Origin of the sequence: Proteus sp. G2669, from assembly GCF_009915245.1 — a bacterium.
GTDB lineage: Bacteria > Pseudomonadota > Gammaproteobacteria > Enterobacterales > Enterobacteriaceae > Proteus.
The window spans coordinates 1-57,671 of sequence record NZ_JAABLX010000026.1 but is presented as its reverse complement, the minus strand read 5'-3'; the positions used below and the strand labels follow the sequence as shown (position 1 = coordinate 57,671).

The following is a 57,671-nucleotide window of genomic DNA, read 5'->3' as shown; positions in this document are numbered from 1 at the left end:
AACTTTGTCTTCCCACTTACCAAAGCCTGTCTCTTCGTTTGCCATTTTTGCCAGCTCTTCTGCGTGACGAGCTGCTTCAAACGCAATGTGTTTTACGATACTGTCGATTTTTTCCTGCGAAAATTTAGCATAAACAAGTTGTGCATTTTTCGCGTTACGAACTAGCTCACGAGCCAGTTGTCTGGATTGCAAATCTTTATCTAATGCAACCATGTCTTCCCCCATACAGGAGTTAAAAAATTTAGCTGAATAACTTATTTCTTTGCTTTACAGCACGCCTGAATAATTAGGCTTTATGCTGTTGTGCGATTTTCTCGATATCGTTATGCGGTCTTGCAATAACACGAGAAGTCACCACGGTGCCGATACGTTTTGCCGCTTCAACACCTGACTCAACCGCTGCATTTACTGCACCGACATCGCCTTTCACCATTGCTGTCACTAAACCTGAACCGACGTTTTCATAACCAATCAGTTCAACATTGGCTGCTTTGCACATTGCATCAGCAGCTTCAATGCAAGCGACAAGACCTTTGGTTTCAACTAGACCTAGTGCTTCTTTCATATTTATTTCCTTCGTTATTCAGTCACTTTGTACTGGGCAACGATTTTTTGAATATCGTTATGTGGACGAGCGATGACTAATGAAGTCACAACAGTACCAACACGTTGAGCAGCTTCTAAGCCAGATTCCACAGCGGCTTTAACGGCACCTACATCACCTTTCACCATTGCAGTCACTAAACCTGAACCCACATTTTCGTAGCCGATTAACTCAACATTTGCCGCTTTACACATCACGTCTGCAGCTTCAATACAAGCCACCAGCCCTTGAGTTTCAATAAGTCCTAATGCATCACCCATACGTTCTCCTAAGGCAAAAACTATGCCTTGTGTTTGATAACAATCTTGTTGATGTCATTGTGAGGACGAGCAATCACGAGCGATGTAACAACTTCACCCACGCGTTGTGCTGACTCCACACCTGAATCCACAGCAGCTTTCACTGCGCCTACGTCGCCTTTCACCATCGCAGTCACGAGACCTGAACCCACATTTTCATAGCCAATAAGTTCAACGTTCGCGGCTTTACACATAGCGTCAGCGGCTTCAATACATGCCACCAGACCTTTGGTTTCAATCAGACCTAATGCATCACCCATTTTCATTTCCTCCGAGAAGCCGTTTAACGGTTTACGTTTGCCCATTGTGTCTGCGTGGTGATTTTTTAAACGCAGACTTTGGTTTCAAAATCACTATAACGCGCAAAAAACAAAACAAAATATAAATCCACAATGGTGATATATATAGAATTTAACTCTGATATTTAGTGTTTTTTATCTCTCTATTTATTTAACCATGCTGTTTATTTACTTTTTTCATCGTTATAAATTTATTAGCCCCCACAAAAAATAGATTAAAAAACAGACAAATAAACTTTGTTAGGAGGATGTTTAAAAGGTGCAAAAAGCCAGTACATATCGATGGGAAAGATGTGCGGAATATCACTGATAATTCAACGTAAGATCAATAATTGAAAAAGGCTAAATCAAGTCTATATACAAATCGTGCTATTTTTTTATTGATAATGTATTTATTTAATCTAAACCCTTACAACAGGTATAAAAAAGTGGAAAGGGTCACGTTTTATCTAATACCTATACACGAGGCCTACACGAATAATAAAATGAGAAAAGTAGCGTTTACTGGAAAGGCACAAACCTACGACTAAGCATTTATGCTTGTTTAAGGAAAGTTTTCAGTCTGTACAACAAAGGAAGGTAAAAGAGGGAAAGTAATCACACAATAACAGTGAATATACGAAAAAGAATGGAGCGTAATAAATTAGCTCTTAGAATACAGAAAAGGTGGAAACAGATGTACCACCTTATAATAAAAACAAGATCAGATAATTAGGATCAGTTAATCAAATTTACTACCTGGTTTTAAGGTACAAATATAGAGAGGTGAATTAAGCGAACTTAATAGTAAGGTTTTCTCATTAAGCTTTTGTGCATTAATAAATAACCCATCATGACTATCTGACATTTCGCGCATAAAATAATCAAAAATAACATCTGGGGATTCATCAATTGATGATGCACTAGCATCCCATTGGCTAACAAAATAGTGACGTTCTGTCGGTGAAACACGCTTGGTCGTATAATCAAATTTCACATAACGTTGTAAATACAACCATCCTGGTTTTGAGGTGGTATAGCCTTCAACAACAATCGATCCTTTACCATTGGCACCAAATGAAAAATGAATATTACCATTTACATTTTCATCTTCCATATTTTCAAAACGCATAATGCCTTTGGTTGAGCAAACCATGACACCTTCATTTTTAATCGTTAATAATCTTGTTGCTGCATAAGTGGCGACCAAGATAAAAATCAGGGCCGATAAAAAACATAAAAGTTTCCCTGAGATTTTCATTAGTATTTCCAAGAATAGTAAAAGTAATTATCGCAATAACTAAATGGGTTATCTTCGTTCTTTGCACAATGTGCTAAAAATACCCGCCCTAATCCATTTGTTTGTAATTTATCACCATAAAAGAAAACAAATCGCTCACCTTTTACACACTGTAAATTAAGCTTCTTTCTTACCGCATCAAAATTGCGAACATAATTATCACTTACCGCAGTATTAATCATGGCTTCATTAGAAAGTAATTCACAATCATTGTGTGTTAATGGTGTTAGTGAAATTGGCTTTGATTGATGTTGGTTAAAAAAGATGATCACAGCAAGAAATACCGCACCGAATAAAAAACCAATGCTGGCTAAATACCAACAAATTTCTGTTTTTTGTTTTTTTTGTGTTACTTCTGTTTGTGTTATATTTAATGGAGTTTGATCGGCAACCGAAGATAAAGACGTTGTTTCCTCTGCTGTTTTATTTTCATCTTCAGCTAAAGAAAGCGCTTTTTCATTTATTTGAGTTAAAGGCAATAGCGTTGAGTCATCAATTAACTCAACAGAAATATCTGGATTAAACTCTAATCGTCCTTTCGCAATGGTAACAATGATATTTTCAATACCATAATGGCGAAATGTCTTTCGTAATAAACTCAAATATTGGTTTAAATTACTGTTTGATGAAACTAACCCATTATCATCCCAAACACGTTTTAATACTTCATCGCGATTAACTACTCCAGGGTGCTGAATAAAATAAAAAAGTAACGCATTTGCGGTAATAGAAAGATGTGTATCAACACTGTCTTTTTCTAATGATATCGCGCCATCCGTTGCGTCGTAATAAATTAAGGCATTTATTTTGTATTTCATTGTGCCCTCATTCATCCTGATTAAAATTACTGATTTGCTGTGTTTGCCATATAGTCAAATGTCATTTCAGATAATCTTTCGACTAATGCGCTACGCTCCTCTTGTGAGATAGTAGGGCCTTCTGTTAATTCAGATAACCAAAGACCATCTGCGGCATAACGAATTAAAGTACCTAAATAACTATTATCTAATTTATCGCCTTTGGCTAAATGGTCTAGCATCCAATCTCGCCAGCATTTACGCATAATAGGCTCGTTTGGCATAGCTAAAGACAGTATGGCTAATTGACGGCTTTCGTCTGACTGTTTTAAATCAGAAATATAAGTTAAATATGCGCGAGAAAAACGCCCTGCTTCAATAGGATCATTTTCCATAATAACTGCAATTCGGCTATCCATAATTCCTAATAACCGCTTAAACACTGCCTGCACTAATTCTAATTTCCCAGGGAAATGATGAAGTAACCCACCTTTACTTACACCCGCTTCTTTTGCTACGGCATTTAAAGAAAGAGAGGCTATTCCCTCATTAGCCACAATAACACTTGCCGCTTCCAATAATTGCTCTTGAACTCGGATAGGGTCTTTTTTTCGGTGATGTGCAGTCGTATTCATGCATAGGATAATACCGACCAGTCGGTATGTTCCTTATTGATCAAAATCAATCTGATTTCGACTGATGCTTATTATATGTAAATAATGCAGTTGACTTCACATTCCTTTATTTTCAATTAAAATTGATTTAAAAAATTAAAATTATTTTATAAAATTGATCTAAGTAATAAACTAAAAAAAATAAAATAATATAAGTTTGATTTTTATCAAAAAAAATGTGGATCTAGTTTTTTATTAAAAATGATAGCTTAGGAAAAAATAAAGAAATCAATATTTATTAATTTCTTTATTTTAATAAGAAACTATTTTATCGAAGAAAAATTAGTTTTTATTTCGTCAATTGCCTGATTTATTATTTTATCCAAATAAGATCTTTTTCTTTTAAAATCTATTGTTGCATAAATATGTTCTTTATTTTTTTCACTCTGAGTAGTCGTATCACTTGTTTTTTTGTCTCTAACACCATTATCAATAAAAATATTATTAACCTCTTCATATATAGGTTCATCTTTGTTAAATTCATTATTTATTATTTTATCCAAATAAGATCTTTTTCTTTTAAAATCTATTGTTGCATAAATATGTTCTTTATTTTTTTCACTCTGAGTAGTCGTATCACTTGTTTTTTTGTCTCTAACACCATTATCAATAAAAATATTATTAACCTCTTCATATATAGGTTCATCTTTGTTAAATTCATTATTTATTGCTAATTTTTTTTCATTTTGAATATTAAGAGCACTTTCTCTTAGCATTTCATATGTTGAATGCTTTGGAGCATTAAAAGAATCATTACGAATATGGCGTGCTATAACAGGATGTCGGTATTCAACATTGTTATTAAATAATCCTGTTATACTCGAACCAATGTAATAAAAAAAATCCATAATTTTATTTTTTAAATCTAGATTATCTATTGTTGCTTTTATTTGTGAAAACGACGTTCTAACAGAATCGATAATACTCATTAAATACTCCCTATGAACTAATAAAGTTAATTTTTAGAATGAGTATTATTAATAAACATTATATTTTAAATATAAAAAAACCACCGTCATTTAACAGTGGTTTCTTATTAATAAAAATCAATTAAATGCTGGCTTTTAATGCCTGTTCCAAATCTGCAAGAATATCGTCTATATGTTCAATACCAATGGATAAACGAATCAAATCTCGTGAAACACCTGCTCGTTCTAATTCTTCATCGTTTAATTGGCGATGTGTGGTTGATGCTGGATGACATGCTAATGATTTTGCATCACCAATATTTACAAGGCGAACAATTAGTTGTAATGCATCAATAAATCTAGCGCCAGCTTCTGCACCACCTTTGATCCCAAAAGAGAGGATACCTGCTGGTTTACCCGTCATATAACGTACCGCTAAATCATGTTCAGGATGATTGCTTAAACCTGCGTATTTAACCCATACCACTTGAGGATGATTTTGCAGATATTCTGCCACTTTCTGCGCATTTTCAGTATGACGATCCATACGCAGTGCCAGTGTTTCTAAGCCTTGTAAGATCAAAAATGCATTAAAGGGGGATAGTGCAGCCCCCGTTCCACGCAAAGGAGCAACACGACAACGAGCAATATAGGCAGCCGCACCAAAATGCTCAACATAATTTACTCCGTGATAAGAAACATCTGGCGTATTTAATATTTCAAAACGTGTTTTGTGTTCTGCCCAAGGGAATTTACCAGAGTCAACAACAATACCACCAATTGAATTACCGTGACCGCCAATATATTTAGTTAACGAGTGAATAATAATATCTGCGCCATGTTCAAAAGGACGACACAAATAAGGTGTTGCAACCGTATTATCAACAATTAAAGGTACACCATGACGGTGAGCAACATCAGCCAATGCTTGAATATCTACAATATTTCCACTTGGATTTGTGATGGTTTCACAAAATACCGCTTTTGTTTTATCGTCAATTAATGCTTCTAATGCAGCAATATCATCATGGGGAGCAAAACGCGCTTCAATACCAATACGAGGGAAAGTGTGCGCCATTAAATTATAAGTACCACCATAAAGTTTAGCGACAGAAACAATATTGTCACCCACTTGGGCAATGGTTTGAATAGCGTAAGTAATAGCAGCCATACCCGATGCTACTGCAACTGCTGCGATCCCGCCTTCTAATGCTGCAACTCGTTTTTCTAATACGTCGTTGGTTGGATTCATTATGCGGGTATAAATATTACCAGGTACTTTTAAGTCGAAGAGATCCGCACCATGCTGTGTATCATCAAATGCGTAAGATGTGGTTTGGTAAATAGGTACAGCTACCGCTTTTGTAGTTGGATCAGGTGAATAACCGGCGTGAACAGAAAGTGTCTCAAGTTTCATAGCAATCCCTTTTTGTTGCATTTGTTCTTATCGTATTACTTATATTTTAAATAACTTAAATCAAAGTAAGCATTCTTAGTATATAAGTCATATAAATAAGCGCATATCGTCTCTGTCGTATAGTGAAAAAATTTCAACTTAGATTAATACGACCAAAGTACCATACCGCCAATAATGCAAAACGCCGCTTTTCACTGTGATATTTGAGTTAAGGATCTTGTTTTTCTCTCTATTTTATTGTTTTTATCACTTTTATCTTTTTTTGACGAGTCGCTAACCAGCAAATTAAAGAGCCACCAGTTACCATCATTACACCCTGCCAAAATGAGAAAGAAAGTGCGGTAGACAATAATATTGAGGAAAATGCAGTAGAAATAACAGGGGTAAAATAGGAAAGTGTGGCTAACAAAGTCACATTGCCTCTGATCATACCGATTGTCCATGCTGCATTAGCAAGCCCAATTGCTGCACCCGTGATTAACAAAAGCGTGATACTTTTTGTATTAATAATCCATTCAACTGGCGTTGAAAATAGGTATTGCCCCCATAACGCAAGTGACGTTAATAAGAAAAAAGGCACAATACCATTATTCCCACCAGAAATAAGACGAGTTAAATTGCTATAAAACGCCCATAAAATGGCACCTGAAAACGCCAATATATAGCTTAATGGATTGCTTTGGATATTTTTCCATAAGCCTTCGATAGTTAGAGGATTATCCCCACTAACAACCCAGACTAATCCACTAAATGAACATAATAATCCTACGATCAGTAAAATAGAGAATCGCTGTTTATTAACTATGACAGCTAGCGCTAAGGTAAAACTAGGCCATAAATAATTCACCATTCCTAGCTCTATGGCTTGTGTTCTATCTGTTGCAAATCCTAATGCCAAGGATAAACACACTTCATAAGTAACAAATAATAGCGCTCCCCAAAAAAGATAACGTTTAGGAAAAAGTGATAGTTTAGGTACACCTAAGATCAAAATAAGAAACACGGTTCCTGTGGTATAAATCAGTGCGGCACCTCCAACAGGGCCAAAATATTCACTGATATTACGAATTAAACCAACAATAGTGCTCCAAAGAAAAATAGCAACGATGCCATATAACGTCCCTTTTGATGCGCTAGATATCATTTTGTGCCTTCAATTAAGTTTATTCACTCACTAATAAAAAGTGTTAATTACCTTTACGCTTTCAACAAATAAATTCAACTTATATCCTTAAATAAAAATGCGTTTTTTTCACCATAAAAAAGCCACCTTAAAGGTGGCTCAGAACTATACTCAAACGCGATTAGCGTCCAGCTTTTAATTTTTGGTAATAGCTTTCGTATAATACGGTTGCATCACCCACATCATTTTGCCATTCACCTTTGTTAATAATCTCTTCTGTTGGATAAAGAGAATTATCTTTAGTGATCATATTTGGCAGTAATTTTTGTGCAGCTAGATTTGGTGTCGGATAACCAATATTTTCCGCCACTTTGGCTGCTATTTCTGGGCGTAATAAGAAATCGATAAGTTTATGAGCTCCTTCGACATTCTTAGCATTAGCAGGAATAGCTAAGCTATCCATCCAGAAAATACCGCCCTCTTTTGGCCACACCATTTCAATCGGCGCACCAGCATCACGAGCAATAAATGCAGAGCCATTCCAAATCATCCCTAAATTAACTTCCCCTTGCATATAAGGATTAGCTGGGTTATCTGAGTTGAAAGCCAACACATTTGGCATCAGCTTCTGTAGCTCTTTGTAGGCTTCTTCTATCTCTTTAGGATCGGTCGTGTTGCCTGAATAACCTAGTTTTAATAATGCTATTTGGAAAACTTCACGAGCATCATCCGTTAATAACAAACTATCTTTATATTCAGGTTTCCATAAATCTGCCCATGAAGTAATGCTACTCACATCAACTTCATCACTATTAATACCAATAGCGGTCGCACCCCAAATATAAGGGATGGAATAATCATTTTCTGGGTCGAATGACTTATGTAATAAGCTAGGATCGAGATTATCAAAATGCGTTAATTTTGATTTGTCGATTTTTTGCAGCATTCCTTCATGGCTCATTTTAGAAATAAAATAAGTGGAAGGAACCACCAAATCATAAGCACCTTCTTTATAGGTCTTTAACTTGGTATACATGCTCTCATTGGATTCATAGGTGGAATAAATCACCTTAATCCCAGTTTCTTTCGTAAACTGTTCAAGCAAACCAGGCGGCACATACTCCGTCCAGTTGTAGAAATATAATGTCTTACCATCATCAGCCGATGCTGTGCCGATACTTAATGCCATTACGCTGGCAGCAAGTACAGAGGACCACTTTTTCATTTATGTTTCCTTCAGTGGTTGATGCGTTAATATCAAATAGGCAGCTAGCCTACCTCCAACAGATTGGTCATCAAGACCCCAAAAAGTGCGAGAAACTCGCACTAATACATGTCATTATGCTTTGCCAGTTCGGTCTCTTAAGATTAACTGACTAATTAACACTAATACTAAGGATAGACCTAAAAGGATGGTTGCAAGCGCATTCACCTCAGGTGAAACCCCAACTTTCACCATTGAGTATATTTTCAATGGTAAAATCTCATAGCTTGGTCCCGTCACAAAAGAAGAAACCACCACGTCATCCATGGATAACGTAAAGCTTAATAACCAACCTGAAGCCACTGCTGGCATGGCTAATGGCATAATGATTTTACGTAAAATAGTAAATTCACCCGCGCCTAAATCTTTGGCAGCCTCCAACATTTTCACATCAAATCCACTTAATCGTGAGTACACCGTTACTACAACAAAAGGTAAGCAAAATGTAATATGTGAAAATAAAAGCGACCAAAATCCCAATGAAACACCAAGGATCATAAACAGCACAAGTAATGAAATTGCCATTACAATATCAGGTGACATCATGACAACAAACAACATACCACCGACAAATTTTTTGCCACGAAAACGGTAGCGATAGAGTGCAACCGCCGCTAATGAGCCAATCAATGTCGCAAATGTTGCAGAAGTGACCGCCATCGTTAATGAATGTCCAGCCGCTTGAAGCAGGCTGTCATTATTAAATAAAATGGCGTACCAATCTGTGGTAAATCCTTTCCAATTAATCCCGAAACGCGATGAGTTAAAAGAGTTAACTATCAGAATGATAATCGGGATATAAAGATACGCGTAAATAATGGACATAAATCCACCACGCAATAACCGTCCTATCATTCTATTTCTACCTTCTTATGCAGTAGCTTCACGGCTCGGTAATACACAAACAGCATTAATCCCATCACCAATGTTAAGCAAATACTAGTTGCCGCACCGAAAGGCCAATCACGAATATTTAAGAATTGGCTTTTTATTACGTTACCAATTAATAAATTCTTCGCCCCACCCATTAAATCAGCAACAAAGAATAAGCCCATGGCAGGTAACATTACGAGCAAACAACCCGCAATAATGCCCGGCATCGTTAATGGAATAATAATACGGATAAAGGTCTGAAATTTATTAGCACCCAAATCGCGCGCTGCTTCTAAGCAAGGTTTATCTAACTTTTCAATGCTGGAATATAACGGTAGTACCATAAAAGGTAATAAAATATAAACCAGTCCCAGTACAACGGCCTCTGGGGTATAAATAATCCTGAGTGGTTTATCAATAATCCCAATCCACAACAGAAACTCGTTAAAATAACCTTTAGTACTTAGGAATATCTTTAATCCATAAATACGAATAAGCGAGTTTGTCCAAAAAGGCACAATCAATAAAAACAACATTAATGGCTGTATTTTCTTAGGCATTTTTGCAAGGAAATAAGCAAAAGGATAACCTAATAATAAACAAGCTAATGTTGCTACCACCGCCATATTGATTGAATGCAATAATACTTCTGCATACATAGGATCAAATAAGCGATAGTAGTTATCGAGTGTAAAGACCATCTCGACAAGGTTAGCATCATCACGCGTTAAAAAACTGGTCGCAATGATCATGATATTCGGCAAGAAGACGAACACCATCAACCAACCCACAACACCGGTAATTACGATGTTTTGAAATAGTTTACGTGTTTTCTTCATCTGCCAGCACGACCTCCCAGCTTTCAACCCAAGTCACTGCAATTTTTTGGTCTAACGAGTGATCAACATCTGGATCATCTTCATTAAAGAACTCACTGACCATCACCACCTTGCCATTTTCCATTTCAACAACAGAATCTAGCGTCATGCCTTTATAGTTACGTTCACGAACATAACCAATCAGACCAGGAAGGTTTTCAAGATCATGAATTTCTTCAACACGAAGATCTTCAGGTCGAAGCAATACTTTGAGTTGCTGATTTTGAGTTACAGGCAATGAGGTATAAATATCACATTCATGACCTTCAACATCGGCACGAATACGCGCCTCATCAATACGATGAAGAACACGCGCATCAAAGATATTAATTTCACCTATAAATTGCGCAACAAACAGGTTTGTTGGCTCTTCATAAATTTCACGTGGTGTCCCATCTTGCTCAATACGCCCTTCACGCATCACCACGATCCGGTCTGACATAGTCAGCGCCTCTTCTTGGTCATGAGTCACGAAAATAAAGGTTATTCCTAATTTACGTTGTAAGGCTTTTAATTCATTTTGCATCTGTTTACGTAATTTGTAATCCAGTGCAGATAATGATTCATCAAGCAATAAGACCTTTGGTTTATTCACAACAGCACGCGCAATCGCAACACGTTGTTGTTGTCCACCAGAAAGGTGTGCAGGACGACGTTGGGCGAAATCTTCAAGTTGCACCATACGCAAGGCTTCTTCAACGCGAACATTAATCTCTTCAGCAGGCGTTTTTTGCATGCGTAGACCAAATGCGACGTTTTCAAAAACAGTCATATGAGGGAAAAGTGCGTAACTTTGGAAAACCGTATTTACAAAACGTTGTTCTGCTGGGATATCCGTAATATCTTGCCCATCAAGAATTATTTGCCCATCGTCAACGTCTTCTAAACCCGCAATTAAACGCAAAACCGTCGTCTTACCACAGCCCGAAGGACCAAGGATGGTTAAAAACTCGCCATGGTTGATAGTGAGATCGAGGCGGGAAATAATTTGTTTTCCGTCGAAACCTTTACTTAAGGATTTTAATTCGACAACTGGTGTCAGAGATGTTTTCTCAGTCATTTAAGGTAATACTCTATCCCGAAGAATAATGCAGATAGAACCGCCACTGGAAAAGACTGTGTGAGCTGCCGGAGCATTATGCTCCACAGAAGCCCAAAACCAGCAACGCCGTATGTATAGTACAAGCGGAAAATGATAAACGCAGTGGCGCGAAATTGAAAGCAAAAAGGCGCATAAACAGTGAAAAACTATTCATATTTAAGTTTTTCCTCATAAATCAGGCTTTTTTGTTTTCTAGTAAAAAATTAATAAAATCAGAATGCTACTTATCTATATAAATATTATAAATCGACTAAATTTATGATTAAATAATTTTTCTATTATAAGTCAGCTAATTGGCCTATTTTTCTATAAAAACAGAAAAGGATATTGACTGGTTCAATGCTTTTTTTCGACAACTAAAGCATGATAACGGCTCTAAAACCCACGTAGTTCTAATAAAAGTTTTTATTAATCATTATGATATTTATTAGAAAACACCTCCCAAACAGTAGAAGGTGTTTTGTCGATAACTGTTTTTTCAATGATATTTTATTAATTTTTTTAAGTATAAAATTGCATTATTTACATTGGGTAATGGACCAATCTTGTCCTTTAATAATGGGAAAGTACCTGTTCTAATTAATAAATCACGCATTTGTACTGGTGTTAACACTCTATTTGTATTGCCTTTATACCAGGATTGGATCATGGCAGCAGCCCCCGCCACCAATGCACTGGCAGACGAAGTTCCACTAAAACTGGCGGTATAAGTATGATTATCATCACTTCGAAAGAGATCACCATAACCTGCTGTTGCAACATCTTCACCCCATGCTTGTACATGAATGGGTGAACCATGCGTTGAAAAAGGTAAGCGATTTAATGTATAAGGTGAACCAGCGCCAACACGTATGGAATTGTTGTCATGACGTTGGCGGTAACTTTCATAAGCAGGTAAATCAAGATCAACACCACCATTACCAGCAGCCATAATCACAATAATACCGGCATCTGTTAGTGCGCGTGTCGCTTCCCAAATATGCATTTCATAATCAGCGGGGACATAAGCTTGATGCTCGCAGATTGTCTGCATTTCATATAAAACAATATCACCAGCATGTAGTATGCGTTTACTCGCGATGATCGCATCAATACGTCCACAAGTTAATTCAGAGATGGCATAAAACATATCGAGTTTATACGCTAGCCCAGTGATCCCTTTACCATCTTTTTTTCCCATTATTAATCCTGCAACCGCAGTACCGTGATCTGCCTGACTCGTTTTTTCATTAAAAGGGAGTAATGGTGTAATATTATCAGTTGATAAATCATGATGAGATAGATTGAAATCCCATTCAATATCGGCAACTTGTATACCTTGGCCATATGCTTCTTGTTTCCATGCACCTAAAATCCCCAATCCTATAATCTTATTAATATTGGCTGTTCTTTCTGGATCATCTAAATATTGCTGATACTGAGTAAAATCAGGTGTAATATTAGGAGGTTCAATGGGTTGTATCGGTACAGATTGCACATATTCAATATCAGGATGCTGTTTTAATATTTTGATGACATTCTCTAATGAATATTGATTATTATCCGGTAATTTAATGTAATAGTATTTGTTTAAGTCATTAAAGCTTATTGAAATAGAATTAATATTATTTTTAGGAGGTAATTGATGGATAGAAGAAATAACAGGAACCAAGGATATATCAGATAATAAAGAACGATGCTTTTCATGGAAAGTAGGACATGACAGATTTTTATTATCATAATCAGGATTTTTAAATTTTATAAGGATTTTTCTTTTAATGTTCATATTCAATGCTCCTCTTTTTATTTTTGCTTTATAGCGTAAAATATTGAGCAGTGACTATTTCCATTTTTAATAGAGATAATATAAATAGAGTGTTTTATAAAAAAATATCAAGCCTATCCTCTAATAAAAATAGACTTAAATAGACTTAAATAGACTTAATATTATTTGAATGATGTTTATTAACTAAAATCAATATGTAGACGTAACTTTTCACAACAACAACATTTAAATAAATAACCTTGGCATCCACCATCATCCCATAAACGCTCTGATAAATCAGAAAGTTCAAAACCAATGTCTTGAATATCTTGTTCTAAAGAAGCAAATTGTTCTAATTTATCTTTGATATCGTCCCATTCTACATAATCAATAAAGGCACAAGGTTCATCGCAATGTACTAACCAATATTCTTGTTGCCAGCCATGATAACCAGGCGTTCGTTTTGTTAATTCATCGAGTTTGTTTTTATCTATAGGAGGTAAAGTAGAACCACAATACTCCCCTTCTTCGTCATAGAGAATTTCTCCGCCTTCAATGCTTGCAATATCTTGAAATTCACCATCAAACTTTTCACTTGCAGAACCATCAGCAATACACCACGGGCATAGTGCATCAATATCTCCTTCTGAGTAGAAAGGGCTACCATAATAGATATCCGTTTCCTTTCCACAACAATCACATATAACGGTATCATCTGTAATAAAAGCACCTGTTTTTATCGGTTCAGGATGATATTTGAAATAAGGTAATGCTTTTTTTTCTGTTGGCATTATATTTTCCTATTTTATTTTTTTGCTATTCATTTTCGAAATCATAAGAATAAAGAAATTTATCGCATTGCTTCTCTACGATCCATGCTTGATCATGATGATATTTTGGGTTCTCACGAGTCTGGTGAAAAATATAACTCTCACTAAATGAAAGCGTTACCTAAAAGGGTTGATGATTTTATTCAGTAAGGCAACCAACAACAGTTAAATAAGATAGAGACAATTATTTCTTTCTTTATATAATTAAGCTAACTCAAAGAAGATTAACTAAATAGAAATCCTCTCTCACTCTCAGCAAGACACCAAAATTTGGTGTTCTCACTGGTGTCCTGATAACAAGAAATTACACTAAAATGGGTTATAATGCACGAAAACACACCAACTGATAAAACACTAGAAAACAAGCAAACACAGGGAATTCAAGGCAATTACCCACTAAACCGTTTCTCTGTTGCGCCAATGCTCGACTGGACTGATCGTCATTGTCGTTATTTCTTTCGTCAATTAAGTAAAAATACGTTGCTTTATACTGAAATGGTCACAACAGGTGCCATTATTCATGGTAAAGGCGACTATCTAAAATACAGTGAAGAAGAACATCCCGTTTCATTACAATTGGGCGGAAGCGATCCTCAAGCTTTAGCGCAATGTGCAAAATTGGCACAAGAGCGTGGCTATGATGAAATTAATTTAAATGTAGGTTGTCCTTCAGATCGCGTACAAAATGGGCGATTCGGTGCTTGTTTAATGGGAGATGCACAACTCGTCGCAGATTGTGTGAAAGCGATGCGTGATGTGGTTGATATCCCTGTCACAGTAAAAACGCGCATTGGGATCGATGACCAAGATAGCTACGAATTTTTATGTGACTTTATTGATACTGTTAGTCGCGATAATAATTGCGATACTTTTATAATTCATGCTCGTAAAGCATGGCTATCAGGTTTAAGTCCAAAGGAAAACCGTGAAGTTCCTCCTTTAGATTATCCCCGTGTTTATCAATTAAAACGTGATTTCTCGCATCTCACCATGGCGATTAATGGCGGAATTAAATCGTTAGAAGAAGCTAAGGAACACTTAAAATATATGGATGGTGTTATGGTTGGCCGTGAGGCTTATCAAAACCCGTCAATCTTAGCGCATGTTGATCATGAACTTTTTGATAATCAATTGCCTATTGCTGATGCAGTTGCTGCCGTAAAAGCAATGTATCCTTATATTGAAAAAGAACTCTCACAAGGTACTTATTTAGGACATGTGACTCGTCATATGTTGGGGATTTTCCAAGGAATTCCAGGCGCTAGACAATGGCGTCGTCATTTAAGTGAAAATGCTCATAAGCAAGGTGCTGATTTATCTGTATTAGAAAATGCCCTTAAATTTGTGACTGAAAAATAATTAAAAAATAAATATTTAAAACCTGTCTAAATTATTTTAAACAGGTTTTAAATCTTACAAACAATAATTAAGGAATAAGTAGGCTTGAACCTTGAGATTGTCGGCTTTCAAGATAACAATGTGCTTCTTTTGCATCCGCTAATGCAAATTTCTGATTATCTGGCACACTGACATCAATTTTACCGCTACCAATTAATGCAAATAGCGCGTCACTTGCAGCATCTAGCTCTTCGCGTGTTGTGATATAACCCGAAATGGATGGGCGCGTCACATATAAAGAACCTTTTTTATTCAGAATACCTAAATCAACACCCGTTACTGCACCTGATGCGTTACCAAAACTCACCATTAAACCTCGATGTTGCAAACAGTCTAACGAGTCTAACCAAGTCGCTTTACCAACAGAATCATAAACAACTGGCACTTTTCGATTATTAGTCAACGCTAATACACGTTCAACTATTGATTCTGTTTGGTAGTTAATCACTTCCCATGCACCAGCGGCTTTTGCTCTAGCAACCTTTGCATCACTGCCTGCTGTACCTATCATTTTTGCACCAATGGCTTTAGCCCATTGACTTGCAATTAAACCAACGCCACCAGCTGCTGCGTGGAATAAAAAGGTTTCACCCGCTTGTAATTTATAGGTCTCATTGAAAAGATAATAAACCGTTAATCCTTTTAGAAAAGAAGCTGCGGCTTGTTCAAATGAGATATTATCAGGCAGACGCGCCACTTTATTTTCTGGTACATTATGCGTATCGCTATAAGCCCCTAGAGGAGATTGAGCGTACACAACTCGGTCCCCTTCTTTTAGTGAAGTCACTTTAGCGCCTGTTTTGATAATAATGCCCGCAGCTTCAGTGCCTAATCCGCTTGGAAATTGGCTTACAGGATATAACCCACTACGCACATAAGTATCAATATAGTTAATACCAATTGCCTTATTGGCAACCTGAACTTCGTGATCACCAAGAGGAGCAGGTGTAAATGTTGCTAACTCAAGAACATCTGCATCGCCATGAGTTGCAAATTGAATACGTTTAGCCATTACTATCTCCTTTGTAGGATGAGAGGTTAAATAAACGAGCGCAAAAGACCTTTAGAGATAATGACAAAGGATAGCTATTTCTACAAGGCACAGATAATTGGGTTAGCGTATACTAGAACGAATTGATCTTTTTTTGCTGTAAAAATAAACAGGGAAGATCAACTCGCTCTCATACACTGACTGACACTTTTTCGATTTTATGCAGGATTTATGGCCAGAAATAAGACCACTGACAAACTGATGTCTGATATCAAAGACCGACAAATGGAGGGATTAAAGCTACCTCCCCATTCGCTGGAAGCAGAACAGTCCGTGTTAGGCGGTCTGATGATAGATAATGAACGTTGGGATAATGTTTCTGAGCGTGTTACCTCAGAAGATTTTTATAGCCGACCTCATCGTACTATTTTCTCGCAAATGCAACGCTTGCTGGAATTAGGTAAACCTATTGACCTAATTACACTATCAGAAGCATTAGAGCAAAATGCCGAGTTAGACAGTGTTGGCGGTTTTGCTTATTTAGCAGAACTTTCTAAAAATACGCCAAGTGCGGCGAACATCAACGCTTATGCCGATATTGTCCGAGAACGTGCGGTTGTTCGCGATATGATAAAAGTTGCCAACGAGATCGCGGATGCCGGTTTTGATCCTCAAGGACGCACCAGTGAAGATCTTCTCGATTTTGCTGAATCAAGAGTGTTCCAAATTGCTGAAACTCGTGCCAACAAAGATGAAGGCCCGAAAGCAATAGAGGCAATTTTAGAAGAAACTGTTGAAAAAATAGAACAGCTCTATCAGAAACCTCACGATGGTGTCACCGGGGTTTCAAGTGGTTATCAAGATCTTGATAAAAAAACCGCAGGATTACAAAAATCAGATTTAATTATTGTCGCGGCACGTCCTTCGATGGGTAAAACCACATTTGCCATGAACTTATGTGAAAATGCGGCAATGACAGAAGAAAAACCCGTACTTATCTTTAGTTTAGAGATGCCTGGTAACCAAATTATGATGCGTATGTTGGCATCATTATCTCGTGTCGATCAGACAAAAATTCGTACAGGCCAGCTTGATGATGAGGATTGGGCGCGTATTTCAAGCACCATGGGTATCTTGCTTGAAAAACGTAATATGTATATTGATGACTCATCGGGTTTAACACCAACGGAAGTGCGCTCTCGCGCTCGTCGAATTTATCGTGAACATGGCGGTTTAAGCCTTATCATGATTGACTACCTACAGCTAATGAGAGTACCTTCATTATCTGAAAACAGAACATTAGAAATTGCTGAAATTTCGCGTTCATTAAAAGCATTAGCTAAAGAACTGCAAGTTCCCGTGGTTGCACTATCACAGTTAAACCGTAGTTTGGAACAACGTGCTGATAAGCGCCCTGTTAACTCCGACTTACGTGAATCGGGCTCTATCGAGCAGGATGCTGACCTTATCATGTTTATTTATCGTGACGAGGTTTATCACGAAAGTAGTGATTTAAAAGGTGTTGCAGAAATTATCATCGGTAAACAACGTAATGGTCCAATTGGTACAGTCAGACTTACCTTTAACGGTCAATGGTCGCGCTTTGATAGCTATGCTGGCCCTGCTTACGACGATGAATAATCACTAACCTTGATTTAATTAGAGGAAGTATTGAAATAATATGAAAGCGGCAACCGCAGTGATAGATCGCCGCGCTCTGCGTCACAATTTTCAGCATGTGAGAGACTATGCCCCACATAGCCACCTGATAGCTGTCGTGAAAGCAAACGCTTATGGTCATGGGTTATTAGAAACAGCGTATACCTTAATGGATAATGCTGATTGTTTTGGTGTTGCACGTATTGGTGAGGCATTAACCTTACGAAGTGGGGGAGTTGTAAAACCCATCCTCTTATTAGAAGGTTTTTTTGATATTGCTGATTTACCTATTTTGGTCGTCAACCATATTGAAACCGTTGTTCACAGCCAAGAGCAATTGGAAGCTTTAGAACAAGCCAATTTAGATGAACCCGTAAAAGTATGGATGAAAATCGATACTGGTATGCACCGTTTAGGTATACGCCCTGAAGATGCACAAGCTTTTTATTTACGACTTTCTGCCTGCAAGAATGTACAACAACCTGTCAATATTGTGAGCCATTTTAGTCGCGCTGATGAACCTGATGTTCCTGAAGCAACACAAAAACAAATCTCACTATTTCAAGATTTCATTCAAGATAAAGCCGGTGATAAGTCTATCGCAGCTTCTGCTGGTATTTTATTTTGGCCTCAAGTTCATTATCAATGGGTTCGCCCTGGCATTATCACTTATGGCATCTCTCCGACTGGTGATGAAAGAACGGGCAAAGACTTTGGTTTAACCCCGGCAATGACACTGAAAACAAGTCTGATCGCCGTTCGTAAACATAAAGCGGGTGAACCAGTTGGTTATGGTGGCACATGGGTAAGTGAAAAAGACACTTATCTTGGCGTTATCGCCATTGGTTATGGTGATGGCTATCCTCGCAGTGCGCCGTCAGGTACTCCTGTGTGGATTAATGGTCGAAAAGTGCCTATTGTGGGTCGTGTTTCGATGGATATGATCAGCGTCGATTTGGGGACTGAATTGATTGATAGTGTTGGTGATGAAGCTATTTTATGGGGAGATGTGCTGCCCGTAGAAGAAATTGCCAAATATAGTGGTATTAGCGCCTATGAGTTGATTACAAAATTAACCTCGCGCGTCATCATGGAATACCTAGACGAACAATAATACACACGATATTGTATCCCTATGACACACTAAAAGTGATTGGAGAAGAAGCCGTGTTTCAACAGGTTGAAGCGTTTCCGGGAGATCCCATTCTCTCATTGATGGATGTTTATAACAAAGACCCGCGTCAGGATAAAATTAATTTAAGCATCGGTCTTTATTATGATGAAGAAGGCAAAACCCCTATTTTAGGAACAGTGTCAGTTGCACGCCAGCAACTCAATGCCATGACACCCACAGCAACACTTTATTTACCAATGGAAGGGCTAGCGCCTTATCGTAGCGAAATTCAAGATCTCCTTTTCGGTGCAGATAATCCTCTAATTGCAGAAAAAAAAATTGCCACAATCCAAACATTAGGTGGATCAGGTGCATTAAAAGTGGGTGCTGATTTTCTGCATCGCTATTTCCCAGGATCAGAAGTGTGGATAAGTGATCCAACTTGGGATAATCATCGTTCTATTTTTGCTGGTTCAGGTTTCAAAGTGAATGACTACCCTTACTTTGATCCTGAAACCAAAGGCGTAAAATTTGAAGCACTATTAGATTGCTTTAAAAAACTGCCTGAAAAAAGCATTGTATTGATGCATCCTTGTTGCCATAACCCAACAGGCTCCGATCTGACTAAAGATCAATGGGATCAAGTTACCGAAGTATTAAAATCTCGCCAAGCAATTCCATTTTTAGATATTGCTTATCAAGGATTTGCTGAAAACTTAGATGATGATGCTTATGCTATTCGTACTATGGCGAAAGCAGGATTACCGATACTTATCAGTAATTCGTTTTCAAAAATCTTTGGGATCTACGGTGAACGTGCGGGCGGTTTATCCATTGTTTGTAATAATGCCACTGAATGCGAACATGTGTTAGGCCAACTAAAAGCAGGTGTACGTCGCATCTATTCAAGCCCAGCAAATTACGGCGCACAAATTGTTAATAAAGTGCTCTCAGACCAAGTGCTAACAGCACAATGGCAAAAAGAAGTGGCACATATGCGTGATCGTATTAAAGAGATGAGAGTCACTTTAGTGAATGCCTTGAGAGTAGCATTACCCGAAAAGAACTTTGATCACTTATTAACACAACGTGGCATGTTTAGTTATACCGGTTTTACACAAGCACAAGTTGATAGATTAAGAGAAGAGTTTGGTATTTATCTTGTTGGTACAGGTCGTGTTTGTATGGCTGGTGTCAATACAGGTAATGTTCAGCGCATCGCCCAAGCTTTTGCAGCTGTAAGTATTTAAATTACTCACACTCTTTTGTGATAAAAAATACCTGCCTATTCTCATAAGCAGGTATTTCTTTTTACTACATCATAACTTTCACTGTCATTTTAGGTTTTGACCTTTTATATATTGACAGCCTGTTTCTTTTCCCCAGCATTACGGCGTGCTTTTTCTTCCATAATCTCAATAATTTGAATATCCGTATATTGCATTGCGCGACTGGCTAATGCACAAAGGTTTGCAATTGAGCTATCAACATCATCGCTGACAATACCATCAGTACCCGCAACACTTTGATTTTGCATCGCCATTAATACGGCTTTATAAGCACTCGCTGCACTACTCGATACTTTCATTGCACAGCTATTTGATGCGCCATCACAGATAATGCCACTGATATCACCAATCATACTGTTGATAGACATACTCACTGTGGTGAAATCTTTAGTCAGTAACCATGCCATTCCTGCCGCTGCCCCCATTGAAGCTGTGGTTGCAGCACAAAGAGCAGAAAGCGGTGGAAAATGGCTATGGACATAAATCGCCATTAAGTGTGATAAAACTAACGCACGCAATAAAGTTTCATCATCAGCATGGATAAATTCAGCAACAACCATAACTGGTAATGTTGCCGCGATCCCTTGATTACCTGAGCCTGAGTTACTCATTGCAGGTAATACCGCACCCCCCATGCGAGCATCAGAAGCAGCTGATGCTCTGATCATGATTTCATTAAGTAAATCTTTACCTAACAAACCTTTTTCTTGTTGCAGAATTAATGTACGGCCAATTGCTAATCCATAGGTGTTTTTTAGCCCTTCTTCTGATAATGCACCGTTTAAATGGGCAGCATTGAGCATAAACTCAATTTCATTCACAGGCACATTAAGTGCGAAGTTATAGATATCTTCGGCACAAACATCAGTAAAAGGTTTTTCATCAGTACATTCACAATTATTGGCAAACGCTGTTTTATCTTCCTCAAAAACAACGTCACCATTACATTCACAACGAACAACATGTGTATGCTCTCTTGCAATACTGACAATGGCATAACCAGATTGACCATACACTTTTGCTTCAGAATAAAGAACATCTTCACATGGTGCTTTCACACCAACAGTGACTTTACCTTCAGCAACCAGTGTTTTAGCTTGAGCAACTGCTTCCGTGGAAGCCTTTAGCAAGACTTCCAGTCCTGCATCAGGATCGCCACCCGTAGCACCCAGTGCGGCTGCAATAGGAAGCCCAGCCATTCCCGTTCCAGGTACGGTTACGCCCATTCCATTTTTCATTAAGTTTGGTGAAACCCAAGCCTCAACACGAACAGCTGGCTCGCCTAAAAGTGCGGTTGCTTTTGCCGCTGCCAGTGCTAATGAAATTGGCTCTGTACAACCCACTGCAGGTTTAACACCTTCACGTAACTGGCGAACGAACTGTGACCATAAATGAGAATTCTTGTTCTTGCTCATAATCTAACACCTTGGATTAATTTAGTTTTTTACAACAACGTCTAACTAGAACCGAAGTTGGCGACTATGAGAATGCCAAGAACGGAGAGATAACGAGCAGTAAACCGGTAAAGATAATCAGGTATAGTGACGCACCTTTGTATTTGTGTAACATAGGTACTTTGTACACTAAGTATGCAGGGATAAGACAACCCACCATACCGAAGATTGGGCTACAAATTGAAGTGAAGCTCAATACTGGCGCATTAAGGATGATGGCTGCCCATGCTAGTAGTACGGCGAAAATCATGATGCCGTTTTGTACCCATTTTTGGTTAATCTTTTCAGTAGGGATATAACGTTGCAGAATATTCATCACAATCCCTTGTGTCGCTTCACGGAAACCTAAATAAACACCAAAGAATGCAGTCATTACGGCAAAAATATTGAGCATAACGCTAACAACTGTTACCCAACCGCCAGGGAAGAATTTCGCCGCAATCGCTAATGCTGAGATATTTTGTTCGTAGGCTTTAACGGCTTCATCATGGCCCATTGCTAATGTGAATGAGATTGCATAGAAGAAAACAGTACAGAACAACACACCGAAAGCGATGTTCATTGCACGTAACGCTTTATGACGAGCAACTTCACGGTTTTTATTACGACCACGGTAAGAGATAACCATTGGGCTTAATGTTTGGATAAACAGAATTGAAGTCAGTGTAAAAGGTAAAGTGATAATAGCTTCTTTAATTAAACGTCCTGCTGGTGGTAATGCGCCCACATTATAAAGATGCCACATACCAATCATGGAGATCCCTAATGCTGCAACAACAAACAGTTTAGTCAGTACCATAAAGCTTGATACTTTAAACAGTAATTGTTCACCACGAGAAGAGATAGCGACTAAGGCACAAATCAGGATCAAACCATAAAATGGATTTTCTGATAGCAAACCTTCAGTAACACCAAATGTTTGTAAGTAAGAAGCACTGTCATTAGTGATTGCTGTTGAATAAACAAACATCCAAATAACTAACATCACAAAGTAGAGTGCACCTAATAAAATACCCCAGTTTTTACCGAGATAGCCGGTAATAACGCTTGGATAGTCTTTACACTCTGGAGATTCAGCCAACGTATTAATAAATAAGCGTTGGAAAAGGTACATAGCTGGATAACCAATGATCGAAGATAATAGGAAAACCCATAATCCCATCAGGCCTACCTGCACAGGTAAAAATACAATACCTGCACCGATTGCCATACCGATACTCATGATAACCCAGCCCACATCATTGCCGTCGAATTTAATAGCCGCACGCCATTCTTGTTCAGTCATACCTGCGCGGCGAGCGCCAGCACTAGTTGCGGGATAGCTTGTGGTCTCTGTTTTTGAGGAAGCCGTTTCCATATTAGTACTCACTTTTTATATTGTAATTGTTAATAGCAAAACGAATTTTGGGGGTAAAAAAGCTCTATCTAACGTTGCGATATCAAAATAACCTTATTCTTTGCAGGCGTTATTTATTATGGGTAAATGATAGGGAATATTACGGAGAAAAAAGTTGTTATAAATCGTGATAGCCTGAAATGATTTGGAAAATAATTCTCTCTTAAGGAGAAAAGTAGGATTATCTGTTCAAAGAGCATAGTAAATAATAACCTTCCCTCTATTGTAACCCCAAGAAACACACAACCATTTGATTAATAAACCAAAACACTTATTGTTATACAATAATAGTCAAGTATAACAATTGAAACAAATCACCAAATAAACTGTGCTGTCTATCACGATATACTATGATAATCTTTTCTATTTAGCTTTGTTGTATCGTATTTGGTTAAAATTACGTTACAAAACAGCATGAATAACTATTTAATCTATTTTTTTATAAAAATGAGAATTAATAATATAAAAATATATAAGGAAGTGAATGGTGAAAAGAGAATACTTTTTTCAATAGAATTAAATTCTATCATTTATGATAGATTTACTTTTCTAGAAGAAAAGCGCTACAAACAATAAAGAGTTTATTATCTGTAGCGCTTAGATTATAAGGGAATAAACAGCCTAGTACTAATAACCACGCTCTAGGATTGGCTTTAAGAATCTTGCGGTATGTGAGCCTTCAAATTCCGCAACTTGCTCTGGTGTGCCTGACACTAAAATTTGACCACCACCACTTCCGCCTTCAGGGCCAAGATCGACAATCCAGTCTGCAGTCTTGATCACATCAAGATTGTGTTCAATCACCACAATCGTATTACCTTGATCACGTAACTGATGAAGAACTTCAAGCAGTAACTCAATATCAGCAAAGTGAAGTCCTGTTGTGGGTTCATCTAAAATATAGAGTGTCTGCCCTGTGCCACGTTTTGACAACTCTTTCGCTAACTTAACCCGTTGTGCCTCACCACCTGATAATGTGGTCGCTGATTGCCCCAAACGAATATAAGACAACCCAACATCAATCAATGTTTGTAACTTACGAGCCAGCGCAGGAACAGCATCAAAAAACTCTCTTGCCTCTTCGATAGTCATATCCAAGGCTTCGTGAATATTTTTCCCTTTGTATTTAATTTCAAGAGTTTCACGGTTATAGCGCTGACCTTTACATTGATCACAAGGAACATAAACATCCGGTAAAAAGTGCATTTCAACTTTTAATACACCATCACCTTGGCAAGCTTCGCAGCGCCCACCTTTTACGTTGAAACTGAAACGACCTGGCGTATAACCACGAGTACGAGATTCAGGAACCCCCGCAAATAACTCACGAATAGGTGTAAAAACACCAGTATAGGTTGCGGGATTTGAACGAGGAGTTCGGCCAATTGGACTTTGGTTAATATCAATAACTTTATCGAAATACTCTAAACCTTCAACATCTAAATAAGGTGCAGGCACAATAGTTGTGGCACCATTTAATTGGCGTTGCGCAATAGGGAATAACGTATCATTGATAAGCGTTGATTTGCCTGAACCTGATACCCCCGTAATACAGGTAAATAAACCTACTGGTAATTTCAGATTTACATTTTTTAAGTTATTACCTTTTGCACCAAGAATGGTCAGCATTTTTTCTCGATCAACCGGAACACGCTGCTCTGGAATAGCGATACGGCGCTCACCACTTAAAAACTTACCTGTTAATGAGTTCGGATTATTAATGATATCTTCAAGTGTCCCCTGAGCAACAATCTCACCACCATGAACACCTGCACCAGGGCCAATATCGATAACATGATCTGCTGCACGGATAGCATCTTCATCATGCTCAACAACGATCACGGTATTACCTAAATTACGTAAGTGGATCAATGTTTCAAGTAGGCGATCGTTATCTCGTTGATGTAATCCAATAGAAGGCTCATCTAATACATACATAACGCCCACTAACCCAGCACCAATTTGGCTCGCCAAGCGAATACGCTGTGCTTCACCACCAGATAATGTTTCAGCTGAACGAGAAAGTGTGAGGTAATTTAAGCCAACATTGACCAAAAACTTCAGTCGATCGCCAATTTCTTTTAACACTTTTTCTGCAATCTTCGCTCTCTGCCCACTGAGCTTTAAGTTTTGGAAAAAGGTCATGGCATGACCAATGCTGTAATCTGCAATTTCAGGCAATGTTGTATTTTCAACATACACATGGCGAGCTTCACGACGTAAACGCGTACCACCACATGATGCACAAGGACGGTTACTAATGTACTTAGAAAGTTCTTCACGCACCGCGCTTGATTCTGTCTCGCGGTAACGGCGTTCCATATTATTTAGTACACCTTCAAAAGGATGATGACGAACAACAACATCGCCTCGGTCGTTAGTGTATTTAAATTCAATATTTTCTTTACCTGAGCCAGTCAAAACTATTTTTTGGATATTATCTGGCAAGGAATCAAACGGTGCTTCAACATCAAAATGATAATGTTCACTCAGTGAACGTAGCATCTGGAAATAGTAGAAATTACGACGATCCCATCCTTTAATCGCACCACCAGCAAGAGAGATCTCTCGATTTTGGATCACTAAATCGGGATCGAAAAATTGCTGCACACCTAAACCATCACAGGTTGGACAAGCTCCTGCAGGGTTGTTAAAAGAGAATAAACGAGGTTCTAACTCGCTCATGCTGTAGCCACAAACAGGACACGCGAAATTCGCAGAAAAAATAATGTCTTCTGCATTGTTATCATCCATGTCAGAGATAACGGCAGTACCACCTGAAAGTTCTAACGCGGTTTCAAAAGATTCCGCTAGACGTTGAGCGAGATCGTCACGTACTTTAAAACGGTCAATTACCACTTCAATGGTATGTTTTTTCTGTAATTCTAATGTTGGTGGATCAGAAAGATCGCACACTTCACCGTCAATACGCGCGCGAATATAACCTTGAGCTGCAAGATTATTCAGTAGCTTAATGTGCTCACCTTTACGCTCTTTCACCACTGGTGCTAACAGCATTAAACGCTTACCTTCAGGCTGTTCAAGCACATTATCAACCATTTGACTGACCGTTTGTGCGGCTAATGGAATATCATGATCAGGGCAACGAGGTTCACCAACGCGCGCAAATAAGAGACGTAGGTAATCGTGTATTTCGGTAATTGTTCCCACCGTTGAACGTGGGTTATGTGATGTAGATTTTTGTTCAATCGAAATAGCGGGAGATAAACCTTCAATGTGATCAACATCAGGTTTTTCCATTAACGAAAGAAACTGACGAGCATAAGCAGAAAGTGATTCAACATAACGTCGTTGTCCTTCTGCATAAAGCGTATCAAAGGCTAAAGAGGATTTACCTGAGCCTGAAAGTCCCGTAATAACAATAAGTTTATCGCGAGGAATGACCAAATTGATATTTTTTAGATTATGGGTGCGAGCGCCCCGTACTTCGATTTTATCCATGAATATATCCCGGATTGAGAGAGTCGCCGAAAAAGAAATAATCGGATAATTATGACACAAAGTTAACTGAATGGATATACAGTATATATAGTGAAATTGAATGATGATGTAAACCTGTCATTTTGAGACAAAAAAATATCGACAATGTTCACAATTGAGAAATTCATCACACGTCATATTCAAATTTTAGCGTACGTGATAAACTTATTCGCTTATGATTTCAAAAAATTTACTTTCGCAGGAGTACCTCACATGGCGAGCAGAGGCGTAAACAAAGTTATTCTTATCGGTAATTTAGGGCAGGATCCAGAAATCCGTTATATGCCAAGTGGCGGTGCAGTTGCCAACCTAACACTGGCAACATCAGAAAGCTGGCGCGATAAACAAACCGGTGAAATGAAAGAAAAAACCGAGTGGCACCGTGTGGTAATTTTCGGCAAATTAGCTGAAATTGCAGGCGAATATCTGCGTAAAGGTTCACAAGTGTATATCGAAGGTCAATTACAAACACGTAAATGGCAAGACCAAAGTGGTCAAGACAGATATAGCACTGAAGTTGTCGTTAACATCGGTGGCTCAATGCAGATGTTAGGTGGCCGTGGTGGTCAAGATGGCGCACCTTCACAAGGTGGTCAAGGCGGTTGGGGCCAACCACAACAGCCACAAGCATCACAACAATTTAGCGGTGGTGCGCAATCTCGCCCAGCACAACAACCCGCAGCAGCACCTGCACCAAACAATGAACCACCAATGGATTTTGATGACGACATTCCATTCTAAGGTTCAGAACAAATTATTTAAAACCATCTAAAAAATTAACCCAGCTTAGGCTGGGTTTTTTGTTGCTAATGATCAAAAAGCTATATCCCCATGTAAGCCAACTTGTTTACATAGAATAAATTCGCTTTACGCAGTAAATTGTTATGTGCTTATCTCTCTTCAAAGACACTTTCTTTATATTATTGAAAGAAAACATGTTCTTTTATCTAACAACAGTTCTCTTTAAAAAAAGAGCGTAATACCACAGTTATTTTCATAAAACCCCACTTTACACAAAGGTTTACTCTTGAAAAATATGATAGGATCTGTGTTATTAACAACGTCTGAGAGCATCTTATCCCCATGAATGAAGAGAAATTGCTCGCTCAGGCAGAAAAGATCTGCCAGAAACGAGGTGTTCGCCTGACTTCACAACGTCTGGCAGTATTACGTCTGATAATGCAGCAACCTTCTGCTATCAGCGCATATGATTTATTGGATTTATTACGCCAAGTTGAGCCACAAGCCAAACCACCAACAGTCTATCGCGGGTTAGAATTTTTACTTGAGCAAGGATTTATCCATAAAATAGAATCCACCAACAGTTATGTACTTTGTCATCATTTTGATGATGTTGAACATACGTCAGTCATGCTAATTTGTGACCGTTGCTTATCTGTCACAGAAAAAAATAGTCATAAAATCGAAGATGCGATTTCATTACTAGCAAAAGAGAGTGGATTTCATTTACGACATAGCGTCATCGAAATTCATGGATTGTGTTCACTGTGCTACGAAGCTCAAGAGTGTACACACCCTGAAGGTTGTCATCATGACCACAGTATGGATGATAATCTTAAGCAGAAAAAAACTGGTGACTATAAGCCACGCTGAGCTTATAAAATACAAAAAGCCAGCTAAATGCTGGCTAATACGTGTTCTACTTTTGAATTCTCACTTTAGCTAATGAATAAGCTTTACTCTCTTCTCGCTTACCAACAGCAATAACTAAAATCACAACTTCAGAATCAATAACTTGGTAAACCAATCGAAAACCAGATGCTCGTAATTTAATCTTATAGCAACCCGTGAGATCACCTTTTAAGCGAGCTGACTCTATATAAGGATATAAGGGTTTTCCTGCAATTTTTTTAATTTCTTTTTAAACTGCTATTTAATGCTTTGATCGAGTTTCTGCCATTCTTTCAAGGCACGCTTATCAAACTCAATATTAAAGATCATCAATATTAACTTTTATACGTTTACTTGGTTTTTTCAAACGTTCACGTACAACAGCTAAAATATCCCCATCTTCATCCAGCTCCCCAACAACGACAGAAACTTCTGAGAAAGGTAATTTTTCATTTTCAGAAACATAACGTAGAAATAATCTTATGGCATCTGAAGGAGACAGGTTCATTTTTTCAAATACTTGATAAGCTTCTTTTTTGAGCTCATCGTCTACTCTAACTTGTATCGTTGTCATAAGCACCTCCGCAATTAAAACACATCATATTGTTATTACATTTGTAGTGCGGTGGTGTTTTTTTATACAAATTAGAAATAAAAAATGCAGATGATTTTGTGTTTTTACACATCATCTGCATCTTTTTAAAATAAGTTGTATTGACTTACTTTGGTACAAATTACAGCCATTCGCCGTTACGAATAACCCCTACTGCTAAACCTTCCACAGTAAAGCTTTGTTCGCGTAAATCGACGATGATAGGTGAAAACTCTGGGTTTTCTGCATGAAGTTCAATTTTATTACCACTTTTCTTAAAGCGTTTTACTGTCACTTCATCTTCAATACGTGCCACAATCACTTGCCCGTTATGAACATCTTGTGTTTTATGCACAGCAAGTAAGTCGCCATCCATAATACCGATATCTTTCATCGACATACCATTAACGCGCAATAAAAAATCTGCACTTGGTTTAAATAGCATTGGGTCAACTTGATAATGGCTTTCAATATGCTCTTGTGCTAAAAGTGGTTCACCAGCAGCAACTCGCCCAATTAATGGCAGTCCTTCTGGCTCTTCTTCCATCAGCAAACGGATACCTCTAGATGCACCAGAGATAATTTCTATCACGCCTTTACGAGCAAGAGCTTTTAAGTGCTCTTCTGCCGCATTTGGTGAGCGAAACCCAAGTTGGGAAGCTATTTCAGCCCGTGTTGGTGGCATACCCGTTTGCGAAATGTGATCACGAACCAAATCGTAAACCTGCTGCTGCCTTGCAGTTAATGCTTTCATTCCGCCCCCTGTTTGTTTATACAGTCAGACTGTGAGTATATACAGGTATATGACGATTTGAAACCTTAAATGAATATAAAACACGCATCTTTAGATTATTTTTCGACAAAAATCGAATTTTTTAACTTTATGCGAAGAAATGTCCCCAAAGAATGGTTACCCAAGTAAATAATCCCAATATAATAGCAATGAGAACGGCAGCAGAACCCATATCTTTTGCACGTCCTGATAATTCGTGGTATTCAGATCCAATTCGATCGACAACCGCTTCTATTGCACTATTTACCAGTTCCAAGATCACAACCAATACAACGGAACCAATGAGTAAAATGCGCTCTAGACCACTGACATCGATGAAAAATGAAAGGATAATTGCAACCAAGGTCACAATTGCTTCTTGTCTAAAAGCAGCTTCATTAATCCAAGCGGCACGAATGCCCTTGTATGAATAGCCACCAGCTTTGATGATTCGGGTAAGACCTTTATTTTGATTAGCCATAATAAACTCTATCGAAAACAAACGATTATTTTGCCACTTTTCTCTATTAATATTGTCACAGCACCACAGATCTACGAAAGACTTTCTGTTATGCTTTCGAAGTATTGCTAATAAGAGGCTACAACTATTTATGTCAGCTTGGCGTAAACTATATTATAACACATTGAATTTACCACTAAAATTACTGGTAAAAAGTAAACGAGTTCCGACTGATCCTATCACTGAGTTAGGGTTGGATACGTCGCGATCTTTCCTTTATGTGCTGCCTTATCATTCAAAGGCAGACTTACTGACATTAAGACAGCAATGTTTATCTTTAGGATTGCCTGATCCACTGCAACCTATTGAGATAGGCGGTACGAAGCTCCCTGCGTATGTCTTTATTGATGACGGCCCAAGAGTATTCCGTTACTACTCGCCCGATCCTCGTAAAGATTCCGTGAAAACATTCCACGCTTATCTTGATGCTCATCGTAATAATCCACACCTTGATATCGAGATGTTACCGGTTTCCGTGATGTTTGGTCGCTCTCCTGGCCGTGAAGGTCATAATGGCGTACCACATTTACGTGTGCTTAATGGTATCCAAAAATTTATCGCTATCCTCTGGTTAGGTCGTGATAGCTTTGTTCGTTTTTCACCCACGGTATCAATGCGTGAAATGGCGAACGAACACGGTACTGACACCAGTATAGCCCGAAAACTCGCACGCGTTGCGCGTATTCATTTTTCTCGCCAGCGTTTAGCCGCTGTTGGCCCAAAATTACCAGCACGTCAAGACCTCTTCAATAAATTGCTTTCATCGAAAGCCATTGAAAAAGCAATTGAAGATGAATCAAAAGCGAAAAAAATCTCACTGGATAAAGCGCGCAAAAATGCTACTGATATCATGGAAGAAATCGCAGCTAATTTCTCATATGAAGCTGTGCGTATTAGTGACCGCGTATTAAGTTGGACATGGAATAAGCTCTATCAAGGTATCAACGTCTATAATGCCGAACGTGTACGTAAGCTCGCACAAGATGGACATGAGATTGTTTATGTACCTTGCCACCGTAGCCACATGGACTACCTACTGCTTTCTTATGTGCTTTATCATCAAGGCTTAGTTCCTCCACATATAGCCGCGGGTATTAACCTTAATTTCTGGCCAGCAGGTCCAATTTTCCGCCGTTTAGGGGCTTTCTTTATCCGAAGAACCTTTAAAGGTAACAAGCTGTACTCCACCATTTTCCGTGAATATTTAGGTGAGCTATTTACACGAGGCTACTCTATTGAATATTTCGTTGAAGGTGGACGCTCACGTACAGGTCGATTGTTAGATCCTAAAACAGGAACACTTTCAATGACAGTACAAGCAATGTTACGTGGTGAAACACGCCCTATCTCTGTTGTTCCTATTTATATTGGGTATGAGCACGTTATGGAAGTGGCAACCTACGCCAAAGAATTACGTGGCGCAACAAAAGAGAAAGAAGGTTTTATGCAGATGGTGAGGGGTTTACGTAAATTACGTAATCTTGGCCAAGGCTATGTTAACTTTGGTGAACCTATCTCTGTTGCACAGTACTTAAATCAAGCGGTTCCACAGTGGCGTGATGATATTGATCCCATTGAGCCACAACGCCCAAGTTGGTTAAATCCAGCTGTAAGCGCATTAGCTGACAATATTATGGTTCATATCAATAATGCAGCCTCAATTAATGCAATTAACTTGGTCTCAACGGCACTGTTAGCATCACGTCAGCGAGCACTCACTAGAGAACAGCTGTTAGAGCAAGTCGATTGTTATCTGCAATTATTACGTAATGTGCCTTATTCGACTGACATGATTGTGTCTGATAAAAATGCTGAGGCGTTATTAGAACACGCTCTGCAATCAGATAAATTCTTAGTCGAAAAAGATAGTTTGGGTGATATTGTGGTACTTCCTCGTGAAAGCGCGGTATTAATGACTTATTACCGTAATAACACGATCCATTTAATGATTACTCCATCGTTAATTGCTAGCATCATCTTGCATCATGAAAAAATCCATCGTGATGATTTAATGAAACAGGTTGAATTAATCTTCCCTCTAATTAAAGCAGAGTTATTTATTCGCTATGAGAAAGAAGAGCTACCTGAAGTCATTAATACCTTGATCGCAGAACTTTGTCGTCAGCGTCTAATCTGTTGTGATAGTGATGGCTTACTACGCATTAATCCTGCTCGTATTCGTCCATTACAGCTTTTAGCGGCTAGTGTCAGAGAAACATTACAACGTTATGGCATTACGCTGTCTTTACTCAATTTTGCTCCTGAAATTAGTCGTGCATTATTGGAAAAAGAGAGCCGTATCTTGGCACAACGTCTTTCTGTATTACATGGCATCAACGCACCTGAGTTTTTTGATAAAGCAGTATTCTCTACCTTAGTTTCAACACTGCGTGAAGAAGGCTATCTCAACGATAACGAAGATATCCTAAAAGCAGATGCATCAGCCCTTTACCAAGTGATTGCAAAATTAATGTCACCAGAAATTCGCTTAACCATTGAGAGTGTCGGTGTCACTGAAGATAACAATTCAGCACAGATAATGAATGAAAAAAAATGAGCCTAAAGCTGATGAATAATCAGTAAATAACGCCATGACCGCAATAGAAAAGGGATAAGCGCATTGCTTATCCCTTTTTGTTTCTACTCAATGATAGAGAATACTTCAGCGCTTATTTATCTTAAAAATAACTAAATAAAATACCCGCAAATAAAACGAAACCAACATAATTATTATTCATAAAAGCTTGAAAACAAGGTGCTCTTTCACGCTCTGCAATCAGTTTTTGTTGATAGATAAAGAGCGCGGTAATGAGTAATATCGACCAATAATAGATACCTTTCATGTTCAGCAGAACACCAATACCCACGAGTAGCGCCAACATCATCAGTTGTAAAATACCGATAATAATTTTGTCATAACGACCAAACAAAATAGCAGTAGATTTTACGCCAATCTTTATATCATCATTGCGGTCAACCATCGCATATTGGGTATCGTAAATCACCGACCAGACAATATTAACAAGAAATAATAGCCAACATACTAATGGTAAGCTTTCAGAAACAGCAGCAAAACCCATTGGAATTGACCACCCAAAGGCCATACCTAAAATAAGCTGAGGTAGACTACTAAAGCGTTTAACAAAGGGGTAGAACCATGCTAGTGCAAGTCCTGCCACAGAGAGCCAAATTGTCATCGTATTGAGTGTAAGTACTAATCCAAATGACAAGATAACCAATACAATAAATAAAATTTTACTCTCTTTTTCTGTCACAGCCCCACTAGGTAATGGTCGATTTTTAGTTCGTTCAACGCTGCCGTCAATTTTTCTGTCAGCAAAGTCGTTTATTACACACCCAGCGGCACGCATAGAGAACACGCCAATAGTAAAGACAATCAGAATATGCCAATCAGGAAAACCTTTAGCCGCAATCCATAAAGCCCAATAAGTTGGCCAAAGTAATAATAGCGCTCCGATAGGTTTATCTATACGCATTAAACGGCTATATGCCTGCCATTTATTGTGCGTCATACTTCCCTCCAATTTTAGCTCCCCCTAATTACTTCTCATACACTGGTGATGCAGGTAGAAACACCTCGGTTAATAATAAAGGTTTATCTGAAAGCTGGAAACGAGAACGGCGTAGCCAATATCCATTTTGTTGCCCGATATGAATGAAATCACGGCTTAAGGTTGTTTCCTGAAACAGATAACGTCCAAGAGGAACGGTTCTTAAATTGACCAGTTTTCTATCTTCACCTGTCAGTGTCTCTTCTGGTACTAATGTTCGCCCTAATAACCAAGGAACATTATCACCACACAATACCACTTCTCTTAACCAATAACGCTGACTTTCAGGTAAACATGCTTTTTCATCAGCAGGCTCAATAATCTCAACAAATCCTTCTTGATAAGGCATCACTGTAACTTTTTGACAATGCTGTTCAAAGCGTCGCGTCATTGAGCCTAATTCCATTAACCAACTTAATGTACTTTCTTTAATATTTTCATGTTCCTCACTGGGCAACCAATGGATAGGAGCAGGGGTAATTATTGATTTTTTGAACATTATTTCATCATCACGCGTTGATGATCCTAGCTTGTGTGAGTCATGATACATAAGGATATCATGATGTGACTAAGGGAAGTTAAAAGCTGATAACATTTCGCATAAATAATCTAAAAAAGCGTTAAAAGAAAATCAGATTGAGCACGATGCATTCAAAAAATAAAGGAGGCCATAAAAACCTCCTTTGTATCTAACCGACTACTTATATTCAATTTATTCGATTAACGCCATGCTTTGTAACGATTAATCAGGTTATTTGTTGAGCTATCATGGCTGTTAACACTTTCCTTACCTTTTAATTCAGGAAGAATGCGGTTAGCCAGCTGTTTACCTAATTCAACACCCCATTGGTCAAACGTGAAGATATTGAAAATAACACCTTGTACAAAGATCTTATGTTCATACATTGCAATCAATGCACCTAATGAATAAGGCGTAATTTCTTTTAACAGAATAGAGTTAGTTGGGCGATTACCTTCGAACACTTTGAAAGGTGCAACATATCCCATGGTTTTAGGATCTTTTCCTGCTGCCGCAAATTCAGCATCAACTTGCTCACGAGTTTTACCAAAAGCGAGCGCTTCTGTTTGAGCAAAGAAATTAGACATCAATTTTGCATGGTGATCTGATAATGGATTATGACTAATTGCAGATGCAATAAAATCACAAGGGATAATTTTTGTACCTTGATGGATCAGTTGATAAAACGCATGTTGGCCATTTGTACCTGGTTCACCCCAAATAATAGGTCCCGTTTGGTAATTGACTTTATTTCCATCGCGATCAATATACTTACCATTTGATTCCATATTACCTTGTTGGAAGTAAGCAGCAAAACGATGCATGTACTGATCGTATGGCAGAATCGCTTCAGTTTCTGTGCCAAAAAAATTGTTATACCAAATGCCAATCAGTGCAAGGATTGTTGGGATGTTATTTTCAGCATCAGTGGTTCTAAAGTGGTTATCCATAGCATGAGCACCTTCCAATAATTGCTCAAAGTTGTCATAACCAACAGATAACGCGATAGATAAACCAATTGCTGACCATAATGAATAACGACCGCCAACCCAGTCCCAGAACTCAAACATATTGGCAGTATCAATACCAAATTTTTCAACTTCAGTGCTATTCGTAGATAACGCGACGAAATGTTTAGCGACAAAAACACTCTCTTTCGCTGATGCTAAGAACCAATCTCTTGCTGAATGCGCATTTGTCATGGTCTCTTGTGTCGTGAATGTTTTTGACGCAATTAAGAATAATGTAGTTTCGGGATCACATTTTTTTAGTGTTTCGGCAATATGAGTACCATCGACATTCGAAACGAAATGCATAGTAAGGTGGTTTTTATATGGGCGTAATGCTTCTGTTACCATATAAGGGCCGAGATCGGACCCACCGATACCAATATTTACAACATCAGTGATTGCTTTGCCTGTATAACCTTTCCATTCACCACTAATAATACGTTCACTGAATTTTTTCATTTTATTCAGTACTGCGTTAACTTCTGGCATAACATCTTTGCCATCAACGATGACAGGAGTATTGCTACGATTACGTAATGCAGTATGCAATACAGCACGATCTTCAGTACGGTTGATTTTTTCACCCGTAAACATGCTATTTATCGCACCTTCTACGTCACATTCCTTCGCTAAAGCCTGCAATTTATCTAATGTTTCTTTCGTAATACGGTTTTTTGAAAAATCCACTAGAATTTGGTCTGAAAATACTTTTGAAAATTGCTCAAAGCGTGATGGTTCCTGAGCAAAAAGCGTTTTCATATCGGTATCTTTGATAACCGAAAAATGGTTTTCTAATGCCTTCCAAGCTAGGGTTTGAGTTGGGTTTACATTTTTCATTCACAATACTCTCTTAAGATTACAATCCAATATTCTCAGATTGTAGCCTGACATTTAATAGTTACAGTCAATTCTTTCTCATTTGATGATATTGGTCAAAACCAATCAACAAATCTAGTACTAATTACTTACATAGGTAAAACCGATAATGTGGTGCTGATTATTAATTAAATTGATTATTCTTCACTCTGCATTGACTCTCTACTTAATAACCGATATTCCTAATTGTGTCCAACATCTCATTTTTGCCTAAAGGAATACGACAATGACTGATAATACTGCTACGCCTTCATCTTCATCATCACCATACACTATCGCTAAATTTGGTGGCACGAGTGTTGCTAACTATTCAGCAATGGAAAAATGTGCAGATATTATCCTGAAACAAAAGTCAGTTCGTGTCGTCGTTCTTTCCGCATCTGCAGGAGTCACTAATCTACTGATTGAACTTGCAGCAGGCACTGAGCCTTCACAACGAGAAGCTTTACTTTCACAAGTCCGCGATATTGAGTACGCGATTATCAATCAACTCTCTCAGCCAGAAATTATTTCCCAAGAAATAAATCGCTTGCTTGAAAATATTGAGATGCTCTCTGAAGCGGCCACGTTAGCTACTTCTGATGCATTAACAGACGAACTTGTAAGTCATGGTGAATTAATGTCAACCTTACTTTTCGTTGAGTTACTGCGTGAAAATGGCATACAAGCGGATTGGTTTGATGTCAGAAAAGTGATGAAAACGAACGATCTATTTTGTCACGCTGAGCCTGATATGGTGCAATTAACCGAACTCACACAAAGCCTTCTTCAGCCTCGTCTAGATGAAACAGTTATTGTCACACAAGGCTTTATTGGTCAAGAGCCAAAAGGTAGAACCACAACTCTAGGTCGTGGTGGTAGCGACTATACGGCTGCATTGATTGGTGAAGCACTAGGAATGTCTCGTGTAGATATCTGGACGGATGTACCAGGCATTTACAGCACTGATCCAAGAATAGTGCCAGAGGCGCATCGTATTGATCAAATCGCCTTTGATGAAGCGGCAGAGATGGCAACCTTTGGCGCTAAAATATTACACCCCGCTACATTATTGCCTGCTGTTCGTAGTGGCATTCCGGTATTTGTTGGCTCAAGTAAAGCGCCCGAAGAAGGCGGTACGTTAGTTTGTGCACAAACAGAAAATCCACCTGTATTCCGTGCGATTGCACTGCGTAGAAAGCAAACATTGCTCACGTTACATAGCCTGAAAATGCTTCATGCGCGTGGTTTCTTGGCTGAAATTTTCACCATTTTATCGCGCCATCATATTTCGGTTGATGTGATAACAACATCTGAAGTCAGTATTGCTTTAACCCTTGATACAACAGGTACAACAAATTCATCAGGCAGTTTATTAACAAATGCCTTATTAACCGAGCTTTCTGCATTATGCCGTGTTGAAGTAGAAGAAGATCTGGCGTTAGTTGCCGTGATTGGTAACTCTCTTTCACAGGTAAATGGTTTAGGTATTAAGATTTTCGGCACATTAGAAAATTACAATATTCGTATGATTAGCCACGGTGCAAGTACTCATAATTTATGTTTATTAGTTGATGGCAAAGATGCGGATAATATTGTGCGTAAATTGCATGATACTTTGTTTTAACACATTCACATTGAAAAGAGAGATAAAAATTTTATCTCTCTCAAAATTCAACCTTTATTGCTGAAAAGGTGCAAGCTTTAAAGAACTTCATTTAATAATAATTAGAATCAAAGCCTAATTCTATTAATGGAGTATTAAAAAATGCATAAAGTCAGTAATAGCAGCATGAGTATAAGTGAAATTATAAGTAATAAAATTAGCACTAATAAGCCTCATACTCGTATTCTTACAGATATAAAAAAAGAAATTAATTCTTTGCACAATAATTCAGTTACGCTGAATATTCCTCTCGATACCACGCTCTCTCTTTTAAAATATATAGAAGATAAGCGTCCTATTTCTAAAAATATAGATGCCATATACAATCTAGAATTAGTCGATAAGGATAGTCTTTCCTCTATGATTGATATACATCATAGAGAAAAGAAAAAAGACCATTCAGCTATTAGCCTTTATTCAGATATATTAAAAAGAATAGACATAAATACTACAAATAAAGAAATTCAGCTTACAAAGGAATTTATGAAACTATCTGATAAAATCATAGAAAATCACACCAAAATAAAAAAAATAATAAAAGTTCTAGATAGTTATTTTCAAAACCTTAAAGACAAACTAGATGAAACACCAGAACTCGAAAAGAAAATAAATGAATATGATGACCAAAATACAATTCTCTCAAGCTTAATTAAATACAATACATCACAAAAAAAAATAGGAATGAAAATTGAAGAAGAAACAAGTAAAGCCAAGAAGTATAATGAAAATTTAAATAAAGCCATTGATGAACTATGTACAATTACTTTAAATTATATATCTATATTAGAAAATAGTGACAAATTAAAAGATCATAATAAAATATTAGAATTAATAACAAATCATAAAGAATGCATAGAAAAAATAAATACTACTTATCTTAAATTTTAATATTTAATCTAGGCTTCTTTTTCTAGAAGCCTAGCTTCTAATAAATTAATAAACCCGATAACCACCATATTTCTTAGCAAATTGATTAAACTTACCAAAATCAATTAAAGCAATTTCTAAAGAACGATGAGCAAGATGTGACATATTTGCAATTTTTTCAACGAAAACTCGGTTATCTTCCAGCAATTTAGCGGTAAGTGTAGCTGCAATTATTTCGCACTCTTTAGGTGTCACAATCCAACCATCATTAGTGGCAAATTTACAAATAGGAATATTGCCTTCTTTCTCACTCTCTTTGGCTAATAACGCTTCTTCTTCTTTCATCGCCTGCTTAAATAACACAATTTCTTCTTCAACAGGCTCTGGAGTAGTAGGAATTTTATGATAAAGATAATCCCCCACTTCTTCGATTCGTGCAGGCGTCATTTCTGCTTTTAGCCAAATATTATCAAATACTTTTTCGTCTAAAATTGCCTCTGTATCTAAACTTCCTGTTAATTGCATCAGATTTAAAAAAGCATTAATTAAAACTTCACTTAATGGATAATTTCCTTTTGCCAAAGAAGGAAATGGCACTTCAGCGCCAGCAGGTGGGGTTTTCTGAAGGTACAAAGTATAGTTCATTGTAATGTCCTTTTTTCTGATACAGGTTTACAGCTTAAACATCTTTAATGGGATCGACTAGTGAAAATAACAAGGGGATATTACTATCCCCTCACTATTTATTACATTATTGAGATCTAAAAATAAAAACAAACTAAGATTCATATCCTAAATTAGGCGCTAACCAACGCTCAACTTCTCTTATACTCATTCCTCGACGTTTTGCGTAATCTTCAACCTGATCTTTTTGAATTTGAGCAACCGCGAAATATTTACTTTCAGGATGACTAAAATACCAACCCGATACTGAAGCACCAGGCCACATGGCATAAGCATCTGTTAGTTTCATCCCAATGCGATTTTCAACATCAAGTAATTGCCAAATTTTCGCTTTTTCTGTGTGCTCAGGACAAGCAGGATATCCCGGCGCAGGTCGCGTTCCTTGATATTTCTCTCGAATAAGTTCGTCATTAGAGAGATTTTCATCAGGGCTATAGCCCCAAATTTTTGTTCTCACTTGTTGGTGAAGATATTCTGCAAAAGCTTCAGCAAGACGATCCGATAACGCTTTCACCATAATTTTATTGTAATCATCATGGGCATTATCATACGCATTGGCGAGCGTGTCTTCTTCTAGCCCTCCAGTTACAGCAAAAGCACCGAAATAATCAGGAACACCACTTTCCACTGGCGCAATAAAATCGGCTAAACAGTAGTTAGGAAACTCTTTTTTCTCTGTTTGCTGGCGCAAATGGCAACTGTGCAATAACTCATGTTGTCGGCTTTCATCTTGATAAATAACAATATCATCACCCAAACGATTAGCAGGAAAGATCCCCATAATACCTTTAGGCGTGAGTAAGTTTTCATGACTTAGCTTATCCAGCATCGCGTTCGCATCAGCGAATACCCGTTTCGCTTCTTCACCGACCACGTCATCTTCTAAAATACGAGGATATTTACCTGCTAAAGACCACGTCATAAAGAAAGGCGTCCAGTCGATATATTCACGTAGCACATCAATGCTTGCAGTAATTTCTTGCACACCAAGTTGGTTCGGTTTGGGTGGCGTGTAATTTTGCCAATCAATTTTAAGTGCATTGGATCGCGCAATGTCTAAAGCGACCGGTGGTGTACGTGGTTTTTTTCTAGCGTATTGCTGGCGTACGACTTCATATTCGCGCCGTGTTTTTGCAACAAAATCCGCTTTTTGTGTTTCAGATAATAGAGCTGCAACAACACCGACCGTACGTGATGCATTCTGCACGTAAACAGTGGGATGACTATAATTTGGTTCTATTTTTACAGCTGTATGGGCTTTAGACGTTGTTGCACCACCAATCATTAATGGTAACGAAAAACCTCGCCTTTCCATCTCTTTAGCCACATTCACCATTTCATCAAGTGACGGAGTAATCAGACCTGAAAGACCAATAATATCAACTTTTTCATCAATCGCCGTTTGCAGGATCTTATCGCAAGGTACCATTACCCCCAGATCGATAATCTCATAGTTATTACACTGCAAAACAACTCCGACAATATTTTTACCAATATCGTGAACATCCCCTTTTACAGTAGCGAGTAAAATTTTACCTGCGGAAGTACCTGCTTGTTTTGTTGCTTGAATATAGGGTTCAAGATAAGCAACGGCTTGTTTCATCACCCTTGCTGATTTCACTACTTGAGGTAAAAACATTTTCCCTTCGCCAAACAAATCACCCACTGTATTCATACCATTCATCAATGGTCCTTCAATAACTTCAATTGGGCTTGATGCTTGTTGACGACAAGCTTCCGTATCTTCAACAATAAATTCAGTGATCCCTTTAACTAAGGCGTACTCTAAGCGTTTTTCTACATCCCATTGACGCCATTCAGCAAGTTGATGGTTTTGTTCATCATTTTTCGTTCCACGATAACGCTCTGCCAATGCTAATAGATTATCTGTGCTTTCTTCATGGCGATTTAAAATAACGTCTTCAACCGCATTACGCAGTTCATCTGGCAATGAGTCGTAAATAGCAAGTTGCCCTGCATTCACAATCCCCATATCCATGCCATTTTTTACGGCGTAATAAAGAAAAACAGAGTGAATAGCTTCACGAACAGGATCGTTACCCCGGAATGAGAATGAAACGTTAGACACCCCGCCAGATATTAAAGCATAAGGTAATTGAGATTTAATATCTGCACAGACCTCAATAAAATCAACAGCATAATTATTATGTTCAGCAATGCCTGTCGCGACTGCAAAAATATTAGGATCAAAAATAATATCTTCAGGAGGAAAACCGGCTTGCTCTGTTAATAACTGATAAGCTCGACGACAGATTTCGATTTTACGCTCTCGAGTATCCGCTTGCCCCACTTCATCAAACGCCATAACAACGACAGCGGCACCATATTTACGCACTAATTTAGCATGTTCAAGAAAAGGTGTTTCTCCCTCTTTCATTGAAATTGAGTTAACAATTCCTTTTCCTTGGATACACTTTAATCCCTCTTCGATTACTTCCCATTTTGAAGAGTCGATCATCACCGGAACCTTGGCAATATCAGGCTCACCAGCAATAAGATTGAGAAAACGTGTCATGGCTTCAACCGCATCTAGCATGCCTTCATCCATGTTGATATCGATGATTTGAGCACCATTCTCAACTTGCTGACGTGCAACATCCAATGCTTCTTGGTAATTGCCTTCTTTTATCAAGCGCTTAAATTTCGCCGAGCCTGTTACGTTAGTTCGTTCCCCCACATTTACAAACAATGAGTTCTCATCAATCGCTAAAGGCTCTAAACCTGAAAGACGACACGCTTTCTTAAGAGTCGGTAATACTCTTGGTGCGATACCTTCTACTGCTTGTGAAATTGCAAGAATATGTGCAGGTGTTGTTCCACAACATCCCCCCACAATATTGAGAAAACCAGCTTGCGCCCACTCTTTAATTTGCTCAGCCATTTCTTGAGCATCTAAGTCATAACCTCCAAATGCGTTAGGTAAACCCGCATTAGGGTGAGCGCTGACATAGGCTTCAGAAATTTGCGAAAGTGTTTGAATATATTGGCGTAATTCTTTAGGGCCTAACGCACAGTTTAAACCAAATGAGAGTGCATCAGCATGACGTAATGAGTGGTAGAACGCTTCTGTTGTTTGCCCCGTTAAAGTTCTTCCTGAAGCATCTGTAATGGTGCCTGAGATCATCACAGGTAATTCAATATTTAGCGCTTCAAATTCACATTTAATCGCAAAAATAGCGGCTTTCGCATTTAATGTGTCGAAAATAGTTTCGACCATAATTAAATCGACACCGCCTTTAATTAGTCCTCGAATCGCTTCTCGATAAGCATCCACCAGCTTATCAAATGAAACATTACGAAATGCAGGATCATTAACATCAGGAGATATGGACGCCGTTCTATTTGTTGGTCCTAAAACACCAGCAACATAACGTGGTTTATCAGGTGTTAAAGCACTCCATTTATCTGCACAGATTTTTGCTAATTTTGCAGCTTCTTCATTCAACTCAAAACAGAGCGACTCCATCTGATAATCAGCCATCGCAATGGACGTTGAGTTAAAGGTATTGGTTTCAACAATATCAGCACCCGCTTGAAAATAAGCATCATGTATATCTGCAATAATCTGGGGTTGTGTTAACACTAAAAGGTCATTATTTCCTTTAACATCACAACCCCAATTAGCAAAACGCTCACCTCGATAATCAGCTTCTGTCAGTTGATATTGCTGGATCATTGTACCCATTGCACCATCAAGTACTAAGATACGTTTTTCTAATGCTTCTACCAGTTGTTGTTTTATGTTTGCCACGTTACTTCCTCTTAATCGAGAATGTTTTTATTTTTATTTCTTTATTTTTCTTTCGTTGTTTTTTTATCCTACCATATCTTTTTAGAAAGATTTCTAAGACGAAGATGAGAGATTTTCACTCAGTAATAAATGCTTTTAATAAATATTTCTTATCACACACTTTGTTTTGAAAAATGCAGTGATCGGAGGAGTTTTATTATGCGAGATAGTTCATAATAGATATTAATATGGATAGCATTTCTGGAGTGTATGCATGACAGTTTCCCCTACAAATAAAAAAGCGCGTAAGACGAAAACAACTGCCACTCAAAGTACTGCACAAGGAGGCCCCGTTCAGTCATTAAGCCGTGGACTGACATTATTGGAATATATTTCCGAATCTCCGGGGGGTATCGCCCTAACAGATCTCGCCTTTCAAGCTGGATTGCCTAATTCCACAACACACCGTTTACTCACGACACTTCAGCAACATGGTTTTGTCCGTCAAGTTGGAGATTTAGGATTGTGGGTTGTTGGTACACACGCCTTTATTGTTGGCAGTAGCTTTCTGCAAACTCGTAATCTTTTAGTAATGGTGCATCCTATTTTGCGTCAGTTGATGGAAGATTCTGGTGAAACCGTCAATCTGGCTATTCTTGACCAAATTGAATTTGATGCCGTGATTGTCGATCAAGTGCAATGTAATGCACTAATGAGAATGTCGGCTCCTATTGGTGGTAAATTACCGATGCATGCTTCAGGTGCTGGTAAAGCATTTCTTTCGACGTTGCCAGAAAATAAATTGCTACCGCTACTCCAGAAAAAAGGCTTAATGGCCTATACACCTCACACCAGAACACTCCCTTCTTCTTTAAAAGAAAATTTGGATCAAGCTCGTAAACAAGGTTTTTCTTTCGATGATGAAGAGCATGCTTTAGGCTTACGCTGTATTGGTGCTTGTATTTATGATGAACACCACCAGCCTTTTGCTGCAATTTCACTTTCAGGCCCTGTTTCTAGAATGACTGATTCACGTATCACTGAATTAGGCGCTATGGTTATCAAAGCCGCAAAACAAATTAGCCGTGAATATGGTGGTATAAAAAGCTGATCCTATCTTTCACCTTCCTCGTTACCAAACAATGAGGAAGGAACTCCCTAATTAAACCGATTCAGCTTTTTAAAAAGGCAGAGTTTCGGCTTTATATTCGTTAAATATTAAAAAACTGTTATTTATCACCTAAAAAAATTGATGTTGATCACAGATGTTGTTTAAGACGCATTAAGAGTATTGCAACTCTTCTTGTTACCCGTAACAATGTTACCGGTAACAAATACTATAGCTAAATTAAAATACGCTCTATTCATAGCCGATAGTAACGCTCATCACCCTGTGTGAATAAAGGAAGCATCATTATGAACCCTAAAAACCATAACCCAATTCAGAACGACTTTGTTCCGCTTAACGAGACTGTAAAACAGGTAACAGAGCGCATTATTGTTCGCTCACAATTGACTCGTCGTGCTTATCTGAAAAAAATCGAAGCTGCAAAAAGCCAAACAGTACATCGTGCTCAATTAGCTTGCGGTAATTTGGCTCATGGTTTCGCTGCTTGTCAGGCTGATGATAAAAATCGCCTGAAAAATATGGTTCATAATGATATTGCCATTATCACTGCTTACAATGATATGTTGTCAGCTCATCAGCCGTATGAAAATTATCCCCAGAAAATTAAAAAGGCATTACATGCTGTTGGTGCCGTAGGGCAAGTTGCAGGTGGTGTTCCTGCTATGTGTGATGGTGTAACTCAAGGTCAAGATGGGATGGAACTATCACTCCTGAGTCGGGATGTGATTGCGATGTCAGCGGCTGTCGGTTTATCTCATAATATGTTTGATGGTGCACTCTATTTAGGGATCTGCGATAAAATTGTTCCTGGACTGACAATGGCAGCACTCTCTTTTGGTCATCTTCCTGCTATTTTTGTTCCTGCTGGCCCAATGACGAGTGGTTTACCCAATAAAGAAAAAGTGCGTATTCGCCAACTTTATGCTGAAGGTAAAGTGGATCGTCATGCATTGTTAGAAGCCGAAGCAGCGTCTTACCATAGTATTGGCACCTGCACCTTTTACGGTACAGCGAACTCAAATCAGATGGTCATGGAAATGATGGGGTTACATTTACCCGGTGCTTCTTTTCTTCATCCAGATACCCCCTTGCGTGATGCATTGACGGATGCAGCGGCTAACCAAATAGTACGCCTTACTGAAAACTCAGGTAATTACCTCCCTATCGGTCAATTAGTTGACGAGAAGGTCATTGTAAACGGCATTATTGCTCTATTAACAACGGGTGGATCAACTAACCTAACAATGCACTTAGTTGCAATGGCACGCGCGGCTGGCATTATCATTAATTGGGATGATTTCTCTGAACTTTCACAAGTTGTGCCACTGATTGCTCGTATTTATCCTAATGGCCCTGCCGATATCAACCAGTTTCAAGCAGCAGGGGGTATCGCACTGATTATTCGCGAACTACTGAAAAAAGGCTTAATTCATCGTGATGTTAATACTGTTGCAGGATTTGGCATTGAGCGTTATACCTTAGAACCTTGGTTAAATGAGGGTAAACTTGATTGGCGCGAAGGTACAACAAGCTCTTTAGATAAAGATGTTATTGCTGATATCAATACACCATTCTCATCACATGGTGGTACACAAGTGATGCAAGGTAATTTAGGCAGAGCTGTAATGAAAACTTCAGCCGTACCTGATGAAAATAAAATTATCGAAGCCCCTGCTGTGGTGTTTAATAGCCAACATGATATTGCCGCTAAATTTGAAGCCGGTGAGCTAAATAAAGATTGTGTTGTGGTTGTGCGTTATCAAGGGCCACAAGCCAACGGTATGCCAGAATTACATAAATTAATGCCACCACTGGGGGTGTTAATGGATAAAGGCTACAAAGTAGCATTAGTTACCGATGGCCGACTTTCAGGCGCATCTGGTAAAGTACCTGCCGCAATTCATGTCACTCCTGAAGCTATTAATGGTGGTTTATTATCCAAAGTGCACGATGGTGATATCATTCGTGTTAATGGTAAAACAGGTGAGTTAACACTCCTTGTTGATGAACAAACGCTCAATGCTCGCCAAGATAAGATGCCTGATTTAAGTGCGAACGACATAGGCTGTGGCCGTGAACTATTTGTGAATTTGCGTCGTCATTTATCCGGAGCTGAACAAGGTGCTTGTTGTATTGATTTTTAATAGCAACAAGTCTAATGCCTAACGAAGAGCAGATTTAATTCATTTGCTCACCATTTTCTAATTAGGAAATACAAATGATGAATCATTGGAATACAAGTGCAGAGTCTGTACTAAAATCAGGGCCTGTCGTTCCTGTTATTGTTATTAATCATATTGATGAAGCTGTACCTGTTGCCAGAGCATTAGTTGCAGGTGGCGTAAAAGTTTTAGAAGTCACATTACGTACAGATTGCGCTATTGAAGCTATTCGCCGTATTGCGAAAGAAGTCCCAGAAGCCATTGTGGGTGCAGGAACCGTGATTAATCCACAACAGTTAGCACAAGTTACTGAAGCAGGCGCTCAATTTGCTATTAGCCCTGGGTTAACAGAAGCGCTACTCAAAGCTGCAGTAGCTGGAACGATCCCTTTAATTCCTGGTATTTCAACAGTTTCTGAGCTAATGCTCGGTATGAGTTATGGCTTAAATGAATTTAAGTTTTTCCCTGCTGAAGCCAACGGGGGTGTTAAGGCATTAAAAGCAATTGCAGGACCATTCTCAAAAGTTCGCTTCTGTCCAACCGGAGGTATTTCACCAGATAATTACCGTAATTATCTGGCGCTAGAAAGCGTACTTTGTATTGGTGGCTCTTGGTTAGTGCCTAATGATGCGGTTAAAGCTGGTGATTTCCAGCGTATTACTGAATTAGCTAGAGAAGCCGTTGCTGGCGCTCAGCGCTAATTTTTGCAATAAAAATATATTTAGCTCAATAAAGATAGGTATCCCCTTTATGCCTATCTTTGTTTTTAACCTTTTTTATCCTGACTGATCACGATAAGCAAATCGCTTAGTTTGGGCATAAGCGTAAACATCCTCAATATACCCTACTTTAATTCTTTGCTGTTGTTGTTGCCAATATTCTGGTGATAAAAGATCATGATGTTGAGCCTCAAAATAACGACAGACTTGTTTATCACTGCATAAAAAATAACGAAATTCTTCTGGAAAAACATCATTAAGCGCAACGCTATACCAAGGTTCACTGGCTAATTCATCTTCAGGATAGCGGGCCGGAGGGATCGCCCGAAAATTCATATCTGTAATATAGCTAATTTCATCATAATCATAGAAAATGACACGATGATGACGAGTCACTCCAAAGTTTTTAAATAACATGTCACCAGGAAAAATATTCGCCGCGATAAGTTCTTTTAATGCTTGGCCATAGTCTTCGACGACAGCTTTGAGTTGATTATCATTACATTGCGCCATATAGATATTGAGAGGCGTCATTCTGCGTTCCATATAAAGATGGCGGATCAGTAGCTTATCGCCAAGATCTTCCAATTTATTTGGGATCTCCTGTTCAAAGACAGCCATTAACTCAGGGCTAATTCTTTTTTTATCGACCACAAAATTCTCAAATTCTTGAGTATCTGCCATTCGACCTACACGATCGTGCTCTTTAACTAATTGATAGCACTCTTTTACACGCTCAGCGGTGATCGTTTTTTGTGGCGCAAATTTATCTTTGATCACTTTAAAAACACGATCATACGTTGGTAACGTAAACACCAACATCACCATACCTTTTACTCCTGGTGCTTCGATAAATTGCTCCGATGAAAAATTCATAAAAGCAAGGTATTCGCGGTAGTATTCTGTTTTACCGTGTTTTTGACATCCAATAGACATATAAAGCTCAGCGATAGATTTCCCTGGTAATATATCTCTTAACCATGCAACTAATGCCGCAGGAAATGGCGCATAAACCATAAAATAAGAACGGGCAAAACCAAAGACAATACTGGCTTCATCTGCGGTTATCAAACAAGTATCAATCAACAATTGTTGTTCAATATTATGAATAGGTAATAGAAACGGAATATATTGATTATCAATAACAATTTTACCTATTAGCCACGCAGCTTTATTTCGATAAAAGAGTTCATTTGCAATATGAAATACCGCATTACGTAACTGCAAAGAAGAAAACTGGGCATTTAGCACATTACAGATTGAATTAATATCTCGTTGCTTATTTTGCCACGGCAACCGTAAAGGTAAGCGCGATAAGATGTCTTGCAGTAATGTCGGTAAATCACTTTGAATAACAAACTGCTTTGATAATGGTCGAGGGGCTTGCGTAAAGCGATAAGCCGGTTGTGATGAAAAAACAAAAAGATTTCTTTTATTCAATTCACGATGGTGAAACAGACGACAATAAACGGAATTAAAAAAGCTTTCTGCAATCTCAAATCGAGGATAATTAGGCAATAATTGCGTATAGTTTTCTTTTACTTTTTGTAAAAAAAGACTTTCTTTATCAATGTCGTGACGAATACATCTAAGTTGTTCAACCACTAATCCAACATGATTATCATATAAACGGATGCGCTCTTTCATCGCCAGTTGAGCACCATGCCAATCTGCTTGTTCAAAACGATATTGAGCTCCTGATGTTATCTCAAGGAAACGACCATATTGAGCATCAAAGCCCTGTAAAATTGTTTGAGCAATCAAATCTTCTGGCGTCATTCACAACCTCACGAAAAAGAGGAGCATCCTGCTCCTGAATTATCACCACAAAAAGAGATAATAATATTTTTAAACTTTAGAATTGCTGCTCTTCTGTTGAGCCTGTTAGTGCCGTTACAGAAGACATACCACCTTGAATAATCGTCGTGACTTTATCAAAATATCCTGTTCCCACTTCTTGTTGATGTGAGGAGAAGGTATAACCTTGATTAAGTGCAGCAAATTCTTTTTCTTGTACTTTTTCAACGTAATGCTTCATACCTTCACCTTTAGCGTAGTCATGCGCTAAATCAAACATGTTGAACCACATGCTATGGATACCCGCTAAAGTAATAAATTGGAATTTATATCCCATTGCAGAAAGCTCATCTTGGAAATGCGCAATCGTGCGATCATCAAGATTCTTTTTCCAGTTAAAGGAAGGTGAACAGTTATAAGCCAGCATTTTTCCGGGATATTTATCGTGAATAGCTTCGGCAAACTTAGCCGCCATTTTCAGATCGGGGAGTGATGTTTCACACCACACCAAATCGGCATAAGGTGCATAAGCAAGACCACGGCTAATGGCTTGATCAATACCAGCATGGGTACAGAAGAAACCTTCAGGTGTACGTTCTCCTGTTAAGAACGAACTATCATAAGGATCGCAATCAGAAGTTAAGAGATCCGCGGCATCGGCATCTGTTCTTGCAACTAATAAAGTTGGTACATCAGACACATCAGCAGCTAAACGTGCCGCAACCAGTTTTTGTACAGCTTCTTGGGTTGGAACTAATACTTTCCCCCCCATATGTCCGCATTTTTTCACTGCGGCTAACTGATCTTCAAAATGAACACCTGCTGCGCCAGCTTCAATCATCGCCTTCATTAATTCAAAGGCATTTAATACACCACCAAAGCCCGCTTCCGCATCAGCCACAATAGGAAGGAAGAAATCAATATAATCTTTATGTTGAGGACCAATACCATTTGACCACTGAATTTGATCAGCTCGTCTAAAGGTATTATTGATACGTTGTACAACATTAGGAACAGAATCAACCGGATATAAAGACTGATCAGGATACATGCTTGCCGCAGTGTTAGCATCAGCAGCCACTTGCCATCCTGAAAGATAAACGGCTTCTAACCCTGCTTTTGCTTGTTGCAACGCTTGCCCACCCGTTAAAGCTCCTAATGCATTCACATAGCCTTTTTTCGATTTTCCATTTAATGATGACCAAAGCCTTTGAGCGCCACGTCGTGCTAAGGTATGTTCTGGGTTAACTGAACCTCTTAATTTAATGACATCTTCAGCGCTATAAGGACGAGTAATACCTTTCCAGCGAGGTTGTTCCCACTCTTTCTCTAATTGGGCGATTTGCTCTGATCTACTAATAGTCATAAAAACAGCTCCTATAAATACGGTAGTGATGATGTTTGCAGTTTATAAATACGTTTTGACGTATCTTTTTTAATTTAAAAGTTGATAACCCGGCAAAGTCAGAAAATCGACTAATTCATCTTGGGTTGTAATGTTATCCATCAAAGAGGCGGCTTCTTTAAAACGCCCTTCTTCGAAACGAGTATCACCGACTTCTTGGCGTATCACCTCAAGCTCTTCTTTCAACATATTACGGAAGAGATCTTTAGTCACAATTTGCCCATCAGACAGCGTTTTTTGGTGGCGGATCCATTGCCAAATAGAAGTACGCGATATTTCTGCCGTTGCGGCATCTTCCATTAGTCCATAGATAGGTACGCAACCATTACCAGAAATCCACGCTTCGATATATTGCACAGCAACACGGATATTAGCTCTCATGCCCTTTTCTGTACGTTCACCTGTACAAGGTGCTAATAACATTTCTGCCGTTATTTTTTCATTACGTTGTACATCAAGTTGATTGGAACGAGCTCCCAATACGGCATCAAAAGCCGCTAATACGGTTTCAGCAAGACCAGGATGAGCAATCCAAGTACCATCATGGCCATTTGTTGCTTCAAGCTCTTTATCATCAAATACTTTTTTCAAAATAATGCCGTTTTGCTCAGGATCTCGACTTGGAATAAACGCAGACATTCCTCCCATCGCAAAAGCGCCACGTTTATGGCAAGTTTGAACAAGTAGACGAGAATAAGCACTCAAGAAAGGCTGAGTCATCGTGATCCCTTGTCTATCTGGTAATACACGATCAGGGTAATTTTTTAATGTCTTGATATAGCTAAAAATATAATCCCAACGACCACAGTTAAGCCCGACAATATGCTCTTTCATGTGGAAGAGGATTTCTTCCATTTGGAAAACAGCGGGTAAGGTTTCAATTAATACCGTGGCTTTAATCGTTCCTGTTGCTAAACCAAAGCGTTTTTCAGTGAAATGAAAAACATCACTCCACCATTTAGCCTCTTGCCATGTTTGCAATTTAGGAATGTAGAAATATGGTCCACTTCCTTTTTCTAACAGTGCTTTGTGGTTATGATAAAAATACAAAGCAAAATCAAATAATCCACCAGAAATAGGCTCCCCCTGCCATAACACATGTTTTTCAGGAAGATGTAATCCTCTAACTCTGGCAATCAATACTGCCGGTGATGCTTTAAGTTGATAGCATTTACCCTGTTCATTGGTATAAGAAATGGTGCCTTTGACGGCATCACGCAGATTAATTTGACCATCAATCACTTTGTCCCATGTAGGTGCTAAGGAATCTTCAAAGTCCGCCATAAAGACTTTTACATTGGCATTCAATGCATTGATAACCATTTTGCGATCAACAGGCCCTGTTATTTCAACACGACGGTCTTGCAGATCTTTAGGTATTGGATTAACTTTCCAATCCGAATTTATAATGGAATCTGATTCCGAAATAAAATCAGGAAGCATTCCATTATCAACTTTATTTTTCCACTGTTCCCTTTCTGCTAATAAGGTATCCCTTCTCTCTGAAAAATGATTAACCAAATCAGTTAAAAATAACTTAACATCTTGATTTACTATCTCTTTTTCCTGTTCACCAAAAGATTGCGTAAAATTTAATTCTTCTGTTATTAACGATTGTGACATTCTGCATTCCCCTAAAATCGTTTACACACCTGATTAAGATTAATGCAGTTTTCACAAAAATCAAAAATGAATTCCATTTTTATTTAAATAATTTTTAACAATGTGATTACAATAGTGTTTTTTTATTGTACAAAAACGGAAATTTCAAAAATAACTCGAGGGATCTAGAAGAGATCACTAACGAAAGGAAAAAAGAGTGTTCATACTTGATGATTTTACCTATATAGCTTTTTCTTATATGAATATTCTTCATACACAACATGAAGACCTCGACATTCAAAAGGTTATTAGCTAAATTTAGGCTTCTAGATGTCTAGATGTTTTTTAGAGGTTATTGAAATGCCAATTAGAGTACCCGATGAGCTGCCCGCAGTCCGTTGTTTACAAAAAGAGAATGTCTTCGTCATGACATCCAGTAGAGCGAGTATTCAAGATATTCGCCCTTTAAAAGTGCTTATCCTTAATTTAATGCCTAAGAAAATAGAAACAGAAAATCAATTTCTGCGGTTACTTTCTAATAGCCCTCTGCAAATTGATATCCAATTATTACGCATTGATTCTCGTATCCCTAAAAATACGCCAGTAGAACATCTCGATACTTTCTATTGCGATTTTGACCAAATTAAAGAACAAAATTTTGATGGTCTTATTGTTACAGGGGCACCATTAGGGTTAGTCGAATTTGAAGATGTGGCTTATTGGGATGAAATAAAGGAAGTTATTACATGGGCTAAAGAACACGTCACTTCAACACTTTTTATTTGCTGGGCTGCCCAAGCAGGGCTAAATATTTTATATGGATTACCAAAATATACGCTAGAACAAAAAATTTCAGGAGTATATCGTCATAGCACTTGCTCGCCTCTTTCATTATTGACTCGTGGATTTGATGAAACTTTTTTTGCACCCCATTCTCGTTATGCAGGGTTTCCTATCGATTTTATTCAACATAATACTGATTTAGAGATCCTTGCGACTTCAGAAGAAGCTGGCGCTTATTTGTTTGCATCAAAAGATAAAAGAGTTGTCTTTGCAACTGGGCACCCAGAATACGATCCCAATACACTAGCAGATGAATATCATCGTGATGTTAAAGCAGGGCTAGATCCTCAATTACCAGAAAATTATTTTCCTAATAATGATCCAAGTAAAAAACCTATCGCTTCTTGGCGTAGCCATGGGCATTTATTGTTTGCAAACTGGTTGAATTACTATGTTTATCAGATAACACCGTTCGATCTTGCCCATATGAATCCAACCTTGGATTAAAGAAAAACCCCAAAATAAAATTTGGGGTTTTAAGATAATCATTTGCCAAGCTAAGAATTATTTATAGCGATGAGCTAATGCATTAGCAGCGATCATTGCATTATAAACATCGTATTCAGTGACTCTCATTGGCATATTACCCATGGTATCACCTTCGGCACAGGCAATTTTCGCCACAGTACGCCATTCGCTTTCAATGAATTCTTTCATACCCATATCTTCAAGTGTCAGTGGTAATTCCGCCGCTTTAATAATACGGATCACTTCATCAATTTCTTCTTGTGGCGCATTTTCTAGCACTAATTGTGTTAATAAACCAAAGACAACTTTTTCACCATGTTGAACACGATGTAAAGACTCAACCGCAGACATACCATTGTTAACCGCATGAGCAGCGGCTAAACCGCCAGCTTCGGCACCAACACCACTAAGATAAATTGTTGCTTCAATAGTTTGTTCTAATGCTGGTGTAGTAATTTTATGACGGATAGCATCCATTGCTTTATCAATGTTTTCACTTAACATTTCAAAGCATAATTGTGCTAAACCAAGGCCTGTACGTGATGGGCGTTGATTGACTAAGTTTAAACCATCTGCTTGATAGCAAGCGCGTGCTTCAAAGTAAGTCGCTAGAGCATCACCAACACCCGCTGAGAAAAAACGTTGTGGTGCAGAGGCAATAATCGCAGTGTCTGCAATAACAACATCAGGGTTTTGTGGTAAAAATAAATATTTATCAAACTCACCATTTTCTTTGTATAACACTGAAAGTGCAGTACAAGGTGCGTCAGTAGAAGCAATTGTAGGGAATAAAATAACAGGAATATGTTGATAATAAGCAACCGCTTTAGACACGTCTAATGTCTTGCCACCGCCAATACCAATAATAACGTTCGCTTTATTCTCAATTGCAATTTGACCAAGGCGATTAACTTCTGCTTCAGTACATTCGTAATTAAATTTTTCAACAATCGCTCCAATCTTATTTTCTTTTAGAGAAGGAAGCGCTTCTTTAGTTACTTTTTCTAAGAAAAATTCATCACTAATAATAAAAGCATTATCACCAAAATCTTTAACGTATTTACCAACAGAAGCAAGAAGTTGGCTACCAATAAAGAATTTTTTTGGGGAGGTTACAGAACGAGGTAATATAGACGGCATAACTAAATTCCTTTATTTTTGATTTTGCTATAAACAATAGCAGAATTAGTATTTCATCTTACCTCTCATCAGAATATGAATCTAGTAAACTCTCTGATAGCTATTACCTTATATATTGATATTGCATTATTTAAATACATGTAAAACAAATAGTTATTTTAATATAATTTTAAAACAGCAGATTAATTACGTATTTATATCTATAATATAAGCATTGTTTTATAACTAAAATAACGTAGTTTAGGATCATCAATGACACTTATACGAGAAAAACTGACATTACCTGCAAATGCCAATAAACTCTTATTACATTCTTGTTGTGCCCCTTGTTCTGGTGAAGTCATGGAAGCATTACAAGCATCAGGCATTGAATATACAATCTTTTTTTATAATCCCAATATTCATCCTCAAAAAGAGTATTTAATTCGAAAAGAGGAAAATATCCGTTTTGCTAAAAAACATAATATTCCTTTTGTCGATGCCGATTATGATACTGACAATTGGTTTGAAAGAGCTAAGGGAATGGAAAAAGAGCCTGAACGTGGTATCCGATGCACAATGTGTTTTGATATGCGTTTTGAAAGAACAGCTCTTTATGCTGCTGAAAATGGTTTTTCTGTTATTTCAAGTTCACTTGGGATATCACGGTGGAAAGATATGAAACAGATAAATGGTTGTGGCGAAAGAGCAGTAGCGCCTTATCCAGATATGGTTTATTGGGATTATAATTGGCGTAAAAAAGGTGGCTCAGCCAGAATGATAGAAATAAGTAAGCGAGAACAATTCTATCAACAAGAATACTGTGGGTGTATTTATTCGTTAAGAGATACAAATAAATATCGTAAATCACAAGGCCGAGAACTTATTAAGATTGGCGTTCAATATTATACTGCTTAGATCTTTTTCCTTTTATTCTAGGCATCACAAATGTGATGCCATAAAAAGGACAACACAATAAATCGTTATTTGATATACAGTCATGTTATATTCACGCTATAACAATATATTATTTTATTAAGGTGATTTCTTGTGGAAGACGCTGTTATTCTCGTAGATAAAAATGATAATGAGCTGGGAACGATGCCAAAGCTTGAAGCTCATATTGTAGGCGCCTTACATCGAGCCTTTTCAATATTTATTTTTAATTCAAAGCAGCAATTACTTATTCAACAACGTGCAATATCTAAATATCACTCTGGTGGTTTATGGGCAAACACTTGTTGTAGTCATCCTCTTCCAAACGAATTAGTTTCAGATGCTATTCATCGTCGTTTAGATGAAGAATTAGGCATGAAATGTGATATGCAATCTATTGGAACTATTCTATATAACGAAAAAGTGACTGATGATCTGATAGAACATGAATTTGATCATCTATTTCTTGGGTTTAGTAACGAATTACCACTTAGTAATCCAAATGAAGTGATGAATTATCGCTGGATCTCTCTCGATTATCTTTATCAAGATATTGAAGAGAACGCACAAAATTACAGTGTTTGGTTTCGTTACATATTAAATCGGATGGGAATTGAGCAGTTTTCTCGTTGGAGCCAAGGTATTATTTAGCAATTATTTTATTAACAAAGATAAATTACTCATTGATTTGAGCTTTTAAAAAGCTTAAACGCAAAAAAGCCAACCCATTGGGTTGGCTTTTTCGTCTTATTTAATGCCTGGCAGTTCCCTACTCTCACATGGGGAGACCCCACACTACCATCGGCGCTACAACGTTTCACTTCTGAGTTCGGCATGGGATCAGGTGGGACCGCTGCGCTATGGCCGCCAAGCAAATTCTGTTTAATCACCCGTTACTCCGATTTCTCGTCATAACCAGCAATTTCAATCTTAAACAAGCTTACTTCATCTACTCTTTGTCTCTCAGACAAAACACCTTCGGTGTTGTCAGGTTAAGCCTCACGGTTCATTAGTACTGGTTAGCTCAACGTATCGCTACGCTTACACACCCAGCCTATCAACGTCTTAGTCTTAAACGTTCCTTTAGGTCACTCAAGGTGACAGGGAAGACTCATCTCGAGGCAAGTTTCCCGCTTAGATGCTTTCAGCGGTTATCTCTTCCGCACTTAGCTACCGGGCAATGCCATTGGCATGACAACCCGAACACCAGTGGTGCGTTCACTCCGGTCCTCTCGTACTAGGAGCAACCCCTCTCAATCTTCCAACGCCCACGGCAGATAGGGACCGAACTGTCTCACGACGTTCTAAACCCAGCTCGCGTACCACTTTAAATGGCGAACAGCCATACCCTTGGGACCTACTTCAGCCCCAGGATGTGATGAGCCGACATCGAGGTGCCAAACACCGCCGTCGATATGAACTCTTGGGCGGTATCAGCCTGTTATCCCCGGAGTACCTTTTATCCGTTGAGCGATGGCCCTTCCATTCAGAACCACCGGATCACTAAGACCTACTTTCGTACCTGCTCGAGCCGTCACTCTCACAGTCAAGCTGGCTTATGCCTTTGCACTAACCGCATGATGTCCGACCATGCTTAGCCAACCTTCGTGCTCCTCCGTTACTCTTTAGGAGGAGACCGCCCCAGTCAAACTACCCACCAGACACGGTCCCCGATCCAGATTATGGACCTAGGTTAGAACATCAAACGTTAAAGGGTGGTATTTCAAGGTTGACTCCATGCAGACTGGCGTCCACATTTCATAGTCTCCCACCTATCCTACACATCAAGGCTCAATGTTCAGTGTCAAGCTATAGTAAAGGTTCACGGGGTCTTTCCGTCTTGCCGCGGGTACACTGCATCTTCACAGCGAGTTCAATTTCACTGAGTCTCGGGTGGAGACAGCCTGGCCATCATTACGCCATTCGTGCAGGTCGGAACTTACCCGACAAGGAATTTCGCTACCTTAGGACCGTTATAGTTACGGCCGCCGTTTACTGGGGCTTCGATCAAGAGCTTCTCCCTAAGGATAACCCCATCAATTAACCTTCCAGCACCGGGCAGGCGTCACACCGTATACGTCCACTTTCGTGTTTGCACAGTGCTGTGTTTTTAATAAACAGTTGCAGCCAGCTGGTATCTTCGACTGGCTTCGGCTC

General features: G+C 38.4%; 47 protein-coding genes, 2 rRNA genes and 1 pseudogene (1 of these 50 running past the window's edge). 15 read left to right on the top strand and 35 right to left on the bottom strand.

Annotated elements, in window-relative coordinates:
• The 16 genes from GWI68_RS07800 to cbrC all read right to left on the bottom strand — a co-directional run.
• Positions 1-213, bottom strand: the 5' end (the start) of a protein-coding gene (locus tag GWI68_RS07800) for an acetaldehyde dehydrogenase (acetylating) (protein ID WP_109408428.1). 1,455 nt of this gene lie to the left of the window's left edge; only the first 213 of its 1,668 coding nucleotides appear in the window; its start codon is at positions 211-213; the stop codon falls past the left edge of the window.
• A 73-nt stretch (positions 214-286) separates the two neighbouring features.
• On the bottom strand, positions 287-565 hold the full coding sequence (locus GWI68_RS07795) for a BMC domain-containing protein (protein WP_006536328.1): 279 nt from the start codon (positions 563-565) through the stop codon (positions 287-289).
• Between the two features lie 14 nt (positions 566-579).
• Positions 580-864 (bottom strand): BMC domain-containing protein, encoded by a 285-nt coding sequence (locus tag GWI68_RS07790; protein ID WP_166539903.1) that lies wholly within the window; start codon positions 862-864, stop codon positions 580-582.
• A gap of 20 nt (positions 865-884) precedes the next feature.
• Positions 885-1,163, bottom strand: coding sequence for a BMC domain-containing protein (locus GWI68_RS07785; protein ID WP_004249182.1), 279 nt, complete (start codon positions 1,161-1,163; stop codon positions 885-887).
• A gap of 760 nt (positions 1,164-1,923) precedes the next feature.
• Entirely contained in the window at positions 1,924-2,442 is a 519-nt protein-coding gene (locus tag GWI68_RS07780; protein ID WP_166539902.1) for a FidL-like protein, read from the bottom strand.
• Entirely contained in the window at positions 2,442-3,299 is an 858-nt protein-coding gene (locus GWI68_RS07775) for a winged helix-turn-helix domain-containing protein (protein ID WP_166539901.1), read from the bottom strand. Before GWI68_RS07775 ends, GWI68_RS07780 begins: the two co-directional genes overlap by 1 nt.
• A 26-nt stretch (positions 3,300-3,325) precedes the next feature.
• Complete coding sequence (locus tag GWI68_RS07770) at positions 3,326-3,913, bottom strand: TetR/AcrR family transcriptional regulator (protein WP_088494441.1); 588 nt, start codon at positions 3,911-3,913, stop codon at positions 3,326-3,328.
• Between the two features lie 302 nt (positions 3,914-4,215).
• On the bottom strand, positions 4,216-4,881 hold the full coding sequence (locus GWI68_RS07765) for a hypothetical protein (RefSeq protein WP_166539900.1): 666 nt from the start codon (positions 4,879-4,881) through the stop codon (positions 4,216-4,218).
• A gap of 121 nt (positions 4,882-5,002) precedes the next feature.
• On the bottom strand, positions 5,003-6,277 hold the full coding sequence (locus GWI68_RS07760; protein ID WP_109408466.1) for a bifunctional O-acetylhomoserine aminocarboxypropyltransferase/cysteine synthase: 1,275 nt from the start codon (positions 6,275-6,277) through the stop codon (positions 5,003-5,005).
• Between the two features lie 229 nt (positions 6,278-6,506).
• Positions 6,507-7,421, bottom strand: a complete 915-nt coding sequence (gene yddG / locus GWI68_RS07755) for an aromatic amino acid DMT transporter YddG (RefSeq protein WP_166539899.1) — start codon at positions 7,419-7,421, stop codon at positions 6,507-6,509.
• A 160-nt stretch (positions 7,422-7,581) separates the two neighbouring features.
• Positions 7,582-8,625 (bottom strand): spermidine/putrescine ABC transporter substrate-binding protein PotD, encoded by a 1,044-nt coding sequence (potD, locus tag GWI68_RS07750; protein WP_166539898.1) that lies wholly within the window; start codon positions 8,623-8,625, stop codon positions 7,582-7,584.
• A gap of 114 nt (positions 8,626-8,739) precedes the next feature.
• On the bottom strand, positions 8,740-9,519 hold the full coding sequence (potC, locus tag GWI68_RS07745; RefSeq protein ID WP_036934543.1) for a spermidine/putrescine ABC transporter permease PotC: 780 nt from the start codon (positions 9,517-9,519) through the stop codon (positions 8,740-8,742).
• Positions 9,516-10,376 (bottom strand): spermidine/putrescine ABC transporter permease PotB, encoded by an 861-nt coding sequence (gene potB / locus GWI68_RS07740; RefSeq protein WP_109408433.1) that lies wholly within the window; start codon positions 10,374-10,376, stop codon positions 9,516-9,518. Before potB ends, potC begins: the two co-directional genes overlap by 4 nt.
• Positions 10,360-11,475, bottom strand: coding sequence for a spermidine/putrescine ABC transporter ATP-binding protein PotA (gene potA / locus GWI68_RS07735; protein ID WP_109408434.1), 1,116 nt, complete (start codon positions 11,473-11,475; stop codon positions 10,360-10,362). Before potA ends, potB begins: the two co-directional genes overlap by 17 nt.
• A gap of 520 nt (positions 11,476-11,995) precedes the next feature.
• Complete coding sequence (locus GWI68_RS07730) at positions 11,996-13,282, bottom strand: S8 family serine peptidase (RefSeq protein WP_166539897.1); 1,287 nt, start codon at positions 13,280-13,282, stop codon at positions 11,996-11,998.
• Positions 13,283-13,461: 179 nt separating this feature from the next.
• Positions 13,462-14,052, bottom strand: coding sequence for a PF03691 family colicin E2 tolerance protein CbrC (gene cbrC / locus GWI68_RS07725; protein ID WP_166539896.1), 591 nt, complete (start codon positions 14,050-14,052; stop codon positions 13,462-13,464).
• Positions 14,053-14,415: 363 nt separating this feature from the next.
• Here cbrC and dusA point away from each other — a divergent pair, with 363 nt between their 5' ends.
• Positions 14,416-15,450, top strand: coding sequence for a tRNA dihydrouridine(20/20a) synthase DusA (gene dusA, locus GWI68_RS07720; RefSeq protein ID WP_166539895.1), 1,035 nt, complete (start codon positions 14,416-14,418; stop codon positions 15,448-15,450).
• A 67-nt stretch (positions 15,451-15,517) separates the two neighbouring features.
• Here dusA and GWI68_RS07715 read toward each other — a convergent pair whose 3' ends face one another.
• Positions 15,518-16,501, bottom strand: a complete 984-nt coding sequence (locus GWI68_RS07715; RefSeq protein ID WP_166539894.1) for a quinone oxidoreductase — start codon at positions 16,499-16,501, stop codon at positions 15,518-15,520.
• A 210-nt stretch (positions 16,502-16,711) separates the two neighbouring features.
• Here GWI68_RS07715 and dnaB point away from each other — a divergent pair, with 210 nt between their 5' ends.
• The 3 genes from dnaB to GWI68_RS07700 are packed head-to-tail and all read left to right on the top strand — an operon-like array spanning position 16,712 to position 20,503.
• Complete coding sequence (dnaB, locus tag GWI68_RS07710) at positions 16,712-18,121, top strand: replicative DNA helicase (RefSeq protein WP_166539893.1); 1,410 nt, start codon at positions 16,712-16,714, stop codon at positions 18,119-18,121.
• 40 nt (positions 18,122-18,161) lie between these two features.
• Positions 18,162-19,253 carry an alanine racemase gene (alr, locus tag GWI68_RS07705; RefSeq protein WP_109408441.1) on the top strand — a complete coding sequence of 364 codons (1,092 nt, stop codon included), beginning with the start codon at positions 18,162-18,164 and terminating at the stop codon, positions 19,251-19,253.
• A 53-nt stretch (positions 19,254-19,306) separates the two neighbouring features.
• Positions 19,307-20,503, top strand: a complete 1,197-nt coding sequence (locus GWI68_RS07700; protein ID WP_166539892.1) for an amino acid aminotransferase — start codon at positions 19,307-19,309, stop codon at positions 20,501-20,503.
• Positions 20,504-20,607: 104 nt separating this feature from the next.
• Here GWI68_RS07700 and GWI68_RS07695 read toward each other — a convergent pair whose 3' ends face one another.
• The 3 genes from GWI68_RS07695 to uvrA all read right to left on the bottom strand — a co-directional run bounded on the left by GWI68_RS07695 (position 20,608) and on the right by uvrA (position 26,854).
• Positions 20,608-21,957, bottom strand: a complete 1,350-nt coding sequence (locus GWI68_RS07695) for an L-serine ammonia-lyase, iron-sulfur-dependent, subunit alpha (protein WP_166539891.1) — start codon at positions 21,955-21,957, stop codon at positions 20,608-20,610.
• A gap of 64 nt (positions 21,958-22,021) precedes the next feature.
• Positions 22,022-23,353: an amino acid permease gene (locus GWI68_RS07690; RefSeq protein WP_166539890.1), complete on the bottom strand. Its 1,332-nt coding sequence runs from the start codon at positions 23,351-23,353 to the stop codon at positions 22,022-22,024.
• 666 nt (positions 23,354-24,019) lie between these two features.
• A complete protein-coding gene (gene uvrA, locus GWI68_RS07685) occupies positions 24,020-26,854 on the bottom strand; it encodes an excinuclease ABC subunit UvrA (RefSeq protein ID WP_109408444.1) in 2,835 nt (944 codons plus the stop codon).
• A gap of 252 nt (positions 26,855-27,106) precedes the next feature.
• Between uvrA and ssb1 the strand changes: the two genes are divergently transcribed.
• Positions 27,107-27,634, top strand: coding sequence for a single-stranded DNA-binding protein SSB1 (ssb1, locus tag GWI68_RS07680; RefSeq protein ID WP_088494417.1), 528 nt, complete (start codon positions 27,107-27,109; stop codon positions 27,632-27,634).
• A gap of 342 nt (positions 27,635-27,976) precedes the next feature.
• Positions 27,977-28,507, top strand: a complete 531-nt coding sequence (zur, locus tag GWI68_RS07675) for a zinc uptake transcriptional repressor Zur (RefSeq protein ID WP_166539889.1) — start codon at positions 27,977-27,979, stop codon at positions 28,505-28,507.
• A gap of 46 nt (positions 28,508-28,553) precedes the next feature.
• On the opposite strand, the pseudogene GWI68_RS07670 reads toward zur, so the two are convergent.
• The 4 genes and pseudogenes from GWI68_RS07670 to GWI68_RS07655 form a co-directional block, all read right to left on the bottom strand.
• A pseudogene (locus GWI68_RS07670) lies at positions 28,554-28,759 on the bottom strand (type II toxin-antitoxin system mRNA interferase toxin, RelE/StbE family).
• 85 nt (positions 28,760-28,844) lie between these two features.
• On the bottom strand, positions 28,845-29,099 hold the full coding sequence (locus GWI68_RS07665; RefSeq protein WP_166539888.1) for a type II toxin-antitoxin system RelB/DinJ family antitoxin: 255 nt from the start codon (positions 29,097-29,099) through the stop codon (positions 28,845-28,847).
• A 160-nt stretch (positions 29,100-29,259) separates the two neighbouring features.
• Positions 29,260-29,871, bottom strand: coding sequence for a transcriptional repressor LexA (lexA, locus tag GWI68_RS07660; protein ID WP_072070935.1), 612 nt, complete (start codon positions 29,869-29,871; stop codon positions 29,260-29,262).
• Positions 29,872-29,998: 127 nt separating this feature from the next.
• A complete protein-coding gene (locus tag GWI68_RS07655) occupies positions 29,999-30,370 on the bottom strand; it encodes a diacylglycerol kinase (RefSeq protein WP_006536373.1) in 372 nt (123 codons plus the stop codon).
• A 130-nt stretch (positions 30,371-30,500) separates the two neighbouring features.
• Between GWI68_RS07655 and plsB the strand changes: the two genes are divergently transcribed.
• Positions 30,501-32,966, top strand: a complete 2,466-nt coding sequence (gene plsB / locus GWI68_RS07650; protein ID WP_166539887.1) for a glycerol-3-phosphate 1-O-acyltransferase PlsB — start codon at positions 30,501-30,503, stop codon at positions 32,964-32,966.
• A 121-nt stretch (positions 32,967-33,087) separates the two neighbouring features.
• Here plsB and ubiA read toward each other — a convergent pair whose 3' ends face one another.
• From ubiA to pgi, 3 genes are all read right to left on the bottom strand, one after another.
• Positions 33,088-33,942: a 4-hydroxybenzoate octaprenyltransferase gene (gene ubiA / locus GWI68_RS07645; RefSeq protein WP_109408451.1), complete on the bottom strand. Its 855-nt coding sequence runs from the start codon at positions 33,940-33,942 to the stop codon at positions 33,088-33,090.
• A gap of 28 nt (positions 33,943-33,970) precedes the next feature.
• Positions 33,971-34,480, bottom strand: a complete 510-nt coding sequence (ubiC, locus tag GWI68_RS07640; RefSeq protein WP_166539990.1) for a chorismate lyase — start codon at positions 34,478-34,480, stop codon at positions 33,971-33,973.
• A gap of 221 nt (positions 34,481-34,701) precedes the next feature.
• A complete protein-coding gene (pgi, locus tag GWI68_RS07635; protein WP_166539886.1) occupies positions 34,702-36,348 on the bottom strand; it encodes a glucose-6-phosphate isomerase in 1,647 nt (548 codons plus the stop codon).
• 265 nt (positions 36,349-36,613) lie between these two features.
• On the opposite strand from pgi, the gene lysC reads away from it, so the two are divergent.
• Together lysC and GWI68_RS07625 are read left to right on the top strand one after the other, a co-directional pair.
• Positions 36,614-37,993 (top strand): lysine-sensitive aspartokinase 3, encoded by a 1,380-nt coding sequence (lysC, locus tag GWI68_RS07630; RefSeq protein ID WP_166539885.1) that lies wholly within the window; start codon positions 36,614-36,616, stop codon positions 37,991-37,993.
• 141 nt (positions 37,994-38,134) lie between these two features.
• A complete protein-coding gene (locus tag GWI68_RS07625; protein WP_166539884.1) occupies positions 38,135-38,920 on the top strand; it encodes a hypothetical protein in 786 nt (261 codons plus the stop codon).
• A gap of 45 nt (positions 38,921-38,965) precedes the next feature.
• Here the strand turns inward: GWI68_RS07625 and GWI68_RS07620 are convergent, their stop codons facing one another.
• The gene (locus GWI68_RS07620; RefSeq protein WP_208105138.1) at positions 38,966-39,544 is read right to left on the bottom strand and encodes a hypothetical protein; all 579 of its coding nucleotides are present in this window, start codon (positions 39,542-39,544) and stop codon (positions 38,966-38,968) included.
• A 133-nt stretch (positions 39,545-39,677) separates the two neighbouring features.
• Positions 39,678-43,355, bottom strand: coding sequence for a methionine synthase (gene metH, locus GWI68_RS07615; protein WP_166539883.1), 3,678 nt, complete (start codon positions 43,353-43,355; stop codon positions 39,678-39,680).
• A 253-nt stretch (positions 43,356-43,608) separates the two neighbouring features.
• Here metH and iclR point away from each other — a divergent pair, with 253 nt between their 5' ends.
• The 3 genes from iclR (at position 43,609) to GWI68_RS07600 (ending at position 47,326) form a co-directional block, all read left to right on the top strand.
• Positions 43,609-44,445: a glyoxylate bypass operon transcriptional repressor IclR gene (iclR, locus tag GWI68_RS07610; RefSeq protein WP_166539882.1), complete on the top strand. Its 837-nt coding sequence runs from the start codon at positions 43,609-43,611 to the stop codon at positions 44,443-44,445.
• Between the two features lie 305 nt (positions 44,446-44,750).
• Positions 44,751-46,607 carry a phosphogluconate dehydratase gene (gene edd, locus GWI68_RS07605; RefSeq protein ID WP_166539881.1) on the top strand — a complete coding sequence of 619 codons (1,857 nt, stop codon included), beginning with the start codon at positions 44,751-44,753 and terminating at the stop codon, positions 46,605-46,607.
• Positions 46,608-46,684: 77 nt separating this feature from the next.
• Positions 46,685-47,326, top strand: coding sequence for a bifunctional 4-hydroxy-2-oxoglutarate aldolase/2-dehydro-3-deoxy-phosphogluconate aldolase (locus tag GWI68_RS07600; RefSeq protein ID WP_166539988.1), 642 nt, complete (start codon positions 46,685-46,687; stop codon positions 47,324-47,326).
• Positions 47,327-47,401: 75 nt separating this feature from the next.
• On the opposite strand, the gene aceK is transcribed toward GWI68_RS07600, so the two are convergent.
• The 3 genes from aceK to aceB all read right to left on the bottom strand — a co-directional run bounded on the left by aceK (position 47,402) and on the right by aceB (position 52,169).
• Positions 47,402-49,123: a bifunctional isocitrate dehydrogenase kinase/phosphatase gene (gene aceK / locus GWI68_RS07595; RefSeq protein ID WP_166539880.1), complete on the bottom strand. Its 1,722-nt coding sequence runs from the start codon at positions 49,121-49,123 to the stop codon at positions 47,402-47,404.
• A 76-nt stretch (positions 49,124-49,199) separates the two neighbouring features.
• On the bottom strand, positions 49,200-50,507 hold the full coding sequence (gene aceA / locus GWI68_RS07590; RefSeq protein ID WP_072065199.1) for an isocitrate lyase: 1,308 nt from the start codon (positions 50,505-50,507) through the stop codon (positions 49,200-49,202).
• Positions 50,508-50,576: 69 nt separating this feature from the next.
• Positions 50,577-52,169: a malate synthase A gene (gene aceB, locus GWI68_RS07585; protein WP_166539879.1), complete on the bottom strand. Its 1,593-nt coding sequence runs from the start codon at positions 52,167-52,169 to the stop codon at positions 50,577-50,579.
• A 339-nt stretch (positions 52,170-52,508) separates the two neighbouring features.
• On the opposite strand from aceB, the gene metA reads away from it, so the two are divergent.
• Complete coding sequence (gene metA / locus GWI68_RS07580) at positions 52,509-53,438, top strand: homoserine O-succinyltransferase (protein ID WP_166539878.1); 930 nt, start codon at positions 52,509-52,511, stop codon at positions 53,436-53,438.
• A 57-nt stretch (positions 53,439-53,495) separates the two neighbouring features.
• Here metA and GWI68_RS07575 read toward each other — a convergent pair whose 3' ends face one another.
• On the bottom strand, positions 53,496-54,599 hold the full coding sequence (locus GWI68_RS07575) for a glycerol dehydrogenase (protein ID WP_166539877.1): 1,104 nt from the start codon (positions 54,597-54,599) through the stop codon (positions 53,496-53,498).
• Between the two features lie 252 nt (positions 54,600-54,851).
• On the opposite strand from GWI68_RS07575, the gene GWI68_RS07570 reads away from it, so the two are divergent.
• Positions 54,852-55,496, top strand: coding sequence for an epoxyqueuosine reductase QueH (locus GWI68_RS07570; protein ID WP_109408462.1), 645 nt, complete (start codon positions 54,852-54,854; stop codon positions 55,494-55,496).
• Positions 55,497-55,628: 132 nt separating this feature from the next.
• Positions 55,629-56,165, top strand: a complete 537-nt coding sequence (gene idi, locus GWI68_RS07565) for an isopentenyl-diphosphate Delta-isomerase (protein ID WP_166539876.1) — start codon at positions 55,629-55,631, stop codon at positions 56,163-56,165.
• A 105-nt stretch (positions 56,166-56,270) separates the two neighbouring features.
• Here the strand turns inward: idi and rrf are convergent.
• Together rrf and GWI68_RS07555 are read right to left on the bottom strand one after the other, a co-directional pair.
• Positions 56,271-56,386, bottom strand: a 5S ribosomal RNA gene (gene rrf, locus GWI68_RS07560).
• A gap of 116 nt (positions 56,387-56,502) precedes the next feature.
• Positions 56,503-57,671: ribosomal RNA gene (locus GWI68_RS07555) — 23S ribosomal RNA — on the bottom strand; the annotation flags it as partial.

Excerpts from the sequence above, each read along its gene's own strand:
- GWI68_RS07795 (WP_006536328.1), bottom strand. The coding sequence starts at position 565 with ATGAAAGAAGCACTAGGTCTAGTTGAAACCAAAGGTCTTGTCGCTTGC.
- GWI68_RS07790 (WP_166539903.1), bottom strand. The coding sequence starts at position 864 with ATGGGTGATGCATTAGGACTTATTGAAACTCAAGGGCTGGTGGCTTGT.
- GWI68_RS07785 (WP_004249182.1), bottom strand. The coding sequence starts at position 1,163 with ATGGGTGATGCATTAGGTCTGATTGAAACCAAAGGTCTGGTGGCATGT.
- GWI68_RS07780 (WP_166539902.1), bottom strand. The coding sequence starts at position 2,442 with ATGAAAATCTCAGGGAAACTTTTATGTTTTTTATCGGCCCTGATTTTT.
- GWI68_RS07775 (WP_166539901.1), bottom strand. The coding sequence starts at position 3,299 with ATGAAATACAAAATAAATGCCTTAATTTATTACGACGCAACGGATGGC.
- GWI68_RS07770 (WP_088494441.1), bottom strand. The coding sequence starts at position 3,913 with ATGAATACGACTGCACATCACCGAAAAAAAGACCCTATCCGAGTTCAA.
- GWI68_RS07765 (WP_166539900.1), bottom strand. The coding sequence starts at position 4,881 with ATGAGTATTATCGATTCTGTTAGAACGTCGTTTTCACAAATAAAAGCA.
- GWI68_RS07760 (WP_109408466.1), bottom strand. The coding sequence starts at position 6,277 with ATGAAACTTGAGACACTTTCTGTTCACGCCGGTTATTCACCTGATCCA.
- yddG (WP_166539899.1), bottom strand. The coding sequence starts at position 7,421 with ATGATATCTAGCGCATCAAAAGGGACGTTATATGGCATCGTTGCTATT.
- potD (WP_166539898.1), bottom strand. The coding sequence starts at position 8,625 with ATGAAAAAGTGGTCCTCTGTACTTGCTGCCAGCGTAATGGCATTAAGT.
- potC (WP_036934543.1), bottom strand. The coding sequence starts at position 9,519 with ATGATAGGACGGTTATTGCGTGGTGGATTTATGTCCATTATTTACGCG.
- potB (WP_109408433.1), bottom strand. The coding sequence starts at position 10,376 with ATGAAGAAAACACGTAAACTATTTCAAAACATCGTAATTACCGGTGTT.
- potA (WP_109408434.1), bottom strand. The coding sequence starts at position 11,475 with ATGACTGAGAAAACATCTCTGACACCAGTTGTCGAATTAAAATCCTTA.
- GWI68_RS07730 (WP_166539897.1), bottom strand. The coding sequence starts at position 13,282 with ATGAACATTAAAAGAAAAATCCTTATAAAATTTAAAAATCCTGATTAT.
- cbrC (WP_166539896.1), bottom strand. The coding sequence starts at position 14,052 with ATGCCAACAGAAAAAAAAGCATTACCTTATTTCAAATATCATCCTGAA.
- dusA (WP_166539895.1), top strand. The coding sequence starts at position 14,416 with ATGCACGAAAACACACCAACTGATAAAACACTAGAAAACAAGCAAACA.
- GWI68_RS07715 (WP_166539894.1), bottom strand. The coding sequence starts at position 16,501 with ATGGCTAAACGTATTCAATTTGCAACTCATGGCGATGCAGATGTTCTT.
- dnaB (WP_166539893.1), top strand. The coding sequence starts at position 16,712 with ATGGCCAGAAATAAGACCACTGACAAACTGATGTCTGATATCAAAGAC.
- alr (WP_109408441.1), top strand. The coding sequence starts at position 18,162 with ATGAAAGCGGCAACCGCAGTGATAGATCGCCGCGCTCTGCGTCACAAT.
- GWI68_RS07695 (WP_166539891.1), bottom strand. The coding sequence starts at position 21,957 with ATGAGCAAGAACAAGAATTCTCATTTATGGTCACAGTTCGTTCGCCAG.
- GWI68_RS07690 (WP_166539890.1), bottom strand. The coding sequence starts at position 23,353 with ATGGAAACGGCTTCCTCAAAAACAGAGACCACAAGCTATCCCGCAACT.
- uvrA (WP_109408444.1), bottom strand. The coding sequence starts at position 26,854 with ATGGATAAAATCGAAGTACGGGGCGCTCGCACCCATAATCTAAAAAAT.
- ssb1 (WP_088494417.1), top strand. The coding sequence starts at position 27,107 with ATGGCGAGCAGAGGCGTAAACAAAGTTATTCTTATCGGTAATTTAGGG.
- zur (WP_166539889.1), top strand. The coding sequence starts at position 27,977 with ATGAATGAAGAGAAATTGCTCGCTCAGGCAGAAAAGATCTGCCAGAAA.
- GWI68_RS07665 (WP_166539888.1), bottom strand. The coding sequence starts at position 29,099 with ATGACAACGATACAAGTTAGAGTAGACGATGAGCTCAAAAAAGAAGCT.
- lexA (WP_072070935.1), bottom strand. The coding sequence starts at position 29,871 with ATGAAAGCATTAACTGCAAGGCAGCAGCAGGTTTACGATTTGGTTCGT.
- GWI68_RS07655 (WP_006536373.1), bottom strand. The coding sequence starts at position 30,370 with ATGGCTAATCAAAATAAAGGTCTTACCCGAATCATCAAAGCTGGTGGC.
- plsB (WP_166539887.1), top strand. The coding sequence starts at position 30,501 with ATGTCAGCTTGGCGTAAACTATATTATAACACATTGAATTTACCACTA.
- ubiA (WP_109408451.1), bottom strand. The coding sequence starts at position 33,942 with ATGACGCACAATAAATGGCAGGCATATAGCCGTTTAATGCGTATAGAT.
- ubiC (WP_166539990.1), bottom strand. The coding sequence starts at position 34,480 with ATGTTCAAAAAATCAATAATTACCCCTGCTCCTATCCATTGGTTGCCC.
- pgi (WP_166539886.1), bottom strand. The coding sequence starts at position 36,348 with ATGAAAAATGTAAACCCAACTCAAACCCTAGCTTGGAAGGCATTAGAA.
- lysC (WP_166539885.1), top strand. The coding sequence starts at position 36,614 with ATGACTGATAATACTGCTACGCCTTCATCTTCATCATCACCATACACT.
- GWI68_RS07625 (WP_166539884.1), top strand. The coding sequence starts at position 38,135 with ATGCATAAAGTCAGTAATAGCAGCATGAGTATAAGTGAAATTATAAGT.
- GWI68_RS07620 (WP_208105138.1), bottom strand. The coding sequence starts at position 39,544 with ATGAACTATACTTTGTACCTTCAGAAAACCCCACCTGCTGGCGCTGAA.
- iclR (WP_166539882.1), top strand. The coding sequence starts at position 43,609 with ATGACAGTTTCCCCTACAAATAAAAAAGCGCGTAAGACGAAAACAACT.
- edd (WP_166539881.1), top strand. The coding sequence starts at position 44,751 with ATGAACCCTAAAAACCATAACCCAATTCAGAACGACTTTGTTCCGCTT.
- GWI68_RS07600 (WP_166539988.1), top strand. The coding sequence starts at position 46,685 with ATGAATCATTGGAATACAAGTGCAGAGTCTGTACTAAAATCAGGGCCT.
- aceK (WP_166539880.1), bottom strand. The coding sequence starts at position 49,123 with ATGACGCCAGAAGATTTGATTGCTCAAACAATTTTACAGGGCTTTGAT.
- aceA (WP_072065199.1), bottom strand. The coding sequence starts at position 50,507 with ATGACTATTAGTAGATCAGAGCAAATCGCCCAATTAGAGAAAGAGTGG.
- aceB (WP_166539879.1), bottom strand. The coding sequence starts at position 52,169 with ATGTCACAATCGTTAATAACAGAAGAATTAAATTTTACGCAATCTTTT.
- metA (WP_166539878.1), top strand. The coding sequence starts at position 52,509 with ATGCCAATTAGAGTACCCGATGAGCTGCCCGCAGTCCGTTGTTTACAA.
- GWI68_RS07575 (WP_166539877.1), bottom strand. The coding sequence starts at position 54,599 with ATGCCGTCTATATTACCTCGTTCTGTAACCTCCCCAAAAAAATTCTTT.
- GWI68_RS07570 (WP_109408462.1), top strand. The coding sequence starts at position 54,852 with ATGACACTTATACGAGAAAAACTGACATTACCTGCAAATGCCAATAAA.